At 62.3% G+C, this 56,615-nt stretch carries 52 protein-coding genes and 2 pseudogenes (1 of these 54 running past the window's edge); 43 read left to right on the top strand and 11 right to left on the bottom strand.

Going from position 1 to position 56,615, the window contains the following annotated elements; translation table 11 throughout:
• The 10 genes from ACFWYE_RS28100 to ACFWYE_RS28055 all read left to right on the top strand — a co-directional run.
• A protein-coding gene (locus ACFWYE_RS28100; protein ID WP_379115374.1) for an NAD(P)/FAD-dependent oxidoreductase crosses the window boundary here: on the top strand, positions 1-475 show its end. It extends 722 nt beyond the left edge of the window; 475 of the gene's 1,197 nt are visible here — the last part of the coding sequence; the start codon falls outside the window, past its left edge; it ends in the stop codon at positions 473-475.
• 151 nt (positions 476-626) lie between these two features.
• Entirely contained in the window at positions 627-4,097 is a 3,471-nt protein-coding gene (locus ACFWYE_RS28095) for an indolepyruvate ferredoxin oxidoreductase family protein (protein ID WP_379115373.1), read from the top strand.
• 147 nt (positions 4,098-4,244) lie between these two features.
• Positions 4,245-6,596, top strand: a complete 2,352-nt coding sequence (locus tag ACFWYE_RS28090) for a putative bifunctional diguanylate cyclase/phosphodiesterase (RefSeq protein WP_379115372.1) — start codon at positions 4,245-4,247, stop codon at positions 6,594-6,596.
• 147 nt (positions 6,597-6,743) lie between these two features.
• Positions 6,744-7,517: a hypothetical protein gene (locus ACFWYE_RS28085; protein WP_379067149.1), complete on the top strand. Its 774-nt coding sequence runs from the start codon at positions 6,744-6,746 to the stop codon at positions 7,515-7,517.
• Positions 7,518-7,593: 76 nt separating this feature from the next.
• A complete protein-coding gene (locus ACFWYE_RS28080) occupies positions 7,594-7,743 on the top strand; it encodes a DUF3096 domain-containing protein (protein WP_101939733.1) in 150 nt (49 codons plus the stop codon).
• A gap of 166 nt (positions 7,744-7,909) precedes the next feature.
• Entirely contained in the window at positions 7,910-8,134 is a 225-nt protein-coding gene (locus ACFWYE_RS28075) for an aa3-type cytochrome c oxidase subunit IV (RefSeq protein WP_379115371.1), read from the top strand.
• Positions 8,135-8,218: 84 nt separating this feature from the next.
• On the top strand, positions 8,219-9,469 hold the full coding sequence (locus ACFWYE_RS28070; RefSeq protein ID WP_379115370.1) for a Re/Si-specific NAD(P)(+) transhydrogenase subunit alpha: 1,251 nt from the start codon (positions 8,219-8,221) through the stop codon (positions 9,467-9,469).
• A complete protein-coding gene (locus ACFWYE_RS28065) occupies positions 9,469-9,900 on the top strand; it encodes an NAD(P) transhydrogenase subunit alpha (protein WP_165358182.1) in 432 nt (143 codons plus the stop codon). The genes ACFWYE_RS28070 and ACFWYE_RS28065 overlap by 1 nt, the downstream gene beginning before the upstream one ends.
• Positions 9,900-10,448 (top strand): hypothetical protein, encoded by a 549-nt coding sequence (locus tag ACFWYE_RS28060; protein ID WP_379115369.1) that lies wholly within the window; start codon positions 9,900-9,902, stop codon positions 10,446-10,448. Before ACFWYE_RS28065 ends, ACFWYE_RS28060 begins: the two co-directional genes overlap by 1 nt.
• A complete protein-coding gene (locus ACFWYE_RS28055) occupies positions 10,448-11,845 on the top strand; it encodes an NAD(P)(+) transhydrogenase (Re/Si-specific) subunit beta (RefSeq protein ID WP_379072926.1) in 1,398 nt (465 codons plus the stop codon). Before ACFWYE_RS28060 ends, ACFWYE_RS28055 begins: the two co-directional genes overlap by 1 nt.
• A gap of 103 nt (positions 11,846-11,948) precedes the next feature.
• Here ACFWYE_RS28055 and ACFWYE_RS28050 read toward each other — a convergent pair whose 3' ends face one another.
• Positions 11,949-13,127 (bottom strand): ABC transporter substrate-binding protein, encoded by a 1,179-nt coding sequence (locus ACFWYE_RS28050; protein ID WP_379067156.1) that lies wholly within the window; start codon positions 13,125-13,127, stop codon positions 11,949-11,951.
• Positions 13,128-13,337: 210 nt separating this feature from the next.
• The gene (locus tag ACFWYE_RS28045) at positions 13,338-14,264 is read right to left on the bottom strand and encodes a LysR family transcriptional regulator (RefSeq protein WP_379115368.1); all 927 of its coding nucleotides are present in this window, start codon (positions 14,262-14,264) and stop codon (positions 13,338-13,340) included.
• A gap of 216 nt (positions 14,265-14,480) precedes the next feature.
• Between ACFWYE_RS28045 and ACFWYE_RS28040 the strand changes: the two genes are divergently transcribed.
• The 3 genes from ACFWYE_RS28040 to ACFWYE_RS28030 are packed head-to-tail and all read left to right on the top strand — an operon-like array spanning position 14,481 to position 17,370.
• Entirely contained in the window at positions 14,481-15,638 is a 1,158-nt protein-coding gene (locus ACFWYE_RS28040; RefSeq protein ID WP_379115367.1) for an FAD-dependent oxidoreductase, read from the top strand.
• 55 nt (positions 15,639-15,693) lie between these two features.
• Positions 15,694-16,482: an alpha/beta fold hydrolase gene (locus ACFWYE_RS28035; protein WP_379115366.1), complete on the top strand. Its 789-nt coding sequence runs from the start codon at positions 15,694-15,696 to the stop codon at positions 16,480-16,482.
• A 12-nt stretch (positions 16,483-16,494) separates the two neighbouring features.
• Positions 16,495-17,370 (top strand): alpha/beta hydrolase, encoded by an 876-nt coding sequence (locus ACFWYE_RS28030; RefSeq protein WP_379115365.1) that lies wholly within the window; start codon positions 16,495-16,497, stop codon positions 17,368-17,370.
• 5 nt (positions 17,371-17,375) lie between these two features.
• Here the strand turns inward: ACFWYE_RS28030 and ACFWYE_RS28025 are convergent, their stop codons facing one another.
• Positions 17,376-18,287 carry a LysR family transcriptional regulator gene (locus ACFWYE_RS28025; RefSeq protein WP_379115364.1) on the bottom strand — a complete coding sequence of 304 codons (912 nt, stop codon included), beginning with the start codon at positions 18,285-18,287 and terminating at the stop codon, positions 17,376-17,378.
• 195 nt (positions 18,288-18,482) lie between these two features.
• On the opposite strand from ACFWYE_RS28025, the gene ACFWYE_RS28020 reads away from it, so the two are divergent.
• From ACFWYE_RS28020 to ACFWYE_RS27980, 9 genes are all read left to right on the top strand, one after another.
• Positions 18,483-19,916, top strand: a complete 1,434-nt coding sequence (locus ACFWYE_RS28020; protein ID WP_379067168.1) for an NAD-dependent succinate-semialdehyde dehydrogenase — start codon at positions 18,483-18,485, stop codon at positions 19,914-19,916.
• A gap of 15 nt (positions 19,917-19,931) precedes the next feature.
• Complete coding sequence (locus ACFWYE_RS28015; RefSeq protein WP_379115363.1) at positions 19,932-20,891, top strand: dihydrodipicolinate synthase family protein; 960 nt, start codon at positions 19,932-19,934, stop codon at positions 20,889-20,891.
• A 23-nt stretch (positions 20,892-20,914) separates the two neighbouring features.
• Entirely contained in the window at positions 20,915-21,460 is a 546-nt protein-coding gene (locus ACFWYE_RS28010) for a 3-hydroxyanthranilate 3,4-dioxygenase (protein ID WP_379067172.1), read from the top strand.
• A 104-nt stretch (positions 21,461-21,564) separates the two neighbouring features.
• Positions 21,565-22,716: an ABC transporter substrate-binding protein gene (locus ACFWYE_RS28005; RefSeq protein WP_379072931.1), complete on the top strand. Its 1,152-nt coding sequence runs from the start codon at positions 21,565-21,567 to the stop codon at positions 22,714-22,716.
• Between the two features lie 81 nt (positions 22,717-22,797).
• Entirely contained in the window at positions 22,798-23,712 is a 915-nt protein-coding gene (locus ACFWYE_RS28000; RefSeq protein WP_379067174.1) for a branched-chain amino acid ABC transporter permease, read from the top strand.
• Between the two features lie 12 nt (positions 23,713-23,724).
• Positions 23,725-24,711: a branched-chain amino acid ABC transporter permease gene (locus ACFWYE_RS27995; RefSeq protein ID WP_379115362.1), complete on the top strand. Its 987-nt coding sequence runs from the start codon at positions 23,725-23,727 to the stop codon at positions 24,709-24,711.
• The gene (locus tag ACFWYE_RS27990) at positions 24,711-25,469 is read left to right on the top strand and encodes an ABC transporter ATP-binding protein (protein WP_379115361.1); all 759 of its coding nucleotides are present in this window, start codon (positions 24,711-24,713) and stop codon (positions 25,467-25,469) included. The genes ACFWYE_RS27995 and ACFWYE_RS27990 overlap by 1 nt, the downstream gene beginning before the upstream one ends.
• Positions 25,463-26,164, top strand: coding sequence for an ABC transporter ATP-binding protein (locus ACFWYE_RS27985; protein ID WP_379115360.1), 702 nt, complete (start codon positions 25,463-25,465; stop codon positions 26,162-26,164). The genes ACFWYE_RS27990 and ACFWYE_RS27985 overlap by 7 nt, the downstream gene beginning before the upstream one ends.
• Positions 26,151-26,972, top strand: a complete 822-nt coding sequence (locus ACFWYE_RS27980; RefSeq protein ID WP_379115359.1) for an aspartate dehydrogenase — start codon at positions 26,151-26,153, stop codon at positions 26,970-26,972. Before ACFWYE_RS27985 ends, ACFWYE_RS27980 begins: the two co-directional genes overlap by 14 nt.
• 118 nt (positions 26,973-27,090) lie before the next feature.
• Here ACFWYE_RS27980 and ACFWYE_RS27975 read toward each other — a convergent pair.
• A pseudogene (locus ACFWYE_RS27975) lies at positions 27,091-28,016 on the bottom strand (cation diffusion facilitator family transporter).
• 42 nt (positions 28,017-28,058) lie between these two features.
• Positions 28,059-28,970, bottom strand: a complete 912-nt coding sequence (locus ACFWYE_RS27970) for a LysR substrate-binding domain-containing protein (protein WP_379067186.1) — start codon at positions 28,968-28,970, stop codon at positions 28,059-28,061.
• 103 nt (positions 28,971-29,073) lie between these two features.
• On the opposite strand from ACFWYE_RS27970, the gene ACFWYE_RS27965 reads away from it, so the two are divergent.
• The 4 genes from ACFWYE_RS27965 to ACFWYE_RS27950 are packed head-to-tail and all read left to right on the top strand — an operon-like array spanning position 29,074 to position 32,797.
• On the top strand, positions 29,074-30,468 hold the full coding sequence (locus ACFWYE_RS27965) for a M20 family metallopeptidase (RefSeq protein ID WP_379115358.1): 1,395 nt from the start codon (positions 29,074-29,076) through the stop codon (positions 30,466-30,468).
• Between the two features lie 26 nt (positions 30,469-30,494).
• Positions 30,495-31,328: a transporter substrate-binding domain-containing protein gene (locus tag ACFWYE_RS27960; protein ID WP_379115357.1), complete on the top strand. Its 834-nt coding sequence runs from the start codon at positions 30,495-30,497 to the stop codon at positions 31,326-31,328.
• A 6-nt stretch (positions 31,329-31,334) separates the two neighbouring features.
• Entirely contained in the window at positions 31,335-32,045 is a 711-nt protein-coding gene (locus ACFWYE_RS27955) for an ABC transporter permease (RefSeq protein ID WP_379067192.1), read from the top strand.
• Positions 32,046-32,047: 2 nt separating this feature from the next.
• On the top strand, positions 32,048-32,797 hold the full coding sequence (locus tag ACFWYE_RS27950) for an ABC transporter permease (RefSeq protein WP_379115356.1): 750 nt from the start codon (positions 32,048-32,050) through the stop codon (positions 32,795-32,797).
• A gap of 19 nt (positions 32,798-32,816) precedes the next feature.
• Here the strand turns inward: ACFWYE_RS27950 and ACFWYE_RS27945 are convergent, their stop codons facing one another.
• Together ACFWYE_RS27945 and ACFWYE_RS27940 are read right to left on the bottom strand one after the other, a co-directional pair.
• Positions 32,817-33,437, bottom strand: coding sequence for a flavin reductase family protein (locus ACFWYE_RS27945; protein ID WP_379115355.1), 621 nt, complete (start codon positions 33,435-33,437; stop codon positions 32,817-32,819).
• A gap of 5 nt (positions 33,438-33,442) precedes the next feature.
• Complete coding sequence (locus ACFWYE_RS27940) at positions 33,443-33,844, bottom strand: RidA family protein (protein ID WP_379067198.1); 402 nt, start codon at positions 33,842-33,844, stop codon at positions 33,443-33,445.
• Between the two features lie 227 nt (positions 33,845-34,071).
• Between ACFWYE_RS27940 and ACFWYE_RS27935 the strand changes: the two genes are divergently transcribed.
• The 12 genes from ACFWYE_RS27935 (at position 34,072) to ACFWYE_RS27880 (ending at position 47,149) form a co-directional block, all read left to right on the top strand.
• Positions 34,072-34,617: a MarR family winged helix-turn-helix transcriptional regulator gene (locus ACFWYE_RS27935; RefSeq protein ID WP_379115354.1), complete on the top strand. Its 546-nt coding sequence runs from the start codon at positions 34,072-34,074 to the stop codon at positions 34,615-34,617.
• Between the two features lie 172 nt (positions 34,618-34,789).
• Complete coding sequence (locus tag ACFWYE_RS27930; protein ID WP_379115353.1) at positions 34,790-36,235, top strand: NAD-dependent succinate-semialdehyde dehydrogenase; 1,446 nt, start codon at positions 34,790-34,792, stop codon at positions 36,233-36,235.
• 66 nt (positions 36,236-36,301) lie between these two features.
• Entirely contained in the window at positions 36,302-37,339 is a 1,038-nt protein-coding gene (locus ACFWYE_RS27925) for an ABC transporter substrate-binding protein (RefSeq protein WP_379067204.1), read from the top strand.
• 297 nt (positions 37,340-37,636) lie between these two features.
• Positions 37,637-38,698 (top strand): ABC transporter ATP-binding protein, encoded by a 1,062-nt coding sequence (locus ACFWYE_RS27920; RefSeq protein WP_379067206.1) that lies wholly within the window; start codon positions 37,637-37,639, stop codon positions 38,696-38,698.
• Positions 38,695-39,600 (top strand): ABC transporter permease, encoded by a 906-nt coding sequence (locus ACFWYE_RS27915; RefSeq protein WP_379115352.1) that lies wholly within the window; start codon positions 38,695-38,697, stop codon positions 39,598-39,600. The genes ACFWYE_RS27920 and ACFWYE_RS27915 overlap by 4 nt, the downstream gene beginning before the upstream one ends.
• Positions 39,600-40,415 carry an ABC transporter permease gene (locus ACFWYE_RS27910; RefSeq protein WP_379067210.1) on the top strand — a complete coding sequence of 272 codons (816 nt, stop codon included), beginning with the start codon at positions 39,600-39,602 and terminating at the stop codon, positions 40,413-40,415. The genes ACFWYE_RS27915 and ACFWYE_RS27910 overlap by 1 nt, the downstream gene beginning before the upstream one ends.
• Positions 40,412-41,356 carry a hydroxymethylglutaryl-CoA lyase gene (locus tag ACFWYE_RS27905; protein ID WP_379067212.1) on the top strand — a complete coding sequence of 315 codons (945 nt, stop codon included), beginning with the start codon at positions 40,412-40,414 and terminating at the stop codon, positions 41,354-41,356. The genes ACFWYE_RS27910 and ACFWYE_RS27905 overlap by 4 nt, the downstream gene beginning before the upstream one ends.
• 10 nt (positions 41,357-41,366) lie before the next feature.
• Complete coding sequence (locus ACFWYE_RS27900; protein WP_379067214.1) at positions 41,367-42,101, top strand: enoyl-CoA hydratase/isomerase family protein; 735 nt, start codon at positions 41,367-41,369, stop codon at positions 42,099-42,101.
• Complete coding sequence (locus ACFWYE_RS27895) at positions 42,098-43,285, top strand: CaiB/BaiF CoA transferase family protein (protein WP_379115350.1); 1,188 nt, start codon at positions 42,098-42,100, stop codon at positions 43,283-43,285. The genes ACFWYE_RS27900 and ACFWYE_RS27895 overlap by 4 nt, the downstream gene beginning before the upstream one ends.
• A complete protein-coding gene (locus tag ACFWYE_RS27890) occupies positions 43,285-44,055 on the top strand; it encodes an enoyl-CoA hydratase/isomerase family protein (RefSeq protein ID WP_379115349.1) in 771 nt (256 codons plus the stop codon). The genes ACFWYE_RS27895 and ACFWYE_RS27890 overlap by 1 nt, the downstream gene beginning before the upstream one ends.
• Positions 44,056-44,120: 65 nt before the next feature.
• Entirely contained in the window at positions 44,121-45,500 is a 1,380-nt protein-coding gene (locus ACFWYE_RS27885) for an aminotransferase (protein WP_379115394.1), read from the top strand.
• Entirely contained in the window at positions 45,473-47,149 is a 1,677-nt protein-coding gene (locus ACFWYE_RS27880) for an amidohydrolase (RefSeq protein ID WP_379115348.1), read from the top strand. Before ACFWYE_RS27885 ends, ACFWYE_RS27880 begins: the two co-directional genes overlap by 28 nt.
• 118 nt (positions 47,150-47,267) lie before the next feature.
• On the opposite strand, the gene ACFWYE_RS27875 is transcribed toward ACFWYE_RS27880, so the two are convergent.
• Positions 47,268-49,640, bottom strand: a complete 2,373-nt coding sequence (locus ACFWYE_RS27875; RefSeq protein WP_379115347.1) for an aminotransferase class III-fold pyridoxal phosphate-dependent enzyme — start codon at positions 49,638-49,640, stop codon at positions 47,268-47,270.
• A 136-nt stretch (positions 49,641-49,776) separates the two neighbouring features.
• Here ACFWYE_RS27875 and ACFWYE_RS27870 point away from each other — a divergent pair, with 136 nt between their 5' ends.
• Positions 49,777-50,106, top strand: coding sequence for a DUF3870 domain-containing protein (locus tag ACFWYE_RS27870; protein WP_379067222.1), 330 nt, complete (start codon positions 49,777-49,779; stop codon positions 50,104-50,106).
• Here the strand turns inward: ACFWYE_RS27870 and ACFWYE_RS27865 are convergent.
• A complete protein-coding gene (locus ACFWYE_RS27865) occupies positions 50,029-51,024 on the bottom strand; it encodes an NAD(P)H-dependent flavin oxidoreductase (RefSeq protein WP_379115346.1) in 996 nt (331 codons plus the stop codon). The two genes, ACFWYE_RS27870 and ACFWYE_RS27865, sit on opposite strands and share 78 nt — an antisense overlap.
• Positions 51,021-52,670 carry a class I adenylate-forming enzyme family protein gene (locus ACFWYE_RS27860; protein ID WP_379115345.1) on the bottom strand — a complete coding sequence of 550 codons (1,650 nt, stop codon included), beginning with the start codon at positions 52,668-52,670 and terminating at the stop codon, positions 51,021-51,023. The genes ACFWYE_RS27865 and ACFWYE_RS27860 overlap by 4 nt, the downstream gene beginning before the upstream one ends.
• A gap of 576 nt (positions 52,671-53,246) precedes the next feature.
• On the opposite strand from ACFWYE_RS27860, the gene ACFWYE_RS27855 reads away from it, so the two are divergent.
• Positions 53,247-54,047 (top strand): alpha/beta fold hydrolase, encoded by an 801-nt coding sequence (locus ACFWYE_RS27855; RefSeq protein ID WP_379067228.1) that lies wholly within the window; start codon positions 53,247-53,249, stop codon positions 54,045-54,047.
• 76 nt (positions 54,048-54,123) lie between these two features.
• On the opposite strand, the gene ACFWYE_RS27850 is transcribed toward ACFWYE_RS27855, so the two are convergent.
• Positions 54,124-54,885, bottom strand: coding sequence for an IclR family transcriptional regulator C-terminal domain-containing protein (locus ACFWYE_RS27850; protein WP_379067230.1), 762 nt, complete (start codon positions 54,883-54,885; stop codon positions 54,124-54,126).
• A 120-nt stretch (positions 54,886-55,005) separates the two neighbouring features.
• On the opposite strand from ACFWYE_RS27850, the gene ACFWYE_RS27845 reads away from it, so the two are divergent.
• From ACFWYE_RS27845 to ACFWYE_RS27835, 3 genes and pseudogenes are all read left to right on the top strand, one after another.
• A complete protein-coding gene (locus ACFWYE_RS27845) occupies positions 55,006-55,728 on the top strand; it encodes a 3-oxoacid CoA-transferase subunit A (protein WP_379115344.1) in 723 nt (240 codons plus the stop codon).
• On the top strand, positions 55,725-56,390 hold the full coding sequence (locus ACFWYE_RS27840; RefSeq protein WP_379115343.1) for a 3-oxoacid CoA-transferase subunit B: 666 nt from the start codon (positions 55,725-55,727) through the stop codon (positions 56,388-56,390). Before ACFWYE_RS27845 ends, ACFWYE_RS27840 begins: the two co-directional genes overlap by 4 nt.
• A 1-nt stretch (position 56,391) precedes the next feature.
• Positions 56,392-56,615, top strand: a pseudogene (locus ACFWYE_RS27835) (3-oxoadipyl-CoA thiolase); the annotation flags it as partial.

Here is a 56,615-nt window from a genome sequence, read left to right as displayed (position 1 = left end):
GATCGTGGAGGAATTGACCTGGCCCGATCAGGACGAGTTGGGCCGCCTGTCGCTGGCAGGCCTGGCGGACGTTGCTGCCCGGAACGACGACAGGCCTGGCATCGAGGCGATCTGTCTCAATCCGATGCGAGGGGGCGACGCACGTCTGGGCGCATCTGTTCAGCCGGCCTTCCGGGATCTGCTGCGCAACACCGATATGCCCAGCCGTATCGCCGCCCGGGCTCTCAGGATGATCCCGGGACTTGGGTCGCCTGTGGTGAAGAATGTCTATCCGGGCAACCGGCCGATGTTGTCTGATGGATTGCCTGTGGCCGGGCGTACGCCAGTCGACGGCCTTTATGTGCATGGCGGCATGGGATCCATCGGCATGCACGCGGCGCCTGCGACCGCACGCTGGCTGATCGATGCGGTGCTTTCCGCAGATGGCAATCCACAGCAATCCTGGCTCAGGCCGCAGCGCTTTGCCGGCTGGTAGGCACCGCTGCTTGCGATTGGCGATGTCACGGTGGACGTCGAAGTTCGCCCTGATGCAGCCGAATTGAATTGACGTTACATGCCGAGGTGGAAAGACTGCGCCCGATCCAGTCGCTGTGGCGAATCCGGACGGTTTCGCACGGGAAGGTACCATGACGCTGCACGACGTCTCGCTCGACGATAAATTCGATCTTTCCAAGGAACGTGTTTTTCTCTCGGGTGCCCAGGCCGTCGTGCGCATGCTCCTGATGCAGCGCGAACGGGACCGGTTGGCCGGCCTCAACACGGCAGGTTTCGTCTCCGGCTACCGCGGCTCTCCGCTCGGCGGGCTGGACCTGCAGCTCTGGCGGGCAAAAAATCAGCTTTCGCATGCCGACATCGTTTTCCAGTCGGGCCTCAACGAGGAGCTTGCGGCCACGGCATGTTGGGGATCGCAGCAGGCCGAACTGCTTGGCGAAGGCAAATATGACGGGGTCTTTTCGGTCTGGTACGGCAAAGGCCCGGGAGTCGACCGTTCCGGCGACGTCTTCCGCCATGCCAATCTGGCGGGTTCGTCCAGGCACGGCGGCGTTCTTGCCTTGATGGGCGACGACCACAACGCCGAATCGTCGACCAATGCGCATGCCACGGAGTTTGCCTTCGTCGATGCCATGATCCCGGTCCTCAATCCGGCAGGCGTGCAGGAACTGATCGACTACGGCCTGCTCGGCTTTGCCATGTCACGCTTCTCCGGGACCTGGACGGCGATCAAGTGCGTTAAGGACAACATCGAATCGACGGCATCGGTCGATGCGTCGCCGGCGCGCCTGAACATCGTCCTGCCCGAATTCGATATGCCGCCCGGCGGTCTCAACATCCGCAACGAGCTTGACCAGCTTGGACAGGAAGCGCGGCTGCACGAAGGCAAACGCGGCGCCATGGCCGCCTTCATCCGCGAGAACGGACTGAACCGCATCATCTATTCCGGCGGGCGAAAGGCGAAACTGGGCATCGTCACCGTCGGCAAGAGCTATCTCGATGTGCGCCAGGCGCTGGACGACATCGGCATCGACGAGGCCGTGGCGAACCGCATCGGCATCCGCCTGTTCAAAGTGGGTTGCCCGTGGCCACTCGATTTGGAGCACGTCGCCGAGTTTGCGCGCGGGCTGGAAACGGTTGTCGTCGTCGAGGAAAAGCGCTCGCTGATCGAAGTCCAGTTGCGTGAGAACCTCTACGGTACCGCCAACCAGCCGGTCATCGTCGGCAAGAAGGATGAGCGCGGCGGCTGGCTGTTTCCGGCCAAGGGGGCGCTCGACCCGAATGAAATCGCCATCGCGCTGGGCGAGCGCATCATCCGGACCATCGGCCCATCCGAAGAAATCACCCAGCGCGTCTCAAAACTGAAGCAGTTCCAGGCGATGCTGGCCGATACCAAGGATATCGGTTCACGCACCCCGTTCTTCTGTTCTGGCTGTCCGCACAATTCATCGACCAAAGTTCCGGAGGGGTCGATCGCGGCTGCCGGGATCGGCTGCCATTTCATGGCCTTGTGGATGGACCGCTCCACGATCGGCTTCACCGCGATGGGCGGGGAGGGCGCGCAGTGGGTCGGCCAGGCGCCGTTCTCCAAACGGGAGCACATCTTCCAGAATCTCGGCGACGGCACCTACAATCATTCGGGAACGCTGGCGCTGCGTTTCGCTTTGTCCGCCGGCACCAACATCACCTACAAGATCCTCTACAACGACGCGGTGGCGATGACCGGCGGTCAGCCGCACGAAGGTGGGCTGACCGTTGACATGATCGCGCGCCAGGTCCGCGCCGAAGGTGTCGACCGGATTGCCGTCGTCACCGACGAACCCGGCAAGTATGCCGGCCACGCAGAGTTTCCTGCGGGGGTGACGATCGATCACCGGGACGACCTCGATCGCATCCAGCGCGAGCTGCGATCAGTGAAGGGGGTATCGGTCCTGCTCTACGATCAGACCTGCGCTGCCGAGAAGCGGCGCCGCCGCAAGCGCGGCACATTTCCGGACCCGGACAAACGCGTCTTCATCAATGAACTCGTCTGCGAGGGCTGTGGCGATTGCGGGGTGCAGTCCAACTGCGTTTCGATCCAGCCTGTCGAGACTGAATTCGGCCGCAAGCGCAAGATCGATCAGTCGTCGTGCAACAAGGACTTTTCCTGCGTGAACGGCTTCTGCCCGTCCTTTGTCACCGTGCATGGCGCAAAGATCCGCAAGGCGGTTGGCGTTGCCGGCAAGGCGGATCCTCTCGACGGCGTGCCTTCGCCGTCGAATTTCGAGCTGGGCAAGGATGGCTGGGCGGCGATCATCGACGGCGTCGGTGGCACAGGCGTCGTCACCGTCGGTGCGATCCTCGGTATGGCGGCACATCTGGAAGGCAAGGGCTGTGGCATGATCGACATGGCCGGACTTGCCCAGAAGGGTGGTTCGGTCTTCACGCATGTGCGGGTCGCCCGCACGCCGGAGGACATCCACGCCATCCGCGTTTCGGCCGGCAAGGCGGATCTCATCCTGGGGTGCGATCTGGTCGTCTCCGGCGCCAAGAAGGTGCTGGCTGCAGCACGCGAGGGGCATACGATCTTCGTTGCCAATACCGCCGAGATCATGCCGGGCGAATTTGCGCGCGCGGCCGATTTCTCACTTCCGACCGAGCGGCTGAAAAAGGCGATCCGCCAGGCCGCCGGCGAAGACAGGGCGCATTTCTTCGACGCGACCCGGACGGCGACGGCGCTGTTCGGCAATTCGCTCGGCGCCAACATGTTCATGCTCGGTTTTGCCTTTCAGTACGGCGGATTGCCGCTGTCGGCCGAGGCGGTCGAAAAAGCGATCGAACTGAACGGCGAGGCGGTAGCCATGAACGTGGCGGCCTTCCGCTGGGGCCGGCGCGCGGCGCACGATCCCGAATTCGTGCGCAGCCAGGTCGAGCGGCAGGGCCGGGCCATACAACCGGCTGCTGAAACGCTGGATGAGATCATCGCGCGGCGCGCGGCCTTCCTCGCGACCTATCAGAACGCCGCCTACGGCAAACGTTACTCGGATCGTATCGCCGCATTCCGGGCGCATGAGAACAAGTTGGTTCCAGGTTCGACCGTGGTGACGGAAGCGGCTGCGCGCAACCTCTTCAAGGTGATGGCTATCAAGGACGAATACGAGGTCGCACGGCTCTACACGGACGGATCCTTCATGCGCTCGCTGTCCCAGCAGTTCGAGAGCCATGATGGGTTGGAGTTTCATCTCGCGCCGCCGATCCTTGGTCGCCGCGATGCCGACGGCAAGCCGAGGAAGTCCAGCTTCGGTCCCTGGATGATGAAGGGATTTGGTCTCCTGGCGGCCCTGAGAGGCCTGAGAGGCACAGCTTTGGACGTCTTCGGCTATACCGCCGAGCGCCGTCGCGAGCGCCAGCTGCTGAAGCAGTTCGAAGATGATCTCGACCTGATTTCGCGTTCGCTCACACCCGGCAGGATCGAGGCAGCTACGGCACTTGCTTCGGTGCCGCAGCTGGTGCGCGGCTACGGCCACGTCAAACATGCCGCAATGGAGAAAGCAAAGGGTGAACGGGCAAGGCTGATCGAGCGACTGACGGGAGCAGAAGAAGTCCGGTTGCAAGCCGCCGAATGAGATGGCACGATCGCGCAAGAACCCGCGATCGGGTCAGGAATGGAAGAACGGCATTTGCATGCCGGTCAGGACGTAGCTAATTTTAGCTATTCTAAGCCTTTCTTAAGCCGGTTGTGGGATGAGATTGGCTGGTGCGGCGCCCAGGCCATGAATGTAGATCGACCCGACGACATCTCTGAAGACGTCTATGTTGGCTTTGTTCGTTCGCTTTTTCACGACGCAAGCCTGCTGATCGTTGGCGCCTTCACGCAAGGCGCGGTTGCTCTCCTGGTCTATCTGAAGACCGGAGCCCCGATCTACATCGCGCTTGCCTTCCTGATGACCGGGGTCAGCCTTGGCCGCTACATGGCCATCAACAGGGTCGATCCGAGCAGGATCGAGACTTACCGTTCCGCGCTTGCATGGGAACGCTATTATCTGATCGCGGGCACGGCGCACGGGCTTGCCATCGGGTTGTTCGCGTTTGTCAGCGTCCATGTCGTGCCGGATATGTTTGGCGAGATCGCAGCCATCTCGATGGTGTTGGCCACCACCGTTACCATCGCCGGTCGAAACTTTGGTTCGATCAAGATGGTGGCGATCCTGACGCTTTCGATCGTGGCGCCGATCGCGATCGGCCTGATCATGAAAGGGGACTTCTACAACATTGTCCTCGGCCTCTTCATCGTGCCGTTCATGTTCGCCATCAGCAAGCTGGCGCGCGCGATGCGCGCCATCCTGTTCACCGCGATAACCGAGGAGAAAAAGGCGACCCGCCTGTTCCAGCGGTTTGGTCGCGCGCTCAATACGATGTCGCATGGCCTGGTCATGCTCGACGCGGCCGGAAAAGTGGTGGTCGCCAATGCCGAAGCGGCGCATCTCATGTCGCTCAAATCTCCGGATCAGCTTCTTGGCCGGTCGATCCATTCCCTGCTGATGAGGGGCGTGGCGGGCGGCCTGCTTGCCGCCAAGGATTGCCGCTATGTCGAAGCGCAGCTCACCCGTGCCTTGCGGGAAGGGCGCGACCGAAAAGTACTGGTCTCGCTGACCAACGGCCAGCACTATGAATTTTCGGCGCGCGAAGGCTCGCAGGAGCTTGGGGTCATCACCTTCGAAGACGTCACCCAGCGTGTCGCCGCTGAGGAACGCATCCGTTTCATGGCGAGATACGACAGCCTGACAGGGCTGATGAACCGTGCCTACTTCCACGAGCTTGTCAGCGAGGCGATGTCGGGAGGCGATCGCAGCCGCCAATGCGGGCTGGTGGTGATCGATCTCGACGACTTCAAGAGCATCAACGACACGCTCGGCCATCCGGTTGGCGATGGCTTGATCTATGCCGCCGCCGAGCGGCTTTCGGTGTTCTCCGCGCCGGGTACCACCATCAGCCGCTTCGGCGGTGACGAATTCATGCTGTATTTCGACCGGGTCGAGGACGAGAGCCATCTGTCCGGGCTGCTCGAACGTATTTTCGCGGGACTGCAGGGCGAGGTCGACGTGGCTGGACATGCGCTGCGCATCCAGGCCAGCGCGGGCGCCGTTCTGTCGCGCGTCGACAGCACCACCGTCGATGAGATGATCGTCAAATCCGACCTTGCGCTCTACAAGGCGAAGGAACTCGGCAAAAACGGCTGGCGGCTGTTCGAAGCCTCGATGGATGCGGCATTCCGCAACCGGCAGCTGATGAAGGCGGATCTGCGCTCGGCGGTCGAGGCCGACGGGCTGCGCATCGTCTATCAGCCGATTGTCGCCATGGAGACCATGCGCATCGTGAGCTGCGAGGCCCTTTGCCGTTGGGACCATCCGGACCTTGGTCCGATTTCGCCGGCCATCTTCATTCCTCTGGCGGAAGAGATGGGCATCATTTCGCAGATCAGCGAGCTGGTGCTGCGAGCAGCCTGTGCCGAATGCGCGAAATGGCCGAATCAGATTTCGGTGTCGGTCAATCTCTCGGCCAAGGACTTCCGCGACAGCGATGTCGTTGAGAAGGTGAAGGTCGCGCTCGAAGCCGCCAAGCTGGCGCCGAATCGTCTTGAGATCGAGGTCACCGAAACCGCGCTTCTCGACGACAAGGCACAGACACGCGAATTGATCCAGGAGATCAAAAAGCTCGGCGTGCGTATTGCCCTCGACGATTTCGGCACCGGTTATTCGAGCCTGAGCTATCTGCACAAGCTGCCGCTCGACAAGGTCAAGATCGACCGATCGTTCCTGATCGACGTGGTTCAGAGCCCGCGTTCACTGGAACTGCTCAAGGGCATTGTCAGTCTTTCGCGGTCGCTCGGATTGAGCGTGACCATCGAAGGCGTCGAGACCTTCGAGCAGCTCAAGATCCTGTCGCAGCAGATCGAGCCAGATCTCGTGCAGGGCTTCCTGTTCGGGTCCGCATTGAGTGCGTCGGGCATCGAGACGATGTCGAGCACGATCTGGCCCTTTGTCGACGATATCGCTCCGCCGCCCAGGCGGCCGAATGTGGATCCAGTTCGCTTGAATGCCCGCTCAAAGGTCGGCGCGAACTGAGATTTTCCCGGATGGGAACAGTGCCCTCGAGAGACGAGGCGGGGTGTTAAGGTTAACAAAAGGTAAATCTAATTCAGCGCATTTTGAACTTTACATGCTGGCGCTGTTGCATAGGCTCCCGACCGCGGTGGTGTACGGGGAATTGTTATGAATACGCAGGACGAACCGGGCGGCGGTGCCGGGGGGTCGAAGACTGTTGCCTTTAGCGGCGCAACTTTAAGCGAGAAGGTGTTCGAACTCCTCAACAGGTCCGAATACCGGCGCTGCGACAAGGGCGAAGACCTGGAAGACATCTATCGTCTTCGATACAAAGCGTTCCGATCCAGTGACATGGTTTCGGACAACATCAGCCACACGATCAGTGATGAGCTCGACGAGGTGCCCAACGTCTATCGCTTCGGCATCTACGTCGAGCAGCGCCTCGTCAGCACGATGCGTATCCATCATGTCACGCTCGAGACCCCGCTGTCTCCTTCGACCAAGGCATTTGGCGACATCATCTACCCCATGCTCGAGGCAGGCGACACATTCGTCTGCATGAGCCGCTTCGCCTCGGATCCGGATTGGACCCGCGTCTATCCACAGCTCGCCTATGTGACATTGCGCCTGGCGGGGATGGCCTGCTTCTATTTCGAGGCTCCCTATGGACTTTCGACCGTGCGCGAGGATCACGCGGGATTCTACAGGCGCGTCTATTATTCGGAGCAGATCAGCGAACTGCGCACATACCCTGGCATTCAACGGCGCGTGGTGTTGTTCCGTACCGATGCCTACGCCAACCGGGAGCGCTACTATGCGCGGTTCCCCTTCTTCCGGTCGACAGCGGCCGAACGGCGCATGCTTTTCGCGCCACCAGAGCCCGGCGAACTCGCGCCGCTGACGATCCTGCCGACGGCCAAGTATTTCCGCGACGCCGCCTAAACTACTTTCGCTGCCCGCCTCACCGCCGACAAGAAGACACCCGATCCTGAACGCTGCGACAGATGGGAGACCGACCGTGACCATTTCAGCCATAACGTTGACGCCGCTGATCTCGCTGATTGCCGGCGTGCTCATCCTGATCATGCCCAGGCTGTTGAACTATATCATCGCCCTCTATCTGATCGTCGCAGGACTGCTTGGCCTGTTTCCGAATCTGGCTGGCTGAGTTGCCCGCCAGATCGCCGGCACAGCGCGTGATGCCCGCCGTCGATGAGCGCCGGCTTTCAACATTATCTTGACGCTGTTCTCGCTCACCATGCGGCAACAGTGCCATTGCCCTCGGCGGCGCTTTTCGCTATGTGCGCTTTAGACGTTTCCGGAGGGGAATACTGATGGCTGATCACGCGCCGACTGGTCCTGTCGAACTGGGTGCCCAGATGGACTATGCAGAGCATGAGCGAACTTACGCTGGCTTCGTCGCGCTCGCCAAATACGGCTCGCTTTTCTGCGTCGCGCTGCTCATTGCCATGGCCTTCGGCTTCTTTGCCGGCGGATTTTTCTCGGGAACGATCCTCTTCGTGATCATCTTGGCGGTCGGCGGCTTCATTCTCCGATAAGATCTTCCCATTTCGCATGGGGCGGCACCGGCCGTTCGGCCGGTGTTCGCAAAAGAACAGAGTTCCAGCCGAAAGGATCATGCGGTGGGACAAATTGTATTCATACCTCGCGAGACCGATGCGAACGAGGGGCGCGTTGCTGCGTCTCCCGATACGGTGAAACGTATAGCAGGCTTGGGCTTCGATGTTGTCGTCGAGGCCGGAGCAGGTGTCGCCTCCCGTATTCCTGACGCTGATTTTGCCAAGGCTGGGGCCACGATCGGCAAGGCCGCCGACGTCGCCAAGGCCGATGTCGTGCTCAAGGTCCGTCGCCCGACCGAAGCCGAGCTGAAAAACTACAAAAAAGGCGCGGCCGTCCTTGCCATCATGGACCCCTATGGCAATGACGCCGGGGTAGCCGCGCTTGCCAAGGCAGGTGTGACCTCCTTCGCCATGGAATTCATGCCACGCATCACGCGTGCGCAGGTGATGGACGTGCTGTCGTCGCAGGCGAACCTGGCTGGCTATCAGGCCGTGATCGACGCGGCTGGCGAGTACGACCGCGCCCTGCCGATGATGATGACGGCTGCCGGTACGGTGCCGGCGGCAAAGGTCTTCATCATGGGCGTGGGTGTCGCAGGACTGCAGGCAATCGCGACAGCACGCCGCCTTGGTGCGGTGGTCACCGCCACCGACGTGCGTCCCGCTGTCAAGGAACAGGTTCAGTCGCTGGGCGCCAAGTTCATCGCGGTCGAGGATGACGAGTTCAAGCAGGCCGAGACGGCCGGCGGTTACGCCAAGGAAATGTCCAAGGAATATCAGGCGAAGCAGGCCGCGCTGACCGCCGAGCATATCGCCAAGCAGGACATTGTCATCACGACGGCATTGATCCCGGGGCGTCCTGCCCCGCGGCTGGTCTCCGCCGAGATGGTTGCTTCGATGCGTCCGGGCTCGGTTCTGATCGATCTCGCGGTGGAGCGAGGCGGCAACGTTGCCGGCGCCGAAGCAGGCAAGACCGTCACCACCGAAAACGGCGTCAAGATCGTCGGCCACCTCAATGTGCCGGGTCGCGTCGCCGCTTCCGCATCCCTGCTTTATGCCAAGAACCTGTTCGCGTTCCTGGAGACGCTGGTCAGCAAGGATACCAAGGCGCTGGCCATCAACCGCGACGACGAACTGGTGAAGGCGACGCTGCTGACGGATGGCGGCAAGGTCGTCCATCCCAATTTCGCAGACAAGCCGGCAACGATGATTGCTTCAGCCGAGCCTGTTGCCAAACCGGCTAAACCGGTGGCGGCCAAGAAACCCGCCGCAGCCAAGAAGCCCACTGCGACCAAGTCGAAGGGGACTGCCTGATGGAAGCCTTGCAGAAAGCACTCGACCAACTCGACCAGGCGAGCGCGGCCGTCCGCCTCGCGCTGCAGGACGCCGCCAATCAGCCTGGCGTGGCTGATGCAGCCGGGGGGGCCGCACATGCGCTCTCTGGCGGCGCGATCGACCCGTTCGTGTTCCGCTTCGCCATTTTCGTGCTGGCGATCTTCGTCGGTTATTACGTGGTCTGGTCGGTAACGCCGGCCTTGCACACGCCACTGATGGCCGTCACCAACGCCATTTCCTCGGTGATCGTCGTCGGTGCGTTGCTGGCCGTGGGCGTTTCCGCGGCCGGGGCAGCGACCGGCTTCGGCTTCATTGCGCTGGTGCTGGTTTCGGTCAATATCTTCGGCGGCTTCCTTGTCACCCAGCGCATGCTGGCGATGTACAAGAAGAAGGATAGCGCGGGCCGGTGATGAAGCTCGTCAAGCTTTTCCTCGCCGCAGCATTTATGTCGGTCCTGGCCAGCCATACACTGGCCCGTCCGGCGACGGAGGCCGAGAGCAAGGCTCTGATTCAGGCCGTGACGGATTTCGATGCTGCCATGCGCGGCAACGATTATGCGACGGTCGTCAAGACCATCCCTCCGCGTGTGCTCGAGCATATGGCCAAGACCTCCGGCATGACCGTCGATGCGCTGCGCGGCATTGTCATCGAACAGATGCAGGCGGCGCTGGCCACCGTGAAAATCGAATCCTTCGCCATGGATGTGTCGAAGGTGGAATACAAGGAATTGCCGAACGGCGAGCCCTATGCGCTGATCCCGACCGAAGTCGTGATGGACGCGGGTGGCGCCGACAAGATCCTGGCGAAGTCCCAGACACTGGCGCTGCTCGACGGTGGTGCCTGGTACCTGCTGCGTGTCAATGAAGACCAGCAGGTGACGGTCATGCGCCAGGTTTACCCTGAATTCGCCGAGGTGGAATTTCCAGCCGGCTCGATGGAGGCGTTGAAGAAGCCATGATGTCCGTCAATCTCGCCTCATTCCTGTATCTCGTCTCGGGCATCCTTTTCATCCTGGCGTTGCGAGGCCTGTCGCATCCGACCACCAGCCGGCAGGGCAATTTCTACGGCATGATCGGCATGGCGATCGCCATCGTCACCACGCTGTTGCTGGCCAAGCCTTCCTTTGGCGGCTTTGCGTTGATCGTGGTCGGACTGGCCATTGGCGGTGGTGTCGGCGCCTATACGGCCCGCCGCATCGCCATGACCTCGATGCCGCAATTGGTGGCGGCCTTCCACTCTCTGGTCGGTATGGCCGCGGTGATGGTGGCGGCAGCGGCCATGTATGCGCCGGCATCCTTCGGCATCGGCGAAGTGGGCGCCATCCACGGCCAGGCGCTGGTGGAAATGAGCCTGGGCGTGGCGATCGGCGCCATCACCTTCACCGGTTCGGTGATCGCTTTCCTGAAGCTGGATGGGCGCATGTCGGGCAAGCCGATCATGCTGCCGGCACGCCATCTCATCAACATCGTGCTTGGCGCAGCCCTCGTCATCCTGATCATCCTGCTCGTCATCACCCAGAGCTATGCCGTGTTCTGGCTGATCGTCCTCGCATCGCTGGCGTTGGGTGTTCTGCTCATCGTCCCGATCGGCGGCGCCGACATGCCGGTCGTGGTGTCGATGCTCAATTCCTATTCGGGCTGGGCTGCCGCCGCGCTGGGCTTCACTCTCGGCAATCTCGCGCTGATCATCACCGGCGCTCTGGTCGGTTCGTCGGGTGCGATCCTGTCCTACATCATGTGCAAGGGCATGAACCGCTCCTTCATTTCCGTCATCCTTGGTGGGTTCGGCGGCGAGACCGCTGCAGCGGCGGATGACGGCATCCAGCGCACCGTGAAGACCGGTGCTGCCGACGATGCTGCCTATCTCATGATGAACGCACAGAAGGTCATCATCGTGCCGGGCTACGGCATGGCGGTTGCCCAGGCCCAGCATGCGCTGCGCGAAATGGCCGACAAGCTGAAGGCCAATGGCGTCGAGGTGAAATACGCCATCCATCCGGTCGCCGGTCGCATGCCCGGCCACATGAACGTGCTGCTGGCGGAAGCCAACGTGCCTTATGACGAAGTGTTCGAACTGGAGGACATCAACTCCGAATTCGCGCAGGCCGACGTTGCTTATGTCATCGGTGCCAACGACGTCACCAACCCGTCGGCGCGCGACGACAAGTCCTCGCCGATCTACGGCATGCCGATCCTCGACGTCGACAAGGCGCGTACCTGCCTGTTCGTCAAGCGCTCGCTGGGCTCGGGCTATGCCGGCATCGACAACACGCTGTTCTACAAGGACGGCACGATGATGCTGCTCGGCGACGCCAAGAAGATGACCGAGGAAATCGTCAAGGCGATGGATCACTGATCCATTGCCCGGCCCCCCAAATCCGGGTGCCGGCTGAGATGTTAAAAAGAAAAGCCCGGCTCGCGCCGGGCTTTTCTTTTTTGTTTGTCGGACCGCTGCGCTGCTATTCGGCGGGCATCTTGCAGTCGGCGGCGTAGCTGTCGCTGTGCGCGGTCAGCACCTTGCTGTCGGTCTTCAGCACCATCTTGCCGTCGGCCCCTTTTTCGGCCTTGAGCGAATACCAGTCCTGGACCGGATGCTGATTGGGTCCGAACTTGAAGGCGCCGCGTACAGAGGGAATTTCCGCGCTGAGCAGGCCCTTGCGCAGTGCCGCGACGTCGCTGGCTCCGGCAGGATCCTTCTCGAGGCCGGCACCGATCAGCAAAGCGGCGTCATAGCCTTGCGCCGCATAGTAGGTGATCGGGCGATCGCCATACTTCGCACGCCATGCGGCGACGAAAGCCTTGTTGACGGCATTGTCGAAGTCGTCATTCCAATGGCTGGTCACCTTGACGCCGGAGGCGGCGTCACCCACGGCCTGGACGATGACCTGGTCGAGCGAGGCCGGGTGCACCACCATCGGGATTTCCTTGAGCAGGCCGGATTGCTGGTACTGGCGCATGAAAGCGATGCCGAGCCCGCCTGGCTCGAATTCATAAACGACGTCGGGTTTCGCGGCGCGGATCTGCGCCATCTCGCTGGCGAAATCGGTCTGGTCAAGGCTGGTGTAGGTCTCCCCCACCACCTCGCCTTTGTAAAAGCGCTTGAAGGCGCCCATGGTCTCCTTGCCGGCCTGGTAGTTCGGCGCGATCAGAAATGCCTTCTTGTAACCCAGCGACTGTGCGAGCGCGCCGGCGCTTTCGCCCTGGCTGTCGTCCTGCCAGGAGCTGACGAAATAGTTGGGATGGCAATCCTTTCCGGCGAACGTGGCCGACGCCGTGTTGGCGCTGACATAAAGCGCGTCATTGTCGAGGATCTCGGGGACAGCGGCAAAGGCGACGTTGGCGAAGACCATGCCGGTGAAAACCTTGATGCCCTGTTCGGAAAGCATCTTGTCGGCGATCTGGCGGGCGTTGCCAGGTTTCAGGCTGTCGTCTTCCACCACCAGTTCCACCGGCGCGCCGCCGAGCTTGCCCTTGTTCTGGTCGACCGCGAGCTGGAAGCCGTCGCGAATGTCCTGGCCCAGATAGCCCGCCGGTCCGGATAGCGTGGTGATCATGCCTATCTTGAGCGGATCGGCGGCATGAGCCGTACCCGCCAGCAGCGCCAAGGTGGCAGCCGCCAGTATTCCCTTGCAAGTCATGGAGTCCCTCCCGTTCGTGTCTTCAAATGCAGGGAGGGCGTCCGCGATCCCGGGTCGCGGTTTTGTTCCTTGTCCCTGCATGCAATCGCCCCGCCGTTGCCGGCAGGTCGTCCACACGGCTAAACTTGGGCCAATCAGTCTTGCGGTAAATGGAAAACTCATCTCCCAGCTATGAAGGCAGGGAATAGCAATGGTTTCGATAACCGAGGATCAGGCCGTCAGATCCAGGGCCGTTCTCCTCAGCGTTTCCGCCAGCAATTCGGCTGCCGGAGAGAGCCTGGCGTTGGTGCGCGTGGTGATCCCGATCGGTATGGCTGTCGCGCGCAGCGTGACGGGCAGTATGGTGATCGCGCCCGCGGCGGCCTCCCTGCGCGCGACCTGGGCCGGGAAGACGCCAAGATAGTCGGCGTCGACGAGCAGGGCGCGGTTGGTGAGCAGGGAGACGGAGTCGACCGCGTGCACCGGCGGTTCCAGGCCTTCCTCACGAAAAGCAATGTCAATCTGTCGCCTCAGGCTGGTTTCCTGCGGCGGCAGGATCCACTCCCAGCCGATGAGGTCGGCAAGACCCAGGTCACGCCGCTCGGCGAGCGGATGACCGCGGCGTGCGACGACGCAGGCGATGTCGTCCATCAGCACTTCCTGTACGACATTGAGCCTGTCCCGGAGTTCCGAGAGCCGCCCGACCACCATGTCCAGTTCGCCGGCGCGCAGCGCCGGGATCAGCACGTCATTGGTACCTTCGACGATCTTCACCACCAGCTTCGGGCGATCCTTGCGCAGGCGGGCGATTGCCGTCGGCAACAGCTCGGCGGCGGCGGACAGAAGCGTGCCGATGGCGACACGGCCGCCGGTGCCGTCGCGCAAGTCGGCGAGATGCTCTTCGGCATGAGCGAGTTGGGTGATGACGAGGCGGGCATGTTCGGCAAGCGTTTCTCCGAACATGGTCGGCACCACGCCGCGGTTGTTGCGGTCGAAAAGGCGGGCCTTGGTCAGCGCTTCCACTTCCTGAAGTGCCTTGGTGACGGCCGATTGCGTCATGTTAAGCCGTTTCGCCGCGCGCACGAGGTTGCCTTCCTCGACGATGGCAACGACCATTCGCAAATGGCGGATGGTGAGGCGGCTGGTGACGAGTTTCATGAGCGCGTTGCCGGTTCGATGGTTGTTTCCATTCTGATATTCCAAAGCTTCATAGAAAATTCCACAGAATTCATTTGTGTGAATTGCCAATCGTTGGGAAGGTCTCGCCAACCGGCCGGACGGTGACGTTGCCGGTCGCGAGACATTTGGCCCGGCACGCCGTGGCTGGCCAGTCAAAGAACAGGTGCGTTCAGCACCGGTGGGAGGAAGTCAACGATGATGCAGCGTACCGGTGCCGGACGCCGCGCCGAGATTGCGGGCGCGGGAATTGGTGGTTTGACGGCGGCAGCCGCTCTGGCACAGCGCGGCTGGTCGGTGAGCGTGCACGAACGCGCTCCGAACCTGCGTACCTTCGGTGCCGGCATCTATATCTGGAGCAACGGGTTGCGCGTGCTCAAGGCGCTCGGCGCTTACGAGCAGGCAGTCGTTGGCGCGCATATCGGCCCGCAGTTCCATACCCGGGACCACAACGACACCACGATGGAGGAAATCCCCATCAACGGGCCGGGCGATGCGCGGCTCATCACCATCCTGCGCGAACAGCTGATCAACACGCTGGTCGATACCTGCCGCAAAGCCGGCGTCGAAATATTGACTGGCTCGGCAGCCATCGGCGCGACGCCGGAAGGTGAACTGCTGCTGGAAGGGGGCGAGCGGCGCAAGGCCGATCTCGTGGTCGGTGCCGACGGCATCAACTCCAATGTGCGGGATTCGCTCGACCTGATGATGTACCGCAAGCATCTCGGCTATGGTGCGATCCGGATGCTGATCCCGCGCGACGACAACGATGTGCCGTCCGGGGATCGCGATCGCTACATTGAATATTTCACCGGATCGCGCCGTATTCTCTATACGCCGGCCAGCGCTTCCGACCTGTATGTCGCCTTGTGCTGCGCGGCCGAGGATGCCGAGGCGCTGAAGGTGCCGGCCGACCGCAAGCTATGGACGGGGTCCTTCCCGCACCTTGCCAATCTTGTCGCTCGTTTCGGCGATGCCGGCCGTTGGGATGCCTTCGAGGTGGTGAAGCTCAAGCAATGGAGCAAGGGGAGGGTCGCTATCCTTGGCGATGCCGCTCATGCGATGCCGCCATATCTTGGACAGGGCGGGGGCTGTGCGCTGATGAATGGGCTGGCACTCGCCGCCGCCGTCACCGATGCTCCCGACGTCGTGGCGGCGCTAGGGGAATGGGAGGCGCGGGAGCGTCCGCTGACCGAGCATACGCAGGACACCGCCGAGAGGCTGGGGGATATGAACCTCTGGCCGGACGACATCCGCTCGCAGGTCCTGAAGATCACCGGAAGATCCGCCGAGATCGGCGCGGTGCGCATGAGGACCGCGCGCCATATCCCGACGGCGACGGAAGCCTTCGCCTGATCGTTGTTCATCGATGGGCTTTTCACCTGTCGTCCCGTATTTCGGAGTTTCTTGCATGCAATCCATCCAGATTGGAGCCAACACGCTGTCCTACGACGAAGCGGGAGAGGGGGATGTCCTCCTGCTTTTGTCGGGCTGGTGCCAGGACCATCGTCTGTTCAAGACCCTGGCACCAGAACTTGCGCGCAGCCATCGTGTCATCAGGCTGGACTGGCGCGGTCACGGCCTGCATCGTGATCACGATGGCGATTTTGTCACCGATGACCAGGCTTCCGACGTCATCGCCTTTCTCGACCGGATGAAGATCGACAAGGTGGTGCCGGTTTCGACCTCCCATGGCGGTTGGGCGAATATGGAAGTGACCGATCGCCTGGGCAGCACGCGCGTGCCACGCTCGGTCGTCATCGACTGGATCCAGACCACACCCAACGAAGCCTTCTTTTCGATGATCGACCATATCCAGGATCGCACCAACTGGGAGAATGGCCGCGGCGACTTCTTCAACTACTGGATCGGCGATACCGAGAACCGGGACATCATCGATCACGTCAACGAAGAGATGGCCAAATACAGTTTCGAGATGTGGGCCCGCTCCGGCCGCGAGATCGCCAGGGCCTATCGCAAATGGGGCAACCCGATGCAGCGCATGGCGGCGATGGCGGAACACCGGCCGATCACGCATATCTATTCGCAGCCGTTCGAGCCCGAATATGCACAGGCGCAACTCGATTTCGCCGCCGGACATCCCTGGTACAAGCCAAACAAACTGCCCGGCCGGACTCATTTCCCGACGCTCGAGCAGCCCAAGCTGGTTGCTGAAACCATTCGGGCTTTCGTTGGCTAGGAGTTGCTTTGCATGACCGGACTGGCTGCCGAAGCCGATTGGCCGCGCGAAATTCTGGATCGTGACTACAGCGCCCGCGCTTCGGTTTCGGCCGAAGTGTTCGAGGCCGAGATGCGAAACTATCGAAGCCAGTCCGAGGCGGCGCAGAACGTCGCTTCGCATCTGGATGTCGTCTACGATGCCCGCAGCAGTCAAACCATTGATATCTACGGCGCCGGCACGGAGCCGCGGCCGGTTTTCGTGTTCATCCATGGCGGTTATTGGCGGATGCTTTCAAAGCACGATTCCGCGTTCATGGCCGCGATGCTTGCAAAACACGGCATCGCCACGGCCGTGGTGGATTACAGGCTGGCACCCGAGGTCGATCTGGCCGAGATCGTGCGCGAGGTCCGCGCTGCAGTCAGCTTCCTGTGGCGCGACGGATCGCGTTTCGGCATCGATTCCAACCGTATCTTCGTCGGAGGCAGTTCGGCCGGCGGCCATCTGACCGGGGCGGTTCTGTCCGGCGGATGGCACGGGGCTTTCGACGTGCCGGAGGATGTCATCAAGGGGGCCATGCCGATCAGCGGCCTGTTCCATCTGGCGCCCATTTCAAGATCGTTCGTACAGGACTGGATCAGGCTCGACGATCAATCGGTCATGCAGTTGAGCCCTGCTGAAAACCTGCCGCATGCCGGCTGCCCCATTGTGACGGCCTATGCGGCAGGCGAGCCTGACGGGTTCAAGCGGCAGTCGGCGGAATATCACCGGTTATGGCGGGAAGAGGGTTTTCCTTCCACAATAATGGAAATCGACAACCGCAATCATTTTGACGTTGTTCTTGATCTGGCGGATGACCAAACAGCGCTCTCCAAAGCCTTGCTGCGCCTGATCAATGGCGACCTGTAGTTCCGTCAACCGTTCTCGCGCGGGATCAGGCGCTGCGCATAGCGCCTCACCACCGCGACGAATGCCTGTGTGGCCGGCGAGACGGAACGTCCCGTAGCGTGGATCATCGCCACCTCGCGCGCGATGTTCGGCTCGACCAGCGGCTTGCCCGCCACCTTGCGATGACGCGCCGCCGCCAAGGCATAGGCGGGAAGCACGGCCACCCCCAATCCCGCCTCGACGAGCGCCAGGGCGGTTGTCACCTGGCTGACCTCGAAAGCCGGTTTCAGCGGTATCTCGCTTGTTTCGAAGCCGATTTCGACCAGCAGGCGAATACCACTGTCACGCGTCAGCGTGATCAGCGGCTGATCCGCCAGATCGCGCCATCTGGCGGTGGCTGCATTCGCAAACATGGAGCGGTCATCACAAAACAGCATCAGGCTGTCGCGCACCAGGGCGACCCGCTCGATACCGTCTTCGGCGGGAGAGAAGGTTCCGAGCCCGCAATCGGCCTTGCCGCTGCGCACGGCCTCGACGATCTGCTCGGTGCCGACGTCGGCGAGCTGCACGGCGATACCAGGATAACTCTGCTGGAACTCGGCGATCGCCTGCGGCAGCACGACGGAAGCCAGCAAGGGTGGTGCCGCGATGCGCAGGCGGCCACGCCTGCGCTCTGCCAGCATGTGAACGCCCTCCACGGCATGTTCCAGTTCTTCCATCACCTTCGTCGTGGAGTTCTGGAACTCCCGACCGGCATCGGTCAGCTCGACGCGGCGGGTGGTGCGGTCGAACAGCCGCACCGACAGTTCGTCCTCGAGGTCGCGGATCGCCTGCGAGAGCGCCGGCTGTGCCGTGCCAAGGCGTTTCGAGGCGCGCGAGAAATTGCCGAGTTCGGCGACCGCCAGGAACTGCTGGATCTGCTTGATGGTGATCTTCACGCGTGGAGGTTCCGATCTCCGGATGTCTGCAGCTTTCGAAGGAAGTCAATTCATATAAGAATCCATATTAATTTATCGGATAAATCCGTCTTGTCGATATATTGAAATCCATCGATCTTGGCGGGCGGAGGTTGCCGGTCCGAGCTGCGCGACGGCTTCCCATAATTCATGCCAGTACGGAGCTGAGACGCCTCTATGTCGAACTACCCCGATCTTCAGCTCTATATCGGAGGCGCATGGCGCAAGACGGCGGATACGCTGCCGGTCATCAATCCCGCCGATGAAACCGTGATCGGCGCGGTGCCGGTGGCGTCGACAAGCGACCTCGACGCGGCACTCGAGGCGGCCGAGCGCGGCTTTGCTGTCTGGCGCAAGACATCGCCCGCGCGCCGCGCCGAGATCATTCGCAAGACCGCCTCGCTGCTGCGCGAGCGTATCGATGAAATCGCCCTCGACATCACCCGCGAGCACGGCAAGCCGTTTCAGCAGGCGCGCCTCGAAGTCATTCGTGGCGCCGAGTTCTTCGAATGGGATGCCGGCGAAGCGCAGCGCACCTATGGACGGGTCATCCCGAGCGAACCAGGTATCCGCTACGTCGTGCATCACCAGCCGATCGGCACGGTGGCTGCCTTCTCGCCCTGGAATTTTCCGCTCAGCCAGCCGGCCCGCAAGATCGCAGGCGCGCTTGCCGCCGGCTGTTCGATCATCATCAAGGCATCGGAAGAGACGCCCGCCGGTTGCCTGCACATCGCCCGCGCTTTCCATGATGCCGGTCTTCCAGCCGGCGTGCTCAACCTCGTCTTCGGCGTGCCAGCGCAGATCTCCGAATACCTCATTCCGCACGAGCAGGTGCGTCTGATTGCCTTCACCGGCTCAACCGCCGTCGGAAAGCGGCTGACCGGCCTTGCCGCACAATATGTGAAGCCCGCTCTGATGGAACTCGGCGGCCATGCCCCGGTCATCGTCTGTGACGACGCCGATCCGGTGAAGGCAGGCATTGCCTCTGCCATCCGCAAGGTGCGCAATGCCGGCCAGGTCTGCACGTCGCCAACGCGCTTCTTCGTTCATGAGAAACTCTACAGGCCGTTCACCGACGCGTTCGTCGAGCGTGCTCGCCAGGTGAAGACCGGCAATGGTCTCGACGAGGGGACGGAAATGGGCCCCGTGGCGAACCACCGCCGGGTCGAAGCCCTGGAGGCGCTGGTGGCCGATGCGGTGTCGAAAGGCGCGAAGCTGCTGACTGGCGGGGAGCGTCCGGCCAATCGCGGCTACTTCTATCCGCCGACCGTCCTTGCGGACGTACCGGCCAATGCCCGGGTGATGCGCGAGGAACCATTCGGACCGCTCGCGGTGATCAATCCGGTGCCGTCGCTGGAAAACGCGATCGAGCAGGCGAATGGCGTGCCCTTTGGACTTGCCGCCTACGCCTTCACCAACTCGGCTGCCAATGTCGACCAGATCACCGATGATCTGGAAGCCGGCAACGTCTCCATCAACACGCTCGAGGCCTCGGTCGCCGAAACGCCGTTCGGCGGCGTCAAGGAGAGCGGTTTCGGGCGCGAGGGCGGGGCGGAAGGCATCATGCATTACATGGTGGTGAAAACCGTCTCGCACCGCATGGCGGTCTAAGGGATCAACAAGCCGATGAAATACGACAAGAAGACCGCCAAGGCCCATTCACGGGCGACGATGAAAGGCATCTGGGCCGCGGCGCTGATGCCTTTCAAGGATGACCTGTCGATCGACGAAGGCGGTTTTCGCCGCAATGTCGATCACTGGATCGACGACCTGAAGATCGATGGCTTCTTCATCGCCGGCAAGCAGGGCGAGTTCTTCTCGATGTCGCTCGAGGAACGCAAGCGCAGCTTCGAGCTGGCGGTCGATGCCTGTGCCGGCCGCGCCCAGACCATCATGTCCTGTTCGGACCAGAACATGGATGTGGTGATCGAACTGGCCAAGCATGCTCAGAAAGTTGGCGCCGACTACATCGTCGTGCATGCGCCGGTGCTGCATTTCTTCAAGGCGCAGGACGAAACGCTGCTCAACTACTACCGTACCATCGCCGACAAGGTGGATATCGGCATCGCGCTGTGGAGTCATCCCGACAGCGGCTATCTGATGAGCCCGCAATTGTGCAGCCAGCTGGCCGACATCGAGAACGTCGTCGCCATCAAGTACAGCGTGCCCCGCCCGATGTACAAGGATCTGACCCGCCTTGCAGGCGACAGGATCCTGGTCAGCACGGCTTCCGAGGAAGAGTGGCTGGACAACATCGTCGAACTCGGCTGGCAGCTCTATCTCTGTTCCTCGCCGCCCTACCTCATCCAGACCAAACATGACACGCGGATGCGCCAGTACACCGATCTTGCCTTCGCCGGCGAGATCGAGAAGGCGCGTGCCGTCCGCGACAGCCTGGATCCGGTCCGCTCCGCGCTCAAGAACACGCGGCCGGCGGAGAAGCCGCATTCGCATCAGAAATACTGGCAGGACCTGCTCGGGCAGACCGGCGGGCGGGTTCGGCCGCCGCTGCTTGAACTCACCGAGGAAGAGAAACGCGCAACCCGTGCCGCTTTCGAAGCATGCGGTTTGAAGACCGCCAACTGACTGGACACCACTGGGAGGAAACCATGACCAGACGCCTGTCTGCTTTCAACTTCTCGAAATGGATCGACGAGCACGCCCATCTTCTCAAGCCTCCGGTCGGCAACCAGCAGATCTGGGAGGATGCCGACCTGATGGTGACGGTCGTCGGCGGTCCGAACAAGCGCACCGACTATCATGACGACCCGGTCGAAGAATTCTTCTACCAGCTCAAGGGCGACATGATGCTCAAGGTCGTCGACAACGGCAATTTCTACGACGTGCCGATCCGCGAAGGCGAGATCTTCCTGCTGCCGCCGCATGTGCGCCACTCGCCGCAGCGTCCCCAGGAAGGGTCGATCGGTCTTGTCGTCGAGCCGAAGCGCAATGACGGCCTTCTCGATGCCTTTGAATGGTACTGCTTCGAGTGCAACGCGCTGGTCAAGCGGGTCGAGGTTTCGCTCAAGAGCATCGTGCGCGACCTGCCGCCCATCTACCAGGCTTTCTATGCCGACGAGAAGGCGCGCACCTGTCCGAACTGCGGATCGATGCATCCCGGCAAGACACCGCCGGAAGGCTGGGTGAAGCTCTGACGGGGATGAAGCATGAGGACCTATTCACATGCGAGTAGGTCCTGTCTAACCTGCCGGCCAAGAAAAACGCCGAGACGGCGACAAACGGAGGAGAACCAATGCTTATGCGAAAGACACTGCTTGCCGCCTCGGCGCTGATCGCTACGACATTCGGCGCACTGGCAGAGGATCCGGTCAAGATCGGCATGATCACGACGCTGTCGGGCCCTGCCGGCTATCTCGGCCAGGACGTGCGCGATGGCTTCAAGCTCGCCATGGAAGACAACAAGCTGGGCGGTGTCCCGGTCGAATTGCTGGTCGAGGATGACGGCCTGAAGCCGGGGCAGGGCAAGCAGATCGCGGAGCGCTTCTTGAGCGAAAGCGGCGTCAAGCTTTTCACCGGCATCGTCTTCTCCAACGTCGCCGGCGCCACGGTGCCCGATATCGTCGACGGTGGCGCCTTCTACATCAGCCCCAATGCGGGTCCGTCCAACCTTGCCGGCAAGGGCTGCAACGAAAACTACTTCGTCGTCTCATGGCAGAACGACAGCCTGCATGAGAGCGCTGGCCAGCTCGCCACCAATCTCGGCTACAAGAAAGCGTTCATCCTGGCGCCCAACTACCAGGCCGGCAAGGATGCGCTCGCCGGCTTCAAGCGCTTCTTCAAGGGCGAGATCGCCGGTGAGGTGTATACCCGCCTCGACCAGACTGATTTTGCCGCCGAGCTCGCGCAGATCCGCGCGGCGAAGCCGGATGTCGTCTTCCAGTTCCATCCGGGCGGCCTCGGCATCACCTTCCTCCGCCAGTATGAGCAGGCCGGTCTCGGCAAGGAAATTCCGATGGTGCTTGCAGAGCCGTCAATGGACGGCGTGACGCTGGCAGCCGTTGGCGAGGCCGCGGTTGGCGTCAACGTCTCGGCGCACTGGAACACGGACTTCGACAATCCCGCCAACAAGAAGTTCATGGAAGCATGGAACAAGGCCTACAACCGTCCGGCCACCTATTATTCAAGCCAGGGCTACGACACAGGCCAGCTGATCGCCTCGGCGCTGAAGGCTTCGGGCGGCAAGCTGGACGATTCCTTCCGCGATGCCCTGCGCAAGGCCGATTTCCAGTCGGTGCGCGGCAAGTTCGCTTTCGGCCCGAACCAGCATCCTATCCAGGACTGGTACGCGCTGAAGGTCGAGAAGGGGGCAGACGGCAAGCCGGTCATCAAGACCGTCGGAGAGGTGTTCAAGGATCACGGCGACGCCTATTCGGCCGACTGCAAGATGTAGCCGCATCATTGCCGAAGTGAGAGGGGAGGCGGCCATGCGCCGTCTCTCCATGCTTTCCTGTTTGCCTGAAGTGACCGCGCAATGACGCTCTTCCTCGAACAATTGCTGAACGGCGTGCAGTTCGGCGTGATGCTGTTCCTGATGGCCGCAGGCCTGACCCTGATCTTCGGCATCATGGGCGTCATCAACCTGGCGCATGGCTCCATCTACATGATCGGTGCCTATGCAGGCACGTTCGTGGCGGCGGAGACCGGTTCGTTCTGGCTGGGCATTCCGGCTGCGCTTGCCGCTGCTGCGCTTGCCGGCGTGGCGATCGAATTCCTGGTCGTGCGCCGGCTTTACGGGCGCGATCATCTCGACCAGGTGCTTGCCACTTTCGGCCTCATCCTGATCTTCAACCAGGCGGTCACCATGCTGTTCGGCCGCCAGCCGCTGTTCGTGCAGATGCCGTCCATTCTGGATGGATCGGTCGAGCTGCTGCCGGGCCTGTCCTACCCGATCTATCGCCTCGCCATCATTCTGGTCGGGTTGCTGGTTGCGTTCGGCCTCTATCTGCTGATCAACCGCACGCGCATCGGCATGCTGGTGCGCGCGGGCTCCACCAACCGTGAGATGGTGCGGGCGCTCGGCGTCGACGTGCGGCTGCTCTACACGCTGGTGTTCGGCCTCGGCGCCTTGCTTGCTGGGCTCGCCGGCTTCATGGCCGGGCCGATCCTGGCCGTGCAGATCGGCATGGGCGAACAGATCCTGATCACCACCTTCGTGGTCGTGGTGATCGGCGGTGTCGGCTCGATCCGCGGCGCCTTCTTCGCCAGCCTGATCCTCGGCATCGTCGACACCGGCCTGCGTGCCTATCTGCCGGGGCTGCTCAGGCAGGTGATGGTCGGCCCGGAAGCCGATGCCCTGGGCGCCGGCATTTCCTCCATGGGCATCTATCTGCTGATGGCCATCGTCCTGTTGATCCGGCCCAAGGGCCTGTTCATCCGCAATTCCTGATTGGGCTTGATTGTGAACAGCGAAACTTCCTTCAAGCGCCCGGTACTGCTCGCAGCCGTACTGATCTTGCTGATCGCCCTGCCGCTGATCGCGGACGCGACCGGTTATTCGGCAATGACTTCGCTTGCGACGCGCATCCTGATCTATGGCATCGCAGCAGCCAGCCTCAATCTGGTGCTCGGCTACGGCGGGCTGGTCAGCTTCGGTCATGCTGCCTTCTTCGGTATCGGCGGCTATGTCGTTGGCATCCTCTACCAGCACTATTCGCTGGAAGAGCCTCTGTTCGGCTTCATTCCCGGCACCAACCAGATGCTGATCACGCTGCCGGCGGCAATCCTGGTCTCCGGTCTTGCCGCTGCTGCAATCGGTGCGCTGTCGCTGCGTACCGGCGGCGTGCAGTTCATCATGATCACGCTGGCCTTCGCACAGATGCTCTTCTTCCTGTTCGTGTCGCTGAAGACCTACGGCGGTGATGACGGCCTGATCATTCGCCGGACTAACGAACTGCCGGGTCTGAACATGCGCGACAAGCAGACGGTCTATTATGTCTGCCTGTTCATCACGGTGGCCTTCTTCGCGCTGCTATGGCGCATCGTGAACTCGCGCTTCGGCAATGTGCTGGTCGGCCTTCGGCAAAGCGAGAAACGCATGGCGGCGATCGGCCTGCCGGCCTACCGCTACAGGCTGATGGCGTTCGTTGTTTCCGGCATGGGCTGCGGACTTGCCGGTGCGCTGATGGCCAACTTCCTGCGTTTTGCCAGCCCGGACATGATGCACTGGACCAAGTCGGGCGAACTGATGGTCATGGTCATCCTTGGCGGAGTCGGTACCTTGTTCGGTCCATTGATCGGCGCCGCCGTCTTCATCGTCCTGGAAACCTCTCTGGCCTCGTGGACGGAAAACTGGCAGCTGGCCCTCGGCTTCATCCTGCTCTTCGTGGTGCTCTATACGCATGGCGGTGTGCAGGCACTCGTGCTGCGCCTGATAGGGAAACGCTGATGACCCAGCCGATCCTCAATGTGCGCGGGCTGGTGAAGCGCTTCGGCGGATTGCTTGCGACCGATCATGTCGACCTGACGGTCCAGCCGGGCGAAATCCATGCGTTGATCGGACCGAACGGCGCCGGCAAGACGACGCTGATTTCCCAGCTGATGGGTGAGCTGAGGCCCAATGAGGGGACCGTCGAGCTGGCCGGACAGTCGCTGGATGCCTTGCCCACCGCACAACGCGTCGGCCTGGGCTTGGCCCGCACGTTCCAGATCACCTGCCTGCTGCCCGACTACACGGTGATCGACAATGTCGCGCTGGCGGTGCAGGTGCGGCAGGGACATTCCTTCCGTTTCTGGAAGAATGTTCGCGCCGATCATTCGCTGCGGAATGAGGCTGCCACCTTTCTGTCCGGCACCGGCCTGGAGCCGCGCGCGAATGAGCTGGTCGCCAATCTTTCGCATGGCGAGCAAAAGCAGCTGGAACTTGCCGTGGCGCTGGCGACGCGGCCCCGTCTCCTGCTGCTCGACGAGCCGATGGCGGGTCTCGGCCACGCCGAAAGCCAGCAGATGATCGAAACCCTGCGTGGCCTGAAGAACCAGGTCTCGATGCTGCTCGTCGAGCATGACATGGACGCCGTTTTCGCGCTCGCGGACCGGATATCGGTTCTGGTCTATGGGCGCGTCATCGCCAGCGGCAGCGTCGATGAAATCCGGCAGAATGCGGAAGTGCGCACGGCCTATCTGGGAGAGGGGGACGAGTTGTGCTGAAGGTCGCAAAGCTGCAGTCGGCCTATGGGCCGAGCCAGGTCCTGTTCGACGTGGCGCTGGAGATCGGCGACGGCGAGGTCGTCACGCTGCTCGGCCGCAACGGCATGGGCAAGACCACGACCGTGAAGTCCATCATGGGGCTGTTGAAGCCGCTTTCCGGCGAACTGCATTTCAGTGGGCAAAACGTGCTGGGCGCCGCACCGGAACGCGTGGCGCGGCTTGGTGTCGGGCTGGTGCCGGAAGGGCGCCACACTTTCCCGACGCTGACCGTTCGCGAGAACCTCGTCGCAACGGCGGCCAATCGGCTCGCGCGCAAGAACCCGTGGACGCTGGAGCGCATCTACGCGCTGTTTCCACGCCTGCGCGAACGGGCCGGTCAGGCTGCGGGCACCCTGTCAGGCGGCGAGCAGCAGATGCTGGTGGTCAGCCGTGCGCTGATGACCAACCCGAAGCTGCTCATTCTCGACGAGGCGACAGAGGGGCTGGCGCCGGTGATCCGGGCCGAGATCTGGAGTTGCATCGAAGCCTTGAAGGCTGAAGGGCAATCGATCCTGCTGATCGACAAGAACCTGCACGTCCTCAAGCGGCTGGCCGATCGCCACTACATTCTCGAAAAAGGCCGCACGGTCTGGTCCGGCAACAGCTCGGACCTGACGCGCGATGCCGAACTGGTGCACGGTTATGTCGGGCTCTGACCGGCAACGCCTCAATCTGTGCTTTGTCGGCTGGGGTGCGATCGCCCGGCGCGTCGGCGAGCTGCTTGCCGAGCGTCATCCGCAAGGTATCACCATCGTCGCGGTGGCCGTGCGCGATCATCATCGTCGTCGTGACGATCTCCCTGCTGGCGTCCAGCTCATCTCAGAACCCGCCGAACTGGCCGGGCTTGATCTCGATATGGTGATCGAGGCCGCTGGCCGTGACGCTGTCGCGGTCTGGGGAGAGGCGGCCTTGCGCCGCGCCGCCAGTTTCATCGTCTCCTCTACCAGCGCGTTCTGCGACAATGCATTGCTAGAGCGGCTCGTCTCGGTGGCAAAGGAGACGGGCAGCCGCATCGTTGTTCCCTCGGGCGCCCTGGGCGATCTCGGTGCGCTGGCTGCCGCCAGCGTCCTGCCGCTGCAGGAGGTTGTCCATAGCATTGTGAAGCCGCCGCGTGCCTGGCGCGGGACGCCGGCGGAAACCATACTCGACCTGGACACGCTTGCGGTCGCTTCGTCGTTCTTTGACGGCAGCGCACGCGAGGCCGCCGCCCGCTTTCCTCAGAATGCCAATGTTGCGGTGATTTCGGCGCTGTCGGGCATCGGCCTCGACAGGACGAGGGTGGTGCTGGTGGCCGATCCGGCTGCACGCCGCAACACACATCGGGTCGAGGCTCGGGGCGCCTTTGGCAGGCTCGATCTGATGCTCGAAAACGAGCCGCTGGCCACCAATCCGAAATCCTCGGAAATGACCGCGCTTAGTCTGGTGCGCATTATCGAAAACGCTGTCGCGCCGCTGGTGCGCTAGACTAGAGCGTTTCCGTTTTTTACGGAAACGCGGATACTCTCCAACTCTTTGTTATTACGCAATTCCGGACGGAAGACCGTTACACGCCTTTCCTGGAATTGCTCTAGCGGCACCCGTTCTAGTTGGCCCATTCCGGATCGGTGGTGAAGGCGATGGTGAGCCAGCGGTCCGGCCCTTCGTCACCGAGGGCCTCACCGACCTCATCGCGGATGAGATCCCATTCCTGCAGCCTTCTGGCAGGCCAGTCCGAGGGCACGATGAAGAACAGTTCGATCTGCCTGCCACGGCCAACCCTGGCGACGTAGGCACGATAGTCCAGGAAGCCATGACGCTTGACGGTTTCCTCGGCGACATGATCGACATGCCGCTTGAGGTCTGCCGGGGTAACCAGAAGGATGTCCGCCAGCGCCTGCTTGATCGTGCCAAGGGGATCGGAATGATGATCACGCAGACCACGGCGAGCACGACCGGATCGACATAGGGCGATGTCCATTCCAGGCTGGTGCCTTGCACCAGGTAACCGAAGACGAAGGCGAGGAACAACGCTGCCGTCAGGGAGGCCGACATGACCCACGCCTTGGCATCGAGCGCGACAAAATCCGACTGGATGGTCCGGTTCGCTCGGTGGCCGTAGATCGCCATACCGATTGTCACGGCAAGGGTCACCACCGCATAGATGATTGCCTGATCGAAATTCAGTTCGCGTCCACCCGACATGATGCTGCCGATGGCGTTGATCAGGGCATAGACGGCCGCACCGGAGAGCATGATGCCGTTGAGGCCGAGCACCATCGGCTCGAGATGCCAGAAACCCATGGTGAAGTGTTTCACCAGTTTGCTCTTGGCCGATCCGACCGCGGTCGAAGAAGCGATCAGATTGGCAACGAGCAGGGCAACGATGGTCATGGTCGCATCGGTTAGCGCATAGACGCCGTCGAAGACGATAGCGAAGGAGCCCGACAGCAGGCCGAATACGATGCCGATCACGGCAAGCACGAAGGTGACGATGATCGAGATCCGGAGAACGCCCTGTTCCGTGTGCATCCTCGCGTCCTCTTCGTATGGCCCATCCAGGATATCAGTTTCTTATGCGGCAGATTTGATCCCTTCGTCCAGCAGCCAGCTTCGCAGCATGGCCACTTCCGGCCGCGCCAGGCTGGCTTCCGGAGTCATCATCACATAGGGCTGGCGGATCGGCAGTGAGATGCCGAAGGCGTCGATGAGACGCCCGCTTTCCAGCTCCTGCTCGACCATGAAATCCGGCACAAGAGCGAAGCCTGCGCCGGCGCTGCAGGCCTCGATCGCCAGATGCACCAGATTGAAGGATAGTGTCGAGCGCAATTCGAGATGGCCGAATCCGGTGGCGGCAAACCAGGCTTCCCATCCTTCGTCGTGCCAGCCCGGCTCGGCAAAATCCACCTTGATCAATGGCCGCGACAGCAGGTCGGCGGGCGTTGGCGCCGGCGGCAGGGTCGCGACGAGACCGGGAGAGGCGACGACGACCAATCGTCCGCCGATCAGCGTGTCCTGCCGGACGCCGGGGATGGTGCCGCGGCCGTGGTAGATCGCGAGATCAGGATCGCGTTCATTGGCATTCCAGCGGTGTGGCAGGGCCTGCACGGCGATCTGGATATCGGGATGCAGTGCGCGAAACCTTCCAATGCGCGGCGCCAGCCATTTCGAGGCGAGAGAGAACTGGCAGCGTACGGTCACGCTGCTCGTCCCGCCCGGCGCGCGGGCCGCGACCGCGGCGGACGTGATCTGGTCGAAGATCGCGCCGAGACGGGTCGCAAAGACGCGTCCCGTCTCGGTGAGCCGAACGCCATTCGCGCGTCGTTCGAACAGTGGATCGCCGACCCAGTCCTCCAGCTGCTTCATCTGATGGCTGATGGCGCCCGGCGTGACGCCGAGCTCTCCACCCGCGCGGGCAAAGCTCAAATGGCGCGCCGCGGCCTCGAACGCACGCAGCGCGGGCAGCGGTGGCAGATGTCGTGACATGGCTCAGGCTTAATCCTGTTGAGGCTAACCGAGAAAACTTTTGGTTTGCTCGCATATTCTTTGGCGTGACATCGTTCTGTCAAGAATTCGAATGAGCAGGATTATGTCTCGGAATCAAACCATCGCCCTTGCCACGTCATTTGCCTCCGACGGCCGTTTCCTGTCCGACCTGCAGCGTCGCGTTGCCATCGCCACGGAAAGCCAGAAGCCCGAGCGGCGTCCTGAATGCTATCGCTACCTCGATGAGATCAGCGCCGATTTCGGACAGCTCGGTTTTACCAGTGAAGTGGTCGAAAATCCCGACCCTGCCGGCGGCCCACTGCTGATTGCGCGGCGCATCGAATCCGATGAGTTGCCGACACTTCTCGTCTACGGTCATGGCGACGTGGTCGCGGGCATGGAAGGCTCCTGGTCGAATGGTCGCGACCCCTGGCAAGTGAAGGTCGAGGGCGAGCGCATTTACGGCCGTGGAACAGCGGACAACAAGGGTCAGCATACTATCGTCATGCTCGCGCTGGAGGCGGTTCTGGCAACGCGCGGCGCTCTCGGTTTCAACACGGTCGCCTTGATCGAGACATCTGAGGAGACGGGTTCGGCGGGACTTCGCGAAATCTGCGCTGTGCATCGCTCCAAACTGCGGGCCGATTGGCTCATTGCATCCGATGGTCCACGCCTTGCGCAGCATCGTCCGACGCTCGACGGCGGAACGCGTGGAACCGCCGATTTCGATCTGGTCTGCGATCTGCGGCCGGGTGCGCATCACTCCGGCAATTGGGGGGGCCTGATCGCCAATCCGGCGGTGATCCTCGCCAATGCGATCGCGGCGCTTGTTTCCGCAAACGGCCGCATCAATGTCCGCGGCATCCTGCCCAGCGAAATCCCGCAGAGTGTGCGGACCGCGCTCGCCAGGATCGAGCTTGAGACTGAAGAGAATGGCCCCGAGCTCAATCCGTGGTGGGGCGAGCCCGGCTTGACGCCGTCCGAGCGGGTTTTTGGCTGGACTGCGCTTGAAGTCCTGGCAATGACGTCGGGGAGGCCTGAGCAGCCGATCAATGCGATCCCGCCGCATGCCCGCGCCCGCATGCAGATCCGCTATACGATCGATGTCGATCCCGCGGCCTTCTTCCCGGCCATTCGCGCTTTCCTGGATGAAAACGGCTTCCACAATGTGACCATCGAGCCTATGGCGCAGGAATCGGAATGGGGTGCGACTCGCCTCGATCCGGAACATCCGCTGATGCGCTGGGCCGCGGCCTCGGTCGAAAAGACGACCGGGATCGAGCCGACCATCCTGCCGAATGCCGGCGGTTCGCTGCCGAACGACTGTTTCGCCGACATCCTCGGCATGCCGACGATCTGGGTGCCGCATTCCTATTCGGGGTGCTCGCAGCACGCGCCGGATGAGCACCTGCTGCAGCCTCTTGTCGAAGAAGGGCTCGCCATCATGGCCGGACTGTTCTGGGACCTTGGAGCCGAGGGACGACCCGAGCGTCTCTGATCAACGAAAAATAGGGGAGGAATTCAATGATAGGGAAGACAGTCAGGGGCCTGTTGTCGGTTCTCGCGCTCGGCGTAATGCTGTGCGGACCCGCGATCGCGCAAGGTCAGGCGGAAGTGCGCATCGGCACCGATGGCGGTTACCTGCCATGGACGTCGACGACGCCATCGGGCGAACTGACCGGTTTCGAGATCGACCTTGCCAAGCAGGTCTGCGACCGCATGAAGCGCAGCTGCCGTTTCACTGCCCAGCCGTGGGAAGGACAGATCCCGGCGCTCGAACAGGGCAAGTACGACATCCTCGTTGGTGGGATCGCCATCACGCCGGAGCGGCAGAAGCGGCTGGCTTTCACGCAGAGCTACGCCAACCTGCCGATCAATTTTGCCGCGGCGAAAACGTCCGGCCTGAACGGCAAGGTGAGCTGGCAGGAATTGAAGGCCGCCCTTGCCGGCAAGACCATCGGCGTGCAGTCCGGCACTCAAAGCCAGAAGTTCGTGGACAACGAGCTGAAGGGGGAGGTGACGGTTCGGCTCTACGACAACCAGGACAGCCTCAACCTTGATCTACTGGCCGGCAGGATCGATGCTGCCGTCGCAGGACGCTCTCCCTGGATCGCCTTGACGCGGACGCAGCAGGGCGAACCGATCGAGATCCTGTCCCCGGATATCGACTTCGAGCAGTTCAACTATCTCGGTGTCGGTGTGGGCGGGTTGATGCGCAAGGATGAGGAGGATCTGCGCAAGGCATGGGATGCAGCCTTGTGCGATCTGAAGGCGTCGGGCGAATTGAAGAAGATCTCGGAGAAGTGGTTCGGCTTCGACGTTTCGACGAAGCCGGACACCAAGCTGTGCGGAGCCTGATCCTTTATGGGCTCGAGCGGTTCCGTCATTGACCTGTTCGCCTGGGGCGGGGACGGCTGGACCAGGCCGCTGCTGATCGGCCTCGGTGTGACGATGGCATGTGCATGCATCGGCTACGTCCTGGGCGTGATCCTCGGGCTTGCCGTGGCATTTGCGAAGCTGAGCCACAGCAGGTGGCTTGCCGCGGTGGCGACGCTCTACACGACGCTGTTGCGTGGCGTGCCGCCATTGCTGGTGATTTTCCTGCTTTTCTTTGGCACGAATGGCGCGCTGATGTGGGTGGCGCGCGGTTTCGGTTATGCCGGCTACATCGAGGTGGACGCCTTCACCGTCGGTGTGATGGCTGTGGCGTTCGTTTCGGCAGCCTACAGTTCGGAAGTGTTTCGCGGCGCGCATGCCGCGATCCCGATCGGGCAGTTCGAGGCCTATACGGCGCTAGGCCTGCGCCCTCTCGCGGGGCTCTGGACCGTTGTCATCCCGCAGATGTTGCGGCTGGCGCTGCCGGGTCTCGGTAACGTCTGGATCATGGCGATCAAGGAGACGACATTGCTGTCGGTGATTTCGCTCGCCGAACTGATGCGGGTTGTTGGCGTCGCGGGACGTACCACTGGTCAGCCCTTCATCTTCTATGGCGTGGCGGCGCTCGTCTATCTCGTGCTGGTGGCGATTTCCTCTCGTGCATTCCATGTCCTCGAAACCAGAATGCGCTGGGCCTGACCATGGATATCGAAACCGCTCTCCATGTGGCAGGTGAACTTGCAGGCGCGATCTGGGTCACCCTGGCGCTTGCCGCCGTGACCCTTCCGCTGGGCTTGATCTTTGCCGGCCTTGCCACCTGGGCAAGGCGCTCGAGCTATCGCGCTCTCAGAAGCGTTGCGTCGGCCTATGTCCTGGCATTCCGCTCCATCCCGCTGCTCGTGCAGATCTTCGTTCTCTATTATGGCCTCAGCCAGTTCGCCTGGCTGCGTGCCAGCCCGGTTTGGATCGTGCTCAAGGATCCGTTTGCCTGTGCGGTGATCGCGATGAGCGTCTGCGCCGGCGCCTACACGGCGGAAGTGATGCGTGGTGGGCTTGCTGCCGTGCCTCAGGGCGCGATCGAAGCGGCCCGGGCCCTTGGCCTTTCGAGGTTCAAGACCTTCCTGCTGGTGACCATGCCGATCGCGATACGGCGCGCGCTTCCGGCCTACAGCAACGAGATCGTCGTCACGCTGAAGTCGACCTCGCTTGCCTGCACGATCACCGTGATGGAACTGACCGGGGTCGCCAAGGATTTGATGAGCCAGACCTTCGCCGTCATCGAGGTGTTCTGCATGGTGGCGCTGATCTACCTGATCATCAACATGATGCTGATCTTCCTTCTGCGCATGGTCGAGCGATGGCTGACGCCGCCTTATCAACGCAAGCCGATGTTCGCGGGCCGGGCAAGGGCAAAACGCCCGTTGGCAGAGGCAATGTCGCAGAAGGGGTGATGCGAGGAGCGCCTGGGACTCAGGGCCGGGTACTCTCGTCCGTCCAGCGTGGCCGGCGCATCTGGAACGTTTCGCTTGTCGACAGGTAATCCATGTAGCCGAGCCGGGCGACATTGCCGGCTTTCTTCTGGTCAAAGAGCCCGTCGGTCAGCATGGCGTCGTCGATGTGGATGCCGACGACTTCGCCCATGACCACGAAGACCCCGGCCCAGCGATCGTCGAGGCCCTTGGGTTCGATGATCTCGGTCAAGCGGCATTCGAGCACGGCGGGAGCGCCGGCAACGTGTGGTGCGGCGATGAGCCTCGAATTTGCTGCTTCCAGCCCGGCACAGCCAAACTCGCTGATCCCGCGTGGCGCATCGACGGAGGTCGCGTTCATCTGGCGGGCGAATTTCTCACCAACCAGATTGACGGCGAACTCGCCTGTTTCCCGGGCGAAGACGACGCTGTCTTTCTCCGCGTCGGCAGAGAACCAGACGAGATAAGGATCGACCGAGAGCGCGTTGAAGAAGGAGTAGGGCGCAAGGTTGGTGGCACCCGATGTGCTGCAGGTTGAAATCCAGCCGATCGGCCGCGGCGACACGATCGCCTTGAACGGGTCGTGAGGCAGGCCGTGGCCATCGGATGGACGGTAGAACATCAACGTCAGTCCTGTCGTGCCGCGACAAGATCCGCTTCGACTTTCCAGGCCGGGTTGGCGAGGCCTGTCACCACAACGGCTGTCGTCGCGGTCTGGACACCGGCAAAGAAGCGGTTGCGGATGCCGGCATAGGTGATGATGTCCTCGGCCGACATGCAATAGGCGTTGAACTTGACGATATCGGCAAAGGTCATGCCTGCGGAAGCGAGGATGGCATGGATGTTTTCCATCATCTGCTCGGTCTGCTCCTCCAGGCTTTCCGGGACGGTACCGTCCGGCCGCACGCCAACCTGGCCAGCGACATAGAGATGGCGGCTGGCAGCAGGCACCTCGACAGCATGCGCATAGAGGTTGCGGGCAGGCGGCGCGATGGTCGCCGGATTGTGCAATTTGTTGCTGTTGGTCATTTCATCCTCCCTTGAATGTCTGCAATTCGGCGTGTCGCGCGGCAAAGCCCGAAATATTCCAGGCGATAGACTGGTTGCCGGAATGAACTGTATAGTTCACTTTGTCAACCAAATCATGTTGCGCGTAACATGACAAAGGAGTGGATTTCCGATGACGTTTCGGGTTGAGGTGAAATCGCGCTTCCCGTTTTGGCGAATGCGGAAGGGCGCCTGCGGGGGACGAGGGAATGAGTGGACCGGACAGCGGCGTCGATGATGCCGAGAACATGGCGCATCTGATCGAAGCGCATGACGCGCGCGATCTGTTTTCCTTCCAGCTGCAGCGCCTCGCATCGCTTTCGAGCCGCATCGCTTTCCTGTCGATCAGCCCTCGCTACAGGCTGACAGTCCGGGAATGGCGTGCGCTTGCCGTGCTCGATTATCTCAAGGAAGCGCCGCTGCAGCTCCTGGCCAACCACAGCGGTCTTTTAAAAAGCCAGATGAGCCGTGTCGTGTCCGGCCTCATCGATCGGGGCCTGATCAGCCGCTCGGAAAATCCCGAGGATGGCCGCAGCATCCTGTTGCGCCTCACCGGAGAGGGCAGGGAAATCGTGGCGAAGATCCTCGCCGATTCCGAACATCGCAACGAGATGATGCTGTCGAACCTCTCGTTGGAAGAGCGGTCGCAGCTTCAGAAGTCGATGCAGGCCGTCTTCAAGAGTTCGATCACCTATTATGATCAGCTTCGCCGCGAGGTCGTTGCCGCCGGCGGCGATCTCGGCGAGGAAGAGTAGTCTCGGTCGCAGACCGCGGCGACGCTTCGCCAAGTCTCCAGACAAATCACCGGCTTGATCGCTGCCTCGAAAAATCTGCGGCGGGGTTGAGATATTTTCACTCAATATAGTTGACGATGTGAACTACATAGTTTACGAAATCAACTAAATTGAGATTGAGGAATACGACCGGATGGAACTGGCAAAGCTGTTCATCGATGGCGTGTGGTGCGAGGGCAGTGGCGGGCGCTCCGGCAAGGTGATCGACCCGGCAACCGGCGAGGCTTTTGCCTCGGTGACGCATGCCACCGAGGCCGACCTTGACCGGGCGCTGTCCGCAGCCCGGCGCGCCTTCCTCGAATGGCGGCTGGTTTCGCCTTATGAACGTTCGAAGCTGTTGCGCAAGGCGGCGAACCTGTTGCGTGAGCGTGCGCCGGACATTGCTGCGCTGATGACGCGCGAGCAGGGCAAGCCGCTGGCCGAGGCGCTCGGCGAGACGATCGGCTCAGCCGACCACATCGACTGGTATGCCGAAGAGGGACGTCGTGCCTATGGCCGGCTCATTCCGGCGCGTGCGCCCGGTGTGCGCCAGATCGTGGTCAAGGAGCCGGTCGGTCCCGTCGCCGGCTTCTCGCCGTGGAACTTTCCTGTCAGCCAGGCGGTGCGCAAGATTGCCGGAGCTCTCGCCGCTGGCTGTACCATCATCATCAAATGTCCGGAAGAGACGCCGTTCTCCGCGATCGAACTGATTCGCTGCTTTGAGGATGCGGGCATTCCGGCCGGTGCCGTCAACCTCGTCTTCGGGGTGCCGGCGGAGATCTCGGAATATCTCATTCCTGCCCCGCAGATCCGCAAGATCTCGTTCACCGGATCCATTCCGGTCGGCAAGCACCTCGGCCAACTGGCTGCTGCCCACGTCAAGCGCGCGACGCTTGAGCTCGGCGGGCACTCGCCTTTCATCGTCTGCGAGGACGCCGATCCCGAGGAGGCGGTCAGGCTCGGCCTGTTCCTGAAGTATCGCAACGCCGGGCAGGTCTGCGCCGCACCGTCCCGCTATTATGTGCACGAGCGGCATTACAAACGATTTGTCGATGCCTTCGTCGCCGGTTCGGAAAGCATCAAGGTCGGCCCGGGTACTGAAACGGGCGTGCAGATGGGGCCGCTGGCCAATTCCCGTCGCCTTGATGCCATGCAGGCTTTCGTCGCGGATGCCGAGAGCCGCGGCGCCAAGGTTCTTGCTGGCGGCAAGCGCATCGGCAACCAGGGCAATTTCTTCGCGCCGACAGTGCTTGTCGACACGCCCGATGATGCGCGGCTGATGGTCGACGAGCCGTTCGGCCCGCTGGCGCCAATCGCGCCCTTCTCCAGCCTGGATGATGCGATCGCACGTTCGAACAGCCTTCCCTACGGTCTTGCCGCCTTCGCCTTCACCCGCTCGGAGCGCACCTCGACGCTGCTTGGCGAACAGCTGGAGTCCGGCATGGTCTCGATCAATCACTTCGGCATTGCCGCACCCGAGACGCCGTTCGGCGGCGTCAAGGAGAGTGGCTATGGCAGCGAAGGCGGGACTGAGGGCCTCGAAGCCTTCTTCCAGACGAAGTTCATCAGTGAACTGGGGCTCAAGGACGCGGCGGCCTGAGCTTCAAACAGAAAGACGTGACCGCCGATCAACGTCAATTGTGTGTCATCAATGGGAGAGATGAAGATGCACAAGTCTGTCAAACACGGACTTATCACAGCAGCGGCCTGGGCCGTATTGTCGACCACGGCCATGGCCGCGGATACGCTGACGCTCGCCGGCCTCGGCGGCAAGGTTCAGGAGGACCTGACCGCAACACTTTTCAAACCGTCGGCGGAAAAGATCGGCGCCGAACTTCGCACGGAATCGCATGACGGCATCGCCGCCGTGCGCGTTCAGGTACAGTCCGGCGCACCGGGCTGGGATGTCGCGCATCTCGGCGCGGAGGACTGCGCCATTGGCGCGGCCGAAGGCCTGTTCGAACCGATCGATTATTCGGTCGTCAATGGTGACGGCATTCCGGAAGGCGTACGGGCCAAGAACTGGATCGCCACGAACACCTATTCCGTCGTTCTCGCCTGGCGCACCGACAAATATGGCGACAACCCGCCGAAGGACTGGAAGGACTTCTGGGATGTCGAGAAGTTCCCTGGTCGCCGCGCGCTCAGCGTCTATCCGCAGGAGATGATGGAGATCGCGCTGCTCGGCGACGGCGTCGAACGCGACAAGGTCTATCCGCTCGACACCAAGCGTTCACTGGCTGCCATTGCCAAGATCAAGCCCAGCGTCTCGGTCTGGTGGACTTCGGGTGCGCAGTCGGCGCAACTTCTCAAGGACGGCGAAGTCGACATGGAAGCCATCTGGGGCAGCCGCATCGCCGGCGTCATCGCCGACGGCGCGCCGGTCAAATTCACCTATCAGGACGGTGTCATCGGCTTTGGCTGTGTCGCGATCCTGAAAGGTTCGAAGAACGTAGCGGCCGCACAGAAATTTGTCGCCAACATCGTCTCGCCTGAGATCCAGGCGCGCATCCCGACGATGATGGGCTACTACGGCCCATCGAACAAGAAAGCCTTCGAGGCAAAGCAGTTTTCCGCCGACGTCCTCGAACAGTCGAACGCCTCGCCGGAAAACGCGGCAAAACAGGTCACCATGCAGCCGATCTGGTGGTCTGAGAACATCCAGGACGTCCAGGAAGATTTCAAGAACCTGATCGTCCAGTAGCACCCGCATTCCTGGACTTCGGAAGGTGGATCGTGGCGTCCACCTTCCACCCAGATCTCGACGTTGCACCGTGTGCCGCGCGCCTGTCCCGGCTCGCAGACTGGTGCAGCGATCTCTGACACGTCTTGTACCGGTGGATTGTGAATGATGTTGCCAACGCCCTTTGTGGAGAAAACCGGTCAAACGCCGAGCCTCGCCGAAGTGCTCGACGCGTCCTGTCGTCGGTCGCAAGATGCGTCCTGGCTGCATTCACGCTTGAGTGCATAGCCAATGCCGACCGTTTACAAGGAGGCCGCGATGCCCGGCAGGGTCGAAATCCGAAACATCAAAAAAGCCTATGGCAGCTTTCTCGCGCTCGATGACGTGTCGCTAGATATTGCACCGGGCGAGTTTCTGACCCTGCTCGGACCGTCGGGATCCGGCAAGACGACGCTGCTTAACGTGCTCGCCGGCTTTGTGCGCCCGGATTCCGGCTCGATCACCATAGACGATGCCGAATTCCTGATGTTGCCGCCGCATAAGCGCAATCTCGGCATGGTATTCCAGAATTACGCGCTGTTCCCCCACATGAGCGTGCGCCGCAATGTCGGCTATCCGCTGCGCCTGCGCGGCGTATCCGGCGCCGAACTCGACCGCCGGGTCGAGGAAGCGCTTGGGCTGGTCCAGATGGCGCATCTTGCCGACCGTGGCGTCAACGCGCTTTCGGGCGGTCAACGACAGCGCGTTGCGCTGGCGCGCGCCATCGTCTTCGAACCGTCGATCCTGCTGATGGACGAGCCGCTTTCAGCGCTCGACAAGAAGCTGCGCGAGCATATGCAGCTCGAGCTGAAGCGGCTGCACGACCGGCTGGGAACGACCACCGTCTATGTCACGCATGACCAGCGCGAGGCATTGACGCTTTCGGATCGCATCGCCGTCGTGAACGGCGGGAAGATCGTGCAGCTCGGAACGCCTGACGAGATCTATGATCGGCCGAAGAACAAATTCGTTGCGGATTTCATCGGCGAGACCCGGTTCCTGCCGGTCGAGACGGGAGCCACCGGCGCGCTCCTTTATGGCCGTCCGCTCAGGACGCGCGACGACTGGAAGGGCAGCGACAAGCCGTGGCTCGTCATCCGCCCGGAGCGGCTGCGCTGGAAGGGTGACGAAACCGAAACCGCGAACCGGATCGAGGCGGAGGCGACCGACGTCATCTACCAGGGTGACAGCTATCTGATCACGGTGCGCATGCCCGATGGCATCGAACTCGATCTGCGCCGTGGTCCGGATCTCGGCGGCAAGGACCTGCCGGAACGCGGGCAGCCGATCCAGCTGTGGCTCGATCGGGAACACACGATCCTGGTGGCGGACAAGTCATGACGATGGTGCTCAATCACCCGGACATCGCGGATGCCGACCACAACGCCGATGTCCTGAAGCGCCAGGGCAGCCGCGAACGACGGGCGCTCGCTTCATTGACGCTGCCGGGCGCGATCCTGATCTTCCTTGTCCAGATCCTGCCGATCGGCTGGCTGTTCTGGCTTTCCTTCTTCGGACCCTCCGGCGAGCCGACGCTGGAAAACTACACGCGCATGCTGAAACCGATCTACGTGCGTACCTTTATCTCGACTTTCGAGGTGGCGGGCCTGGTGACGCTGGTCTGCGTGCTTCTCGGCTACCCCGTCGCCTATCTGCTGTCGCAGCTTTCCGAGCGCACAGCCGGGCTGCTGATGATCTTCGTGGTGCTGCCGTTCTGGACTTCGGTTCTGGTGCGTACCTATGCCTGGCTCGTGCTTCTGCAGCGTACCGGACTGGTCAACACGTGGCTGATCGACGCTGGTCTGATCTCCGCGCCGCTGCCGTTGGTCCACAACATGCTCGGCACCGTGATCGGCATGGTACATGTTATGCTGCCGTTCCTGATCCTGCCGCTCTACGCCTCGATGCGGGCCATTGACCCTGTCTACATGCGCGCAGCCGCCAATTGCGGTGCCACGCCGTCACAGGCTTTCCGCCAGGTATTCCTGCCGATGTCGCTGCCCGGGCTCGCAGCCGGCGTGGCCCTTGTCTTCGTGCTCTGCCTTGGCTTCTTCGTCACGCCGGCATTGCTTGGCGGCGGCCGCGTCGCGATGTGGGCAATGCAGATCGCCAACAACATTTCCGTCTATGGCAACTGGGGGGCGGCGAGTGCGCTCGGCGTCGTGCTCCTCGTGGTCACCGCCTTCATCCTCTACGTCTTCAAGCGGCTCTTCAGGGTCAACAGTTTTGAGGGCGTACGCTGATGCTGAACCGTCCCGCGACCGAAACCCAGATCACGCATTTCCAGAGGCTCTGGCTATATATGCTGGTAGCGCTGGTCTTCGCTTTCCTGATCATTCCCTGCCTTATCGTCATCCCGATGTCGTTCTCGGGCAGCAAATATCTGGAGTTCCCGCCCAGGAGCTGGAGCCTGCAGTGGTACGGGGCCTATCTGGGATCGCCCGAATGGCGCGCTGCAACTTTCGTTTCGCTGCGCGCGGCACTGCTGACAACGGTCTTTGCAACCACTTTCGGCACACTTGCCGCGTACGGTATCTCGCGGGCGTATGGTGCGGCCTCTTCCGTGGCCCGCGGCGTGTTCATGCTGCCGATGCTGGTTCCGCTGATCCTCGTCGCCATCGGCTGCTTCTTCGTCTACGCCAAGATCGGCCTGAACGGCACGACGACCGGCCTGGTGATGGCGCACACCGTGCTGGCATTGCCCTTCGTTGTCATCGCGGTGCTGAGTGGTTTGGCCAGCTATGACATGAACCAGGAGCGAGTAGCGCAAAGCCTCGGTGCCTCCCGTCCCTGGGCCTTCCTCACCGTTACGCTGCCGCAGATCCGTCTGTCGGTAATGTCGGGAGCGCTTTTCGCCTTCGTCACCTCCTTCGACGAGGTGGTGATCGCATTGTTCATCTCTGGTGGGGAGAACGCGACACTGACCCGGCTGATGTTCGCCAACATCCGCGACCAGATCGACCCCACCGTCGCGGCGATCTCCTCGCTGCTGATCGGGCTCTCGATCATCCTGCTTGTCGGCTCGCAATTGCTGCGTGGCCGGGAGGATCGCAAATGACCGCCGACGTCGTCATCTGCGAATGCTTCGCGCGCGACGGGCTGCAGCACGAACCGGCCTTTGTCGCGACCGCCGACAAGATCGCGCTGATCGACGCGTTCACTGAGGCGGGCTTCCCGCGCATCGAAGCGACCAGCTATTCGCATCCCGGCAAGGTGCCGGCGTTTGGCGATGCTGGCGACCTACTTGCCGGCATCACGCGACGCTCTGGCGTCTTCTACAAGGCAACGGCGCCGAACCTGACCGGTGTCGAGCGGGCGGTGGCCGATCTTGCTGCCGGGCACGGCGCCAACGAGGTGAGCCTGCTTGCCTCCGCCACCGAAGCCCATACGCAGCGCAACCTCGGCACATCGCGCGAAGGCCAATGGAGGCGCATCGCCGAGATGGTCGAGGCAGCAGGTGACCGGTTCCGGCTCGTCGGCGTCATCTCGGTCGCGCTTGGCTGTCCGTTCGAGGGAGAGGTTCCGCCGGAGCGTGTCGTCGAGGATGTGCTGCGCTTCGCTAGGCATGGCGTCGGGATCGTGACGATCGGCGACACCACCGGGCTCGGCACGCCGACCAAGGTCGCGCAACTCTTCCGTCTGTTGGGTGAGGCCGCCCCGGCCGTGACCTGCGTCGGTCATTTTCACGACACGCGCGGCATCGGTATCGCCAACTGCGCTGCGGCCTACGAAGCCGGCTGCCGCTATTTCGATTCATCTTTCGGTGGCGTCGGCGGCCATCCGACGAAGATCCGCTACGGCTCGGGTCGAGCGGGCAATGTGGCCACCGAAGACCTGGTCAATCTTTTCGAGATGGAAGGGATCTCGACCGGACTCGATCTCGACAGGGTGATGGTTGCCTCGCGCCTCTGCGAGCAGGTGCTCGGGCGCCAGCTCGACAGCAAGGTGGCGCGAGCCGGATTCGCGACATCATTTGCCGAGGCCCGTGAGAATGCTTGAAAGGACCACCATGCCAGAATGCGTTGTTGTCGAGGATCGGGATGCCGTGCGGATCATCCGCATGAACCGGCCCGACAAGCTCAATGCCCTCAATACGGAGCTGACTCAAGGGTTGCTCGATGCATTGAACGCGGCAGATGGTGACGACACGATCCGTGCGGTCGTCCTTGCCGGTGAAGGCAAGGGGTTCTGCGCTGGCGCCGATCTCTCCGAATTCAAGGACCTGACGCCGGACCAGCAGCATCGCGTGCTAACCCGTGCCGACCTGACCTGCCGGCTTCAATCCAGGTTACAGGAGATGAAGAAGCCTGTTGTCTCGGCGGTGCAAGGGGCTGCGGTGGGCGGAGGCGCCGGCCTGGCCATCGGCTGCGACATGATGGTGGCCGGGGCCGACCTCAAATTCGGCTATCCCGAACTCAAGCACGATATCGTGCCGGCTCTCGTCATGACCGGACTGCAGCGGCAGCTCGGACGCAAGGCCGCCTTCGAGATGGTGAGCCTTGGACGGCTGATCGGGGCCGACGAAGCGCAGGCGCTCGGCCTCGCCAACCGCGTTGTCGCGGTGGATGCCGTCATCGACACCGCGCTCGAGATCGCAAACCAGTGGGCAAAGGCAAATCCGATGGCGATGGCCGCCGCCAAGGCGCTGTTCTATCGCGTCGCCGATCTGCCTTTCGACGCCGCCATGGCCGCCGGACGCGACGTCAACGCGCTGATGCGCGGCTTCCGGAGGACGGACAAGTGAAACCGCTCGACGGCATCCGCATCCTGGACTTCAGCCGCGTGCTCGCGGGGCCGATGGCAACGCAGATCCTGGCGGAACTTGGTGCCGAGGTGATCAAGATCGAGCGGCCGGGCAGCGGAGACGAGACACGTTCGTTCGAGCCGCGCGTGGCCAGTGGTGACAGCGGCTATTTCTTCGCTTTCAACCGGGGCAAGAAATCGGTGACGCTCAATCTCAAGTCCCCACATGGTCAGTCGATCGCGCGTTCGCTCGCGTTGAAGGCGGACGTCGTCGTGGAGAATTTCCTGCCGGGAGAAATGGCACGCTTCGGACTCGGCTATGAACAACTTTCAGCCGACAACCCCAAGCTCGTCTACGTCTCGTGCACCGGCTTCGGCCAGACCGGTCCCTACAGCGAGCGCAACGGCTATGACACCATCTTCCAGGCCCTTTCGGGCGTCATGGCATTGACGGGCCATCCGGATGGAGCGCCTGCGAAAGTTGGCGTGCCTTTTGCCGATCTCTCTTCCGGCCTGTGGATTGCCATCTCCGTCCTGGCAGGTGTTGCAGGGCGCGCGCAGTCGGGGCGGGGCACTCATGTCGACCTGTCTATGCTCGACGTGCAGGTGTCTATGCTGACCATCGCTGCCGCACGCTGGTTCCTGCTCGGCGAGGACCCCAAGCGTACCGGCACCGAACATCCGGGTCGGGTTCCTTCCGCGGCTTTCGAATGCGCGGATGGACGCTGGCTGCATATCTCGGGCTCCGACCAGCATTGGAAGGCGATCTGCTCGGTGCTTGGCCTCGACGAACTCGCGGCGGACCCGGTACTGGATCGCAATTCCGAGCGCGTCGTCCAGCGCGAGCGGGTCATGGCCGCGATGACGGTGGCGATCGCCGGACGTGGTCGTGACGACCTCGCCGAAGCGCTACGTGCCGCCAATGTGCCGGCAGGCGAGGTCAACAGCGTTGCCGAAGTCCTGGACGATCCTCATGTCGAGGCACGCGGGATGGTCGCCGCATTCGAACACCCCAAGGCCGGCAAGGTAGGCGCGCTGCGCACGCCGATCAGGCTGTCCGGCTACGACGAGATTTCGATCGGCGTGCCGCCGGTTCTCGGTGCCGACACGGAAGATGTGCTCGGCGAGATGCTCGGCCTGCGGGCCGAGGAAATAGACAGATTGCGCGGCGAAGGAGTGATCTGATGTCGGGACCGGTCAAGGTCAAGCGCGAAGGAGCAGTCGCCCGCGTCGTTCTTTCGCGATCCGAGGCGCGAAACGCACTCAATCTGCCGATGTGCCATGGGCTGACTGAGGCGTTCAGGGCAATCGACCGCGACCACGATATCCGTGTCGTCCTTATCGAGGGTGAAGGGCCGGTGTTCTGCGCCGGCGCCGACCTCAAGGAACGCAAGGGGCGTGACGCGGCCTGGATCCGGCAGCGCCGGCTTGCATCCTTCGAAGCCTATTCGATGATCGAGCGCTGCACCCGGCCGGTGATCGCGCTTGTGCAGGGACCAACAGTCGGTTCGGGTGGCGAGATCGCCATGAGCTGCGATTTCATCGTCGCGGCGATCGATGCGAGCTTCCGTTTTCCGGAGGCGCATTGGGGCACGGTCGGCGCCACGCAGCGGCTGCAGCGCGTCGTCGGCGTGTCACGCGCCAAGGAACTGCTCTACACCGGACGTGAGATGCCAGCCGAGGAAGCTTATGCGCTCGGCATGGTGGCCCGACTGACAGAGCCATCGAAGCTAGCGGAAGAGGGCACGACGATCGCGCTCAAGATCGCCGAAGCGCCGCCGCTTTCGATCGCGCTGACCAAGCAGTCCGTCGATCTCGGTTCGCGGACGGATCTCGATTCAGGCATCCGCATTGAACTCGCCGCAATCGAACGCGTGCTTGCAGACAATGGCTGGAAGAACGGCGTCGACCGCTTCCTGCAGAATGTCGGCAACGGCAGCGCCGACGCCGGCTGAAAGAGACCATTTTGTTTGTCGCATGATCTTCGCAGCCGCCCGGTTCGGGACATGCTTTTGGGAGACTGACCATGACCGCCAATTCCGCTGCCGCTCGCGATATTCGCTACCAGGTGCACCCGCAGACCAATATCCGCCAGCACGAGAAGGATGGTCCGATGATCATCACGCGTGGCGAAGGTGCCTATATCTATGACGACAACGGCAACCGGTACCTGGATGCCATGTCAGGCTTGTGGTGCGTGGCACTGGGTTACTCCGACACGTCGATCAAGGAAGCCGTAAAGGCCCAGATCGACGAACTGCCTTACTTCCACCTGTTTGCGCACCGCTCCAACAATCCGTCGATCGATCTTGCCGAAAAACTCATCCAGAATTCACCGGGTATGTCCCGTGTCGTTTTCCAATGCTCGGGCTCGGAAGCGAATGACACGGCCGTCAAGCTGATCTGGTATTACTGGAATGCGCTCGGCCGGCCCGAAAAGAAGAAGATCATCGCCCGCAAGCGCGCCTATCACGGCACAGGCATCGCTTCCGGCAGCCTTACTTTCCTGCCGAACATCCACCGCGAGTTCGATCTGCCGATCGACCGCTTCCTGCATGTGACCTGCCCGCACTACTACCGCGAGGGCAAGCCCGGCGAGACTGAAGCCGATTTCGTCAAGCGGATGGCGGACGAACTCGAGCAACTGATCCTGGCCGAAGGACCGGAAACCGTCGGCGGCTTCTTCGCCGAGCCGGTTATGGGGACCGGTGGTGTCGTCATGCCGCCAGAGGGCTATTTCGAAGCCATCCAGGCAGTGCTTGACAAATATGAGGTGCTGACGGTTTCCGATGAAGTCATCTGCGGCTTCGGACGCACCGGCGCCTATTGGGGGGCGGAAGCGGTCGGCTACAAGCCCGACATGATCACTTGCGCCAAGGCGCTGTCTTCCGCCTATCTGCCGATCTCCGCCGTCATCGTCTCGGAAAAGATCGTTGATGCCATGCGCGAACAATCCGACAAGGTCGGCGTCTTCGGTCACGGCTACACCTATGGTGGCCACCCAGTCTGCGCTGCTGCCGCACTCGCTTCGCTCAACCGCTACGAGGAACTCGACACCACTCGCAACGCGCGCGAGACCGGGGCCTACTTCCAGAAACGGCTTGCCGAGCTGAAGGATCATCCGATCGTCGGCGAGGTGCGGGGCATCGGCTTGATGGCTGGCGTAGAGCTGGTCAGCGACAAGAAAGCCAAGGCGCCGTTCGATGCCTCGATCGGCGCGGCCGCGGCTTGCTCGCGCTTTGCGCTGGAGCGTGGCCTCGTCACCCGCAATCTCGGCGAGACCATGTCGTTTTCACCGCCCTTGATCGTAACGCCCAAGGAAATCGACATCATCGTCGACACATTCCGTGAAGCGCTCGATCAGACGCTCGCATGGGCCAACGCCAAGGCCGCAGCTTGATCGATCGGCCAGAGCAGATGAACATCACCACGCTTTTCATCAATGGCGCGATCCGGACAATGGATCCGGCTTGTCCGACAGCCGAGGCGCTCGCTATCGATATCTCGGGTCGCATTGCTGCCATCGGCACGACAGCCGAGCTTCGGGACCTTGCCGGCCCCGACACCTCGGTCGTCGATCTTGGCGGACGCTTCGCCATGCCGGGCATCGTCGACTTCCACATGCATGTCATATCCGGCATGACGACACGGCTGCGCTCCTTTGCCATCGACGCCGGCGACGATTTCGAGGCGGTGCTGACGCGCGTGCGAAAGGCCGCCGAAGGCAAGCCGGAGGGCGCCTGGCTCACCGGCAGCGCCTACGGTGCGACGGCACTGGCCGATATCGAGAAACTCGGCATCGAGGCAAAGCGGCTGCTTGACGAGGCGAGCGGCGGCCGTCCGGTGCTTCTTACCCATGGCAGCCTGCACGGTGCCTTCGCCAACGGTGCGGCGCTTGCCGCTGCGGGCGTCGAAGCCTCGACTGCAGACCCTGCCGGCGGCCGTATTGTGCGCGTCGACGGCGAGGCTACGGGCCTGCTCGAGGAAAGCGCGATGTGGATCGTCGATGGCGCCGTCCCGGCGCTCGGGGACGGCGAGATCGTCGACGTGGCACGCGCGGCCGTCGGTTATTTCAACTCGGTCGGCGTCACCGGCTTTTCCGACGCGCAGTCGACGCCGGAAATGATCGCTGCTTTCCGCACCCTCGATGATGCAGGCGACCTTTCTACATGGGCCGGCTTTCACCTGTCCGCCAGCCGGACCTGTTCGACCTGGTCCAAGGAAGCGGAGGAGTTCCTGAGCCGCCACGAAGCCGCCTGTGGCCCGCATATGGTGGCCAGCAACGCCAAGATATTCCTCGACGGTGTGCCATCCCTGAAGACCGCGGCAATGATCGCGGCCTATCCCGGCACGAACGAACACGGCGAAATGTACCTGTCGCCCGACGAACTCTTCGCCGAGATCGCCGCGCACGACCGGCGAGGCATCGGCGTGAAGGTCCATGCCGTCGGCGACGCCGCCATATGCCGGGTGCTCGACGCCGTCGAAAGGGTCCGCGCCGAAAACGGCGACAATGGCCCATGGCATCACATTGCCCATGGCCAGTACATCCCGCATGAGGACATTCCGCGCATGAAGCGGCTGCGGGTCATTGCCGACCTCAATCCGCCGATGTGGTTCGTCAACCATGCAAGCCTCGCGCATGAACGCGTCGTCGGCAAGGAACGCTACGCCACGGTCTGGCCGATCCGCACCATGCTGGAGGCGGGTGTGACGATGGCGGTCGGGTCCGACTGGATGACGGTCTTCCCGGAGCTGGATCCCTGGCAATCCCTTGCAGGGCTTCTCACCCGTGCAGATCCCTCCGGCCGGTTGCCAGGTGTACATTCGCCGCATGAGGCAATCACGCTCGATGAGGCGTTGCCGTTGATGACGCGCAACGGCGCGCAAGGCATGGGCCTCGGTGACCGGACGGGTCAGTTGGCCCCAGGGTTCTCGGCCGACTTCATCGTGCTCGACCGCGATCTCTACGCCGTGGAGCCGCGTGCCGTCGCGGGCACGAAAGTGCTGAAGACCTTCTTCGAAGGCAGGGAAGTCTACGCCGCCTGAATTCGGCAAGCCTGATCTCGACTGCTGCACGGAAAAAACCCCGCCGGAGTCCGTCCGGCGGGGTTCTCATTTGCTCTTTCCCAATCCCGGGCGAACCCGGGATTGTCGCGCTCCGCCTTCAGCCGATCTTGGCCAGAGACTTGTCGAGCGCGTCGACGAGCATGTCTGCATTCTCGCGGGAGAACACCATTGGCGGGCGGATCTTCAGGAGGTTCTTGCCGGCGCCGGTGAGGCCGACCAGCACGCCGCGTGCAAGCAGGTCTTCGATCACGGCTCGTGCTTTCGTGGGCGATGGTTTGTCGCCTTCGACAATTTCCACGCCGGCGAAAAGGCCGGTGCCACGTACGTCGCCGATCGCAGCATGGCGGCCGATCAGACCGGCGAGGTTTTCGCGCAGATAGGTTCCAACCTGGAGTGCATTTTCCTGCAGCTTCTCATCCTCGATCACATCAAGAACGGCGAGACCGGCGGCGGCGGCAACCTGGTTGCCGCCAAAGGTGTTGAAGTAGCGCTGGGTCTGCAGGAAGCCCTCGACCAGCGAGCGGCGCGCGACGACGACGCCCAGTGGAATGCCGTTGCCCATCGGCTTGCCCATGGTGACGATGTCGGGAACGAGACCGGCATGCTGGAAGCCCCAATAATGGGTGCCAGTGCGGCCGAGCGCGGTCTGCACCTCATCGGCGATGACGAGGCCACCGGCGCGGCGGATCTCGGCAATGGCCGGATCGAGATAGCCGGTTGGCACCGAATAGAGGCCGTCAGATGCGAAGACCGGGCAGACGAAGAAGGCGGCCGGGAGATGCCCACGCTTTTCCAGCCTTGCAATGCTTTCTGCATAGGTGGCGGCGTAGTCGTTTGAAGACAGTGCCTTGCCGTTGCCTTCGACAGCACCCGAGAAGCGCGGCGCGGTCACAGTGCCGATCCAGGGCTCGAGCTTGTCATGCGGAAGCGTTGCCGTGTCTAGCGCGCCGATGATCGTTGAATTGCCATGGAAGGCTGCGTCGGTGACAAGGGCGCCCGTGCCCCCAGTATTCGCCGTGGCGATGCGCCAGGCAAGCTCGTTGGCTTCGGTGCCCGAACAGACGAACATAGCCGTGTCGAGATGGTCCGGCATGGTGGCCGTCAGCCGCTCGGCATATTCGACGATCAACTCGCTCGGATAGCGGGTGTTGGAATTGAAGACCCGTACCTGCCTTGCCACCGCGTCGGCGACATGCGGGTGACAGTGGCCGACATGCGGCACGTTGTTGTAGGCATCAAGATAACGCTTTCCATGCGCGTCGATCACCCAAACGCCTTCGCCTTTCACCGGCATGAAAGGCTGCTGGTAGAATTCCTTGTACATCGGCCCCATGGCCTTCCTTCGCCGCGCCATCAGGTCTTCATAGGCTTGATCAGTCGAGGTTGAACGTGGTGCGGTTGCGAGCGCGGTCATGGCTTTCTCCAGGTGTTCTGTAGCGTGTGCAGGACTGATCGAGAGGGCGCGCGACAGCGCCTCCCATCCCATTTCGGAAATGTCGGCCCGATATGGCGATGGTCCGCCTGATGTGGCGCTGCGCCAGGCAGCAATGATCTCGCGGGACAGAAGCCGCATCTTCACGAGGTCGAAGAGAACGGCGATTTCGGCGCATTCGAGGGGCATCGCGGCGGCATAGGCGGACAGGAATTCGGAAGCGACGCCGAGAAGATCCGGCTCACGGTAGAGCTGATGAGCGATCGCGATTGCCGCCTCGTTGACAAGGCTGGTCTCCACCATGTCGCCGAAGTCGATGATGCCGGTGATCGCACCGGAACGCGGGTCGCGCATGATGTTGTTCTGGTGGATGTCGTTGTGGATCACCTGCCTGCGCAGGCTGGCAAAGGTCGGTACGACACGGACCTTGAAACTGGCCATGACAGTTTCGGCGATCGCACGGCGCTTGGGATCGGCGACGAGATGGATGCGATCTTCCAGCGCCGCGGCATGGCGCAGATCCCAGATCATGTCGGCCGGACCACCGGAATGCCGGAAGCCGGAGAGGGCGCGATCGAGCTGACCCGCGATCCGTCCGGCGTCGCGGCGGAAGCCGGGTGTAGCGCGAAAGTCGAGCGCCGGTTCGCCAGGCAGATGGGTGACGAGCCGGGCCATGAATACCGTGCCGTCGTGGTGCACGGGCACGATCGTCGCTCCTTCCAGTGAGGTGACCGTGCGTGGTACCGGCAGCGACGGATCGGCCGTTGCGACATGATCGAGCGCGGCATTCTGGAAGGCGAGCGCCTGCGCGGGTTCTGCTGCGTTGGCGATCTTCAGCACATATTGGCGGCCGTCCGCGGCCGTCACCTTCAGGTTCTGATCGCGCTCGCCGGGCAGGGGCCTGGGCGTGCCGGACAACCCGTAGACACCGAGCAGACGTGTGATTTCATCCGGGGAAAGCCGGGGAACACGGGCTGTCAGGATGTTGCCGGTTTCGGCGCTGCGTTCTGCAGATTGTCGTGACCTGCTTTCCAGCATGTTCAAGCTCCTGATGTGGCGCGGAAGTCGTTCATGCGGCCGCTGCGTCCGCGGCATTTCGCGATGCTGGCGAATGCGTTGACATGCCGGATGTGATTGTTTCTTTTCGCGACAAACGAACCGGGAGGGAGATGACATGAGCGAGAACCGCACCGTACTCGTCAGCGGCTACGCTCAGGCGCCGCGTGGTACCGGCATGTCGGAAACCATGACCTGGATCGGTGTCGTGCTGGAGATCGACTTGAAGACCCACGAGATCGTCGCGGCCGACGCGACATTCGTAACCGACCTGGCGCGTGACTTCTTCCGCCGCACGGTGCTGGGCTATCGCCTGACCGACGGGCTCGAAGGGCTCATCGCGATGATAGAAAACCGTATCCATACGCCGTCAAAGAACTCCCTGCAGACGGCGCTTCAGGCGGCTTTCCAGCGCTATGTCGAGGCCCGTCAGGCGGGCAAGGGCTGAGCGGTATTCCGCGATCAGGCGCAGCGTCAGTTCTTTCGCTCCGGGGAGGTCGTCGATGAGCCCGGCACTCTGGCCGGCCTCGATCTTGCCGTTGGTGACATCACCGTCGAGGGCCGCCAGCTTGAGCGAGCTGGTGGTAAACATCGCCCGGCGTGCCTCGATATCGGCACCGGCGGCTTCGGCCTCGAGGAACCGCGCGGAGAAATCGTTGCGGACCATGCGGATCGGGCTCATGCCGCTGCCAACCAATGCCGTGTCGGCTATCCCTGCCGCGAGGACCTTTTGCTTGTAGGCCTCGTGCACGCTCGCCTCCTTGGTCGCGAGATAGCGTGTGCCGAGCTGCACCGCGTCCGCCCCGAGCGCGAGCATGGCAACAATGCCCGCGCCATCGGCGACGCCGCCGCCTGCAATCAGGACTGCTTCCGGTGCTGCCTTGGCGATCGCGCGGACCAGCACCAGTGTCGAGACCTGGTCGGGCGGTGGATGACCGCCGGCTTCGCCACCGACGGCGACGATGGCATCGACACCGGCCTCGAGCGCTTTCAGCGCGTGGGCCTCCGAGGCGACGACGTGGATGCACTTGATGCCGGCGGTCTGGAAACGGGATAGGTATTTCTTCGGGCCACCCTGCGATGCGATAAGGATCGGCGCTTCTTCCTCGATGACGATGTCGAGGATTTCGTCGGCCTGCGGCCGGTAAAGTGGCACGTTGACTGCGAAGGGCTTGTCGGTTGCTGCCTTCAGGGTTCTCAGCGCCTTGCGAAAGTCCTCGATAAACATCGGGCCGGCGGCAAGCACGCCGAGCCCGCCAGCGTTGGAGACGGCGGCGGGCAGTGCGGGATTGGACGAAGCCCAGCTCATCCCTGCCTGCACGATGGGCTGGGCGACGCCGAATGTCCTGGTGAAACGGGTGCTCACGAAGCCTTCTCCCTTTCGTCGAGGCCGAAATGACGTCTGGCATGCTCGATCAGCAGGCGTTTGGGCACCTTCGAGCTCGCGGTGAGGCCGACGATGTCGAAGCTTTCGATGACAGCGAGATATTTCGGCAGCTTGAAGCCGGCGAGCCTCGGCTTGACCCAGGCCAGAACCTCGTCGGCGGTCACCGTCTCGCCGTCGCGCGGCACGACATAGGCGCCGGGCACTTCGATGAGCCGTGGATCGGGCAGCGCAAAAACCTGCGCCTGGCGGATCTTGGGATGGCCGATCAGCACGTCCTCGATATCGGCCGGCGCGACATTTTCGCCGCCGACACGAATGATCTCCTTCAGACGCCCGACAAAGGTGACGCGACCGTCTTCGCGCATGACGCCCATGTCGCCGGTCTTGAGGAAACCGTCGGCTGTCATCGTCTCGCGCGTCGCCTGTTCGTCGCGGTAGTAGCCTTTCATCACGCACCAGCCGCGCACGCGGATTTCGCCCTTCTGACCATGAGCCAGTTCGGCACCGCTCTCCGGTTCGCAGATGCGGACTTCCAGGCCGGAGTGCGGGCGCATCCAGCCGGCGATGCGCTCTTCCACAGGATCGGTGTGATCGGAGGCCATGATGTTGGGCGATGCTTCGGACAGGCCATAGCCGGTGACGGTCTGGCCTGCGCCGAATTCCTCGACCGCGCGCCGCATGATCGCCGGGCTTATCGCCGCCCATCCGCCACGAAGCGTGTAGGAGAGCGGTTCGAAGTCCGGGCTGCCCAGCATCATCAGATACATGGTGTCGTTGCCCGAGGTGAGGGTACAGGCTTCTTCGCGGATCAGACGAAGCGCTTCCTCGCCGGTGAAGCGATGCATGGTCACGAGCGTGATCGCATGCACCGCGGAAAGCACGACCGCGAGCGTCGAACCGGCAACGTGGAAGAAGGGGCGGGCCGACAGATAACGGTCCCCTTCGCGAGCACCCATACGTTTGCCGAGGAAATGGGCATCGGTCACCATGTTGGCATGGGTAAGCAGCACCGCCTTCGGGAAGGAGGTCGAGCCGGATGTGAACTGGATCAGCGCGACATCGTCCGGATCGGGCGGGGGCGGGAGCTCGATGCCCTCACCACTGACGAGGAATTCGGCATAGAGCCGACAGGTTGCCGGTGCCGTATCGCCGATGACGACAATGTCCGACAGAAGCGGCAGCTCGGGAGACGGCAGCGCCGCATCGATCGTCGGGCAGATCTCGCGCAACATTGCTGTGAAGTCGATCTTCAGCAGGCTATCGACCGTCAGCAACATCCGTGCATCGGCGCGTTCGAGTTGCGTGCGGATCTCGCCTGGCGTCAGGCGCGTGTTGACTGGCACGCAAACCGCGCCGACCCGCACGATGCCGTGGAACAGGATTGCCCATTCGACGCTGTTGCCGGCGCAGATCGCGACATGGTCGCCATGGCGGATGCCCGAGGCGACAAGACCACGGGCCACCTTCAGGCTTTCGCTCCGCAGTCGGTCGAACGCAATCCGGTCGCCATTGCCGACCAGAGCTTCGGTCGTTGGTCGGAGTGCTGCCGCGCGATCGAGCGCTGCGCAAATGGTGGGCGCGATGTCGGGAGAGCCGGACGGTTGCCGGTTCTGCGTCTGGGTCACTGACCAGTCCTCCAAAACGAAAAACCGGCGGCTGTCGTGGCTAAGCGCCATGACATCCGCCGGTCTGAAATCCTTGAAAATCGCACCGCCGCCTTTTCGGGCGCGGCGCCAGGAAGTCTCCTAGCACCCGTTTGAATGACTCCCGATTTGCTGGATGTCAAGCCGAGGACTTGGGAGGTGCTCGCGAGAGTCTGGAGCGCAAGTTGCCTTCGCGCGATGGGTTGGGTGCGTGACATGACTGAGATGCTTCGGGTTGCGTGGCCACTGCCGCGGCAGTTGACATATAGTTGATAATGTGAACGATGTAGTTCACATTATCAACTAAAATATTGCAACGGAGCTGGAGTTTTCAGCAAACAAGCAAGCGCGTGCTTCTGACGCGAATGGGGTCACGAACGGCTCTGTTCGGTCGAAGGGCAGTTGTTGCCCGGCGATGACCATTCGGCAACGCCGGCACGCTGTCATGTTTACAATCTCAAACAGACCAGGAGAAAGCAGATGAGGGGAATGTCGCGAACTGGTTTTCTTTCCTTAGCCTTATCGGCCATGTTGCTGTCCGCCATGCCGGCTGTCCTCATGGCAGAGGAAAGCGGACCGGCACAAACGGAAATCGTCACCAACAAAAATGTCGCCATCGAGGTGCTAGTCCAAGGCAAGGGACCGGCTGTCGTCCTGCTGCCGTCGCAAGGCAGGGACAGTTATGGCGACTATGACCAGCTCTCGAAGACACTGGCTGCCGATGGCTTCAAGGTTCTCCGGCCCCAGCCGCGTGGAATTGGCAGGTCGGTCGGTCCGATGAAGGGCGTGGATCTCTATGATTTCGCGCAGGACGTTGCCAATGTCATCGATGCCCTGGGCGATGGACGCGCCGTCGTCGCCGGCCATGCCTATGGCCATTTCGTTGCCCGCATGACTGCGACCCGCTATCCCGAAAAGGTGCGCGGTGTCGTCGTTGCGGCGGGGTCGGCCAGCGATACGGCGGAACGCAACCCTCTTGTCTGGTGGGCGCCCGATTTTGCCGGCAATCTCAGCCTGCCGGACGAGCAGCGTCTGGCCGCGTTGAAAGGTGCCTTCTTTGCCAAGGGCCACGACGCGAGCGGCTGGCTGAAAGGCTGGTATCCGGAAGTCACCGCGATGCAGTCGGAAAAGCCGGTGCCGAGGAAAGTGTGGTGGGCCGCCGGCACCGCGCCCATCCTCGAGATCATTCCCGAGGAAGATCCGTTCAAGCCGCGTGACCGTTGGGACGAATTGCGCAAGCAGTTGGGCGAGCGCGTGACCACGGTCACCGTGCCCAATGCCTCGCATGCGCTGATCCCCGAACAGCCGGCTGCTGTTGCCGAAGCCATTTCGAAATGGGTACACGACCTGCCGAAATAGGGCTGTTCTTTTTTGCGGGTTACCTCCAGACCTGCAAAAGACCGTGGCGGGCCGCTTGGCCCGTCGCGAGGTTCTGTCAGCGCATCAGCCCGCGCAATTCCGCCTGGACGCCGGTCATCGCGGGAAGATAGAGGCGCGCCATCTCGCTGGCTTCCGTCCGCGACGCCGCGACGCCGACATTCATCGCCGCGACCGTCTGGCCGCGAGAATTGTAGAGTGGGACGGCGATCGAGCGCAGCCCAAGCTCAACTTCCTGGTCGACGATCGCGTGACCTTGCAGCCTGACCCGCGCGAATTCCGCAACGAGCGCTTCCGGATCGGTAAGGGTATGGCTGGTCCGAGCCGTCAATGGCGCCCGGGAGAGGATTTCTCCGGCTGCAGCTTCGGGTAGGGCTGCAAGCAGCACCCGGCCCATAGAAGTACAATAGGCGGGCAGGCGGGAGCCCGGCATGAGGCCGATAGACATTACTTTCTTTTGGGCCGCGCGCGCCACATAGACGATATCGGTCCCGTCGAGGATCGAGACAGAGGAACTCTCGCCGAGCTGTTCGGACAGGCTGTCGAGCAGGGGCTGCACCAGTTGTGGAAGCGGCATGGTGGCAAGGCAGGCGGTGCCCAGCCGCAGCACCCGAGGCGTCAGGGTGAAAAACTTGCCATCATAATCGGCATAGCCGAGATGGGCGAGCGTCAGCAGGCAGCGTCGCGCGGTAGCTCGGTCAAGCCCCGATGCGACGGAAACCTCCGATATCGACTGCCGCGGACGTTCGGCCGTGAAGGTCTCGATGACGGACAGGCCTTTGGCCAGTCCGCCCATGATGTCGCGTTCCGGGAGAGGCATCGCTTCACTTCCACGCATACTCATTTGTGCGAATAGTCAACAAAAACACGATATCGCACAAATCGCGTTGAAGGAACTCCCGATTGTCGCATACTGCGGCCACCCCATTGAGAGGACAGCATGGACAAGATAGTGGCCGATCTGGCCGAGGCGGTAGCCGTTGTCGAGGATGGCGCGACCGTAATGATCGGCGGCTTCGGCGGCGCGGGTGCGCCGATCGAGCTTATCCATGCGCTCATCGATCGTTTCCGGGCGACAGGAAGCCCCGGACGGCTGACTGTGATCAACAACAATGCCGGCAACGGTCGTATCGGCATCGCCGCCATGATCGATGAAGGCATGGTGGCGAAGATGGTGTGTTCGTTCCCGCGCTCGTCCGACCCGCGCGCCTTCACCGAAAAATACCTTGCGGGCGAAATAGAGCTGGAACTTGTGCCGCAAGGCACACTCGCCGAGCGCATTCGCGCCGGCGGTGCCGGCATTCCGGCATTCTATACGCCTACGAGCTATGGCACCGAACTTGCCGCCGGCAAGCCGGTTGCCGAATTCGAAGGCCGCAGCTATGTGCAGGAGCGTTGGCTGAAGGCCGATGTGGCGTTGATCAAGGCCGATTTGGCCGACCGCCATGGCAATCTCACTTACCGCAAGGCGGCGCGCAACTTCTCGCCATTGATGGCGATGGCGGCACGCACGACCGTGGCGCAGGCACATGCCATCGTCGAGCCCGGTGGCGTCGATCCCGAGCATGTGGTGACGCCCGGGATCTTCGTTGATCACGTCGTCAAGGTCACCTACGCCGCACAGGAAGAGGCGCTGATCAGGCAGGGAGTGGAATACGCATGAAACTCACCAACGCCCAAATCGCCTGGCGGGCGGCGCAGGACATCGAAGACGGTGCCTATGTCAATCTCGGCATAGGCTTTCCCGAGATGGTGGCGCAGTTCCAGCCATCCGGACGCGCGGCGATCTTCCACACCGAGAACGGCATTCTCAACTTCGGCGAAGCGCCGGCGGCGGGGGAGGAGGATTGGGATCTGATCAACGCCGGCAAGAAGGCGGTGACGTTGAAGCCCGGTGCCTCCTTCTTCCATCACGCCGACAGCTTCGCCATGGTGCGCGGCGGCCATCTCGATGTGGCGATCCTGGGGGCCTATGAGGTTGCCGAAACAGGCGATCTCGCCAACTGGAGCACAGGTCCGAAAGGCGTGCCGGCGGTTGGCGGCGCCATGGACCTGGTGCATGGCGCCAAGCGCGTTGCCGTCATAACGGATCACGTGACCAAGGATGGCAAGCCCAAGCTGGTCAAGCGCTGCAGCCTGCCGCTGACCGGGGTGGGCTGCGTGACGCGTGTCTACACCAGCCTTGCCGTCATCGACATCGTGAATTCCCGCTTCGTCCTGCGGGAAAAACTACCTGCCTTCAGCTTCGATGAATTGCAGGCACTCACCGGTGCGGAACTGCTGGTCGAGGGTGACATCGGCATGCTGAACGTTCCGGAGGTCTAACATGAGCGAAGCGTATATCTGCGATTATGTTCGCACGCCGATCGGCCGGTTCGGCGGGGTTCTTGCCTCGGTTCGTGCGGATGATCTCGGTGCCGAGCCGATCAGGGCACTGGTGGCGCGCAATGCCGGGATCGACTGGGAAGCGGTCGACGACGTCTATTATGGCTGCGCCAACCAGGCCGGCGAGGACAACCGCAACGTCGCCCGCATGGCAGCGCTCCTGGC

Source organism: Mesorhizobium sp. NPDC059025, assembly GCF_042739655.1.
Classification (GTDB): Bacteria; Pseudomonadota; Alphaproteobacteria; order Rhizobiales; family Rhizobiaceae; genus Mesorhizobium.
The sequence above is the reverse complement of the archived record's forward strand: the minus strand, read 5'-3'. Positions and strand labels throughout refer to the sequence as shown.

Coding starts and splice junctions, on each gene's coding strand:
- ACFWYE_RS27870 (WP_379067222.1), top strand. CDS start 49,777: ATGAGCGAGAACCGCACCGTACTCGTCAGCGGCTACGCTCAGGCGCCG.
- ACFWYE_RS27900 (WP_379067214.1), top strand. CDS start 41,367: ATGCCAGAATGCGTTGTTGTCGAGGATCGGGATGCCGTGCGGATCATC.
- ACFWYE_RS27840 (WP_379115343.1), top strand. CDS start 55,725: ATGAAACTCACCAACGCCCAAATCGCCTGGCGGGCGGCGCAGGACATC.
- ACFWYE_RS28085 (WP_379067149.1), top strand. CDS start 6,744: ATGAATACGCAGGACGAACCGGGCGGCGGTGCCGGGGGGTCGAAGACT.
- ACFWYE_RS28020 (WP_379067168.1), top strand. CDS start 18,483: ATGTCGAACTACCCCGATCTTCAGCTCTATATCGGAGGCGCATGGCGC.
- ACFWYE_RS28050 (WP_379067156.1), bottom strand. CDS start 13,127: ATGACTTGCAAGGGAATACTGGCGGCTGCCACCTTGGCGCTGCTGGCG.
- ACFWYE_RS28045 (WP_379115368.1), bottom strand. CDS start 14,264: ATGAAACTCGTCACCAGCCGCCTCACCATCCGCCATTTGCGAATGGTC.
- ACFWYE_RS28060 (WP_379115369.1), top strand. CDS start 9,900: ATGAAGCTCGTCAAGCTTTTCCTCGCCGCAGCATTTATGTCGGTCCTG.
- ACFWYE_RS27970 (WP_379067186.1), bottom strand. CDS start 28,970: ATGTCACGACATCTGCCACCGCTGCCCGCGCTGCGTGCGTTCGAGGCC.
- ACFWYE_RS28035 (WP_379115366.1), top strand. CDS start 15,694: ATGCAATCCATCCAGATTGGAGCCAACACGCTGTCCTACGACGAAGCG.
- ACFWYE_RS28000 (WP_379067174.1), top strand. CDS start 22,798: ATGACGCTCTTCCTCGAACAATTGCTGAACGGCGTGCAGTTCGGCGTG.
- ACFWYE_RS28055 (WP_379072926.1), top strand. CDS start 10,448: ATGTCCGTCAATCTCGCCTCATTCCTGTATCTCGTCTCGGGCATCCTT.
- ACFWYE_RS28065 (WP_165358182.1), top strand. CDS start 9,469: ATGGAAGCCTTGCAGAAAGCACTCGACCAACTCGACCAGGCGAGCGCG.
- ACFWYE_RS27855 (WP_379067228.1), top strand. CDS start 53,247: ATGGCAGAGGAAAGCGGACCGGCACAAACGGAAATCGTCACCAACAAA.
- ACFWYE_RS27955 (WP_379067192.1), top strand. CDS start 31,335: ATGGGCTCGAGCGGTTCCGTCATTGACCTGTTCGCCTGGGGCGGGGAC.
- ACFWYE_RS27950 (WP_379115356.1), top strand. CDS start 32,048: ATGGATATCGAAACCGCTCTCCATGTGGCAGGTGAACTTGCAGGCGCG.
- ACFWYE_RS27965 (WP_379115358.1), top strand. CDS start 29,074: ATGTCTCGGAATCAAACCATCGCCCTTGCCACGTCATTTGCCTCCGAC.
- ACFWYE_RS28075 (WP_379115371.1), top strand. CDS start 7,910: ATGGCTGATCACGCGCCGACTGGTCCTGTCGAACTGGGTGCCCAGATG.
- ACFWYE_RS28015 (WP_379115363.1), top strand. CDS start 19,932: ATGAAATACGACAAGAAGACCGCCAAGGCCCATTCACGGGCGACGATG.
- ACFWYE_RS28010 (WP_379067172.1), top strand. CDS start 20,915: ATGACCAGACGCCTGTCTGCTTTCAACTTCTCGAAATGGATCGACGAG.
- ACFWYE_RS27890 (WP_379115349.1), top strand. CDS start 43,285: ATGTCGGGACCGGTCAAGGTCAAGCGCGAAGGAGCAGTCGCCCGCGTC.
- ACFWYE_RS27990 (WP_379115361.1), top strand. CDS start 24,711: ATGACCCAGCCGATCCTCAATGTGCGCGGGCTGGTGAAGCGCTTCGGC.
- ACFWYE_RS28030 (WP_379115365.1), top strand. CDS start 16,495: ATGACCGGACTGGCTGCCGAAGCCGATTGGCCGCGCGAAATTCTGGAT.
- ACFWYE_RS27875 (WP_379115347.1), bottom strand. CDS start 49,640: ATGCTGGAAAGCAGGTCACGACAATCTGCAGAACGCAGCGCCGAAACC.
- ACFWYE_RS28005 (WP_379072931.1), top strand. CDS start 21,565: ATGCGAAAGACACTGCTTGCCGCCTCGGCGCTGATCGCTACGACATTC.
- ACFWYE_RS27905 (WP_379067212.1), top strand. CDS start 40,412: ATGACCGCCGACGTCGTCATCTGCGAATGCTTCGCGCGCGACGGGCTG.
- ACFWYE_RS27930 (WP_379115353.1), top strand. CDS start 34,790: ATGGAACTGGCAAAGCTGTTCATCGATGGCGTGTGGTGCGAGGGCAGT.
- ACFWYE_RS27850 (WP_379067230.1), bottom strand. CDS start 54,885: ATGCCTCTCCCGGAACGCGACATCATGGGCGGACTGGCCAAAGGCCTG.
- ACFWYE_RS27935 (WP_379115354.1), top strand. CDS start 34,072: ATGAGTGGACCGGACAGCGGCGTCGATGATGCCGAGAACATGGCGCAT.
- ACFWYE_RS27920 (WP_379067206.1), top strand. CDS start 37,637: ATGCCCGGCAGGGTCGAAATCCGAAACATCAAAAAAGCCTATGGCAGC.
- ACFWYE_RS27960 (WP_379115357.1), top strand. CDS start 30,495: ATGATAGGGAAGACAGTCAGGGGCCTGTTGTCGGTTCTCGCGCTCGGC.
- ACFWYE_RS27980 (WP_379115359.1), top strand. CDS start 26,151: ATGTCGGGCTCTGACCGGCAACGCCTCAATCTGTGCTTTGTCGGCTGG.
- ACFWYE_RS27845 (WP_379115344.1), top strand. CDS start 55,006: ATGGACAAGATAGTGGCCGATCTGGCCGAGGCGGTAGCCGTTGTCGAG.
- ACFWYE_RS28040 (WP_379115367.1), top strand. CDS start 14,481: ATGATGCAGCGTACCGGTGCCGGACGCCGCGCCGAGATTGCGGGCGCG.
- ACFWYE_RS28095 (WP_379115373.1), top strand. CDS start 627: ATGACGCTGCACGACGTCTCGCTCGACGATAAATTCGATCTTTCCAAG.
- ACFWYE_RS27915 (WP_379115352.1), top strand. CDS start 38,695: ATGACGATGGTGCTCAATCACCCGGACATCGCGGATGCCGACCACAAC.
- ACFWYE_RS28090 (WP_379115372.1), top strand. CDS start 4,245: ATGAATGTAGATCGACCCGACGACATCTCTGAAGACGTCTATGTTGGC.
- ACFWYE_RS27945 (WP_379115355.1), bottom strand. CDS start 33,437: ATGTTCTACCGTCCATCCGATGGCCACGGCCTGCCTCACGACCCGTTC.
- ACFWYE_RS27880 (WP_379115348.1), top strand. CDS start 45,473: ATGGGCCAACGCCAAGGCCGCAGCTTGATCGATCGGCCAGAGCAGATG.
- ACFWYE_RS27910 (WP_379067210.1), top strand. CDS start 39,600: ATGCTGAACCGTCCCGCGACCGAAACCCAGATCACGCATTTCCAGAGG.
- ACFWYE_RS27925 (WP_379067204.1), top strand. CDS start 36,302: ATGCACAAGTCTGTCAAACACGGACTTATCACAGCAGCGGCCTGGGCC.
- ACFWYE_RS27940 (WP_379067198.1), bottom strand. CDS start 33,844: ATGACCAACAGCAACAAATTGCACAATCCGGCGACCATCGCGCCGCCT.